The organism is Ruegeria sp. AB10 (assembly GCF_056542745.1).
In genome coordinates, this window is record NZ_JBQGAI010000004.1 from 1 (window position 1) to 57671 (window position 57671).

The 57671-nt window shown below is 56.5% G+C and carries 49 protein-coding genes and 3 pseudogenes (1 of these 52 running past the window's edge); 20 read left to right on the top strand and 32 right to left on the bottom strand.

What is annotated here, in order from left to right:
* From ACR0NT_RS09655 to ACR0NT_RS09675, 5 genes are all read right to left on the bottom strand, one after another.
* The coding region (locus ACR0NT_RS09655) for a PLP-dependent aminotransferase family protein (RefSeq protein ID WP_480442972.1) at positions 1-499 on the bottom strand (499 nt) is incomplete at its 3' end.
* Positions 500-580: 81 nt separating this feature from the next.
* On the bottom strand, positions 581-1552 hold the full coding sequence (locus ACR0NT_RS09660; RefSeq protein ID WP_170674732.1) for a 2-hydroxyacid dehydrogenase: 972 nt from the start codon (positions 1550-1552) through the stop codon (positions 581-583).
* The gene (sucD, locus tag ACR0NT_RS09665) at positions 1552-2439 is read right to left on the bottom strand and encodes a succinate--CoA ligase subunit alpha (protein ID WP_170448129.1); all 888 of its coding nucleotides are present in this window, start codon (positions 2437-2439) and stop codon (positions 1552-1554) included. The genes ACR0NT_RS09660 and sucD overlap by 1 nt, the downstream gene beginning before the upstream one ends.
* A complete protein-coding gene (locus tag ACR0NT_RS09670) occupies positions 2439-3635 on the bottom strand; it encodes a malate--CoA ligase subunit beta (RefSeq protein WP_170674734.1) in 1197 nt (398 codons plus the stop codon). Before ACR0NT_RS09670 ends, sucD begins: the two co-directional genes overlap by 1 nt.
* Positions 3636-3663: 28 nt before the next feature.
* Positions 3664-4905: a pyridoxal-phosphate-dependent aminotransferase family protein gene (locus tag ACR0NT_RS09675; protein WP_170674736.1), complete on the bottom strand. Its 1242-nt coding sequence runs from the start codon at positions 4903-4905 to the stop codon at positions 3664-3666.
* Between the two features lie 218 nt (positions 4906-5123).
* On the opposite strand from ACR0NT_RS09675, the gene ACR0NT_RS09680 reads away from it, so the two are divergent.
* A complete protein-coding gene (locus ACR0NT_RS09680; RefSeq protein WP_480442977.1) occupies positions 5124-5753 on the top strand; it encodes a LuxR C-terminal-related transcriptional regulator in 630 nt (209 codons plus the stop codon).
* Between the two features lie 15 nt (positions 5754-5768).
* Here the strand turns inward: ACR0NT_RS09680 and ACR0NT_RS09685 are convergent, their stop codons facing one another.
* Positions 5769-8303, bottom strand: coding sequence for a VWA domain-containing protein (locus ACR0NT_RS09685; protein ID WP_170674738.1), 2535 nt, complete (start codon positions 8301-8303; stop codon positions 5769-5771).
* Positions 8304-8654: 351 nt separating this feature from the next.
* On the opposite strand from ACR0NT_RS09685, the gene ACR0NT_RS09690 reads away from it, so the two are divergent.
* Positions 8655-9914 carry an aminotransferase class V-fold PLP-dependent enzyme gene (locus ACR0NT_RS09690; protein ID WP_170674740.1) on the top strand — a complete coding sequence of 420 codons (1260 nt, stop codon included), beginning with the start codon at positions 8655-8657 and terminating at the stop codon, positions 9912-9914.
* 472 nt (positions 9915-10386) lie between these two features.
* On the opposite strand, the gene ACR0NT_RS09695 is transcribed toward ACR0NT_RS09690, so the two are convergent.
* Entirely contained in the window at positions 10387-12354 is a 1968-nt protein-coding gene (locus ACR0NT_RS09695; RefSeq protein ID WP_170448139.1) for a CHAT domain-containing protein, read from the bottom strand.
* Positions 12355-12576: 222 nt separating this feature from the next.
* Between ACR0NT_RS09695 and ACR0NT_RS09700 the strand changes: the two genes are divergently transcribed.
* A complete protein-coding gene (locus tag ACR0NT_RS09700) occupies positions 12577-12924 on the top strand; it encodes a DDE-type integrase/transposase/recombinase (RefSeq protein WP_480442979.1) in 348 nt (115 codons plus the stop codon).
* Positions 12925-13013: 89 nt separating this feature from the next.
* Here the strand turns inward: ACR0NT_RS09700 and ACR0NT_RS09705 are convergent, their stop codons facing one another.
* From ACR0NT_RS09705 to ACR0NT_RS09715, 3 genes and pseudogenes are all read right to left on the bottom strand, one after another.
* On the bottom strand, positions 13014-15056 hold the full coding sequence (locus ACR0NT_RS09705; RefSeq protein ID WP_170674742.1) for a dockerin type I domain-containing protein: 2043 nt from the start codon (positions 15054-15056) through the stop codon (positions 13014-13016).
* Between the two features lie 218 nt (positions 15057-15274).
* Positions 15275-15535: pseudogene (locus tag ACR0NT_RS09710) on the bottom strand (transposase); the annotation flags it as partial.
* Positions 15536-15627: 92 nt separating this feature from the next.
* Positions 15628-18006 (bottom strand): calcium-binding protein, encoded by a 2379-nt coding sequence (locus tag ACR0NT_RS09715; protein ID WP_170448143.1) that lies wholly within the window; start codon positions 18004-18006, stop codon positions 15628-15630.
* A gap of 486 nt (positions 18007-18492) precedes the next feature.
* On the opposite strand from ACR0NT_RS09715, the gene ACR0NT_RS09720 reads away from it, so the two are divergent.
* Both ACR0NT_RS09720 and ACR0NT_RS09725 read left to right on the top strand, forming a co-directional pair.
* Complete coding sequence (locus ACR0NT_RS09720; RefSeq protein WP_170448145.1) at positions 18493-18597, top strand: transposase; 105 nt, start codon at positions 18493-18495, stop codon at positions 18595-18597.
* An 81-nt stretch (positions 18598-18678) separates the two neighbouring features.
* Positions 18679-18993, top strand: a pseudogene (locus ACR0NT_RS09725) (transposase); the annotation flags it as partial.
* 124 nt (positions 18994-19117) lie between these two features.
* Here ACR0NT_RS09725 and ACR0NT_RS09730 read toward each other — a convergent pair.
* A complete protein-coding gene (locus tag ACR0NT_RS09730) occupies positions 19118-19603 on the bottom strand; it encodes a DUF2799 domain-containing protein (RefSeq protein WP_170448147.1) in 486 nt (161 codons plus the stop codon).
* Between the two features lie 62 nt (positions 19604-19665).
* Positions 19666-20559 carry a lipid A-modifier LpxR family protein gene (locus ACR0NT_RS09735; protein WP_170448149.1) on the bottom strand — a complete coding sequence of 298 codons (894 nt, stop codon included), beginning with the start codon at positions 20557-20559 and terminating at the stop codon, positions 19666-19668.
* Positions 20560-20792: 233 nt separating this feature from the next.
* Between ACR0NT_RS09735 and ACR0NT_RS09740 the strand changes: the two genes are divergently transcribed.
* Positions 20793-21308, top strand: coding sequence for a hypothetical protein (locus ACR0NT_RS09740; RefSeq protein ID WP_170448151.1), 516 nt, complete (start codon positions 20793-20795; stop codon positions 21306-21308).
* Positions 21309-21482: 174 nt separating this feature from the next.
* Here the strand turns inward: ACR0NT_RS09740 and ACR0NT_RS09745 are convergent, their stop codons facing one another.
* A complete protein-coding gene (locus ACR0NT_RS09745; RefSeq protein WP_170448153.1) occupies positions 21483-21686 on the bottom strand; it encodes a hypothetical protein in 204 nt (67 codons plus the stop codon).
* Between the two features lie 596 nt (positions 21687-22282).
* On the opposite strand from ACR0NT_RS09745, the gene ACR0NT_RS09750 reads away from it, so the two are divergent.
* Positions 22283-22927, top strand: coding sequence for an acyl-homoserine-lactone synthase (locus ACR0NT_RS09750; RefSeq protein ID WP_170448155.1), 645 nt, complete (start codon positions 22283-22285; stop codon positions 22925-22927).
* 825 nt (positions 22928-23752) lie between these two features.
* Here the strand turns inward: ACR0NT_RS09750 and ACR0NT_RS09755 are convergent.
* Positions 23753-24381, bottom strand: a pseudogene (locus ACR0NT_RS09755) (integrase core domain-containing protein); the annotation flags it as partial.
* Positions 24382-24408: 27 nt separating this feature from the next.
* Between ACR0NT_RS09755 and ACR0NT_RS09760 the strand changes: the two are divergent.
* Positions 24409-24819 carry an integrase core domain-containing protein gene (locus ACR0NT_RS09760; protein ID WP_170448159.1) on the top strand — a complete coding sequence of 137 codons (411 nt, stop codon included), beginning with the start codon at positions 24409-24411 and terminating at the stop codon, positions 24817-24819.
* A gap of 1378 nt (positions 24820-26197) precedes the next feature.
* Here ACR0NT_RS09760 and ACR0NT_RS09765 read toward each other — a convergent pair.
* Positions 26198-26482, bottom strand: a complete 285-nt coding sequence (locus tag ACR0NT_RS09765; RefSeq protein ID WP_170448163.1) for a DUF1127 domain-containing protein — start codon at positions 26480-26482, stop codon at positions 26198-26200.
* 118 nt (positions 26483-26600) lie between these two features.
* Positions 26601-27557 (bottom strand): homocysteine S-methyltransferase family protein, encoded by a 957-nt coding sequence (locus tag ACR0NT_RS09770; protein WP_170674744.1) that lies wholly within the window; start codon positions 27555-27557, stop codon positions 26601-26603.
* A gap of 166 nt (positions 27558-27723) precedes the next feature.
* On the opposite strand from ACR0NT_RS09770, the gene ACR0NT_RS09775 reads away from it, so the two are divergent.
* Positions 27724-29295, top strand: a complete 1572-nt coding sequence (locus tag ACR0NT_RS09775) for a winged helix-turn-helix domain-containing protein (RefSeq protein ID WP_170674746.1) — start codon at positions 27724-27726, stop codon at positions 29293-29295.
* Here ACR0NT_RS09775 and ACR0NT_RS09780 read toward each other — a convergent pair.
* The 3 genes from ACR0NT_RS09780 to ACR0NT_RS09790 form a co-directional block, all read right to left on the bottom strand.
* Complete coding sequence (locus ACR0NT_RS09780; protein WP_170674748.1) at positions 29252-30274, bottom strand: hypothetical protein; 1023 nt, start codon at positions 30272-30274, stop codon at positions 29252-29254. The two genes, ACR0NT_RS09775 and ACR0NT_RS09780, sit on opposite strands and share 44 nt — an antisense overlap.
* A gap of 183 nt (positions 30275-30457) precedes the next feature.
* A complete protein-coding gene (locus ACR0NT_RS09785; protein ID WP_170674749.1) occupies positions 30458-31246 on the bottom strand; it encodes an SDR family NAD(P)-dependent oxidoreductase in 789 nt (262 codons plus the stop codon).
* Between the two features lie 416 nt (positions 31247-31662).
* On the bottom strand, positions 31663-32358 hold the full coding sequence (locus ACR0NT_RS09790) for an NAD(P)H-dependent oxidoreductase (RefSeq protein WP_170674751.1): 696 nt from the start codon (positions 32356-32358) through the stop codon (positions 31663-31665).
* A 110-nt stretch (positions 32359-32468) separates the two neighbouring features.
* Between ACR0NT_RS09790 and ACR0NT_RS09795 the strand changes: the two genes are divergently transcribed.
* Positions 32469-33383 (top strand): LysR family transcriptional regulator, encoded by a 915-nt coding sequence (locus tag ACR0NT_RS09795; protein WP_170674753.1) that lies wholly within the window; start codon positions 32469-32471, stop codon positions 33381-33383.
* Between the two features lie 24 nt (positions 33384-33407).
* On the opposite strand, the gene xylB is transcribed toward ACR0NT_RS09795, so the two are convergent.
* The gene (gene xylB / locus ACR0NT_RS09800) at positions 33408-34844 is read right to left on the bottom strand and encodes a xylulokinase (RefSeq protein ID WP_170674755.1); all 1437 of its coding nucleotides are present in this window, start codon (positions 34842-34844) and stop codon (positions 33408-33410) included.
* A 120-nt stretch (positions 34845-34964) separates the two neighbouring features.
* Between xylB and ACR0NT_RS09805 the strand changes: the two genes are divergently transcribed.
* The 7 genes from ACR0NT_RS09805 to ACR0NT_RS09835 all read left to right on the top strand — a co-directional run bounded on the left by ACR0NT_RS09805 (position 34965) and on the right by ACR0NT_RS09835 (position 42503).
* Positions 34965-35990, top strand: coding sequence for a LacI family DNA-binding transcriptional regulator (locus ACR0NT_RS09805; RefSeq protein ID WP_170674764.1), 1026 nt, complete (start codon positions 34965-34967; stop codon positions 35988-35990).
* Between the two features lie 94 nt (positions 35991-36084).
* Entirely contained in the window at positions 36085-37389 is a 1305-nt protein-coding gene (locus ACR0NT_RS09810) for an ABC transporter substrate-binding protein (RefSeq protein WP_170448181.1), read from the top strand.
* Positions 37390-37495: 106 nt separating this feature from the next.
* Positions 37496-38362, top strand: coding sequence for a carbohydrate ABC transporter permease (locus tag ACR0NT_RS09815; RefSeq protein ID WP_170375757.1), 867 nt, complete (start codon positions 37496-37498; stop codon positions 38360-38362).
* Positions 38363-38374: 12 nt separating this feature from the next.
* The gene (locus tag ACR0NT_RS09820) at positions 38375-39205 is read left to right on the top strand and encodes a carbohydrate ABC transporter permease (RefSeq protein ID WP_170448185.1); all 831 of its coding nucleotides are present in this window, start codon (positions 38375-38377) and stop codon (positions 39203-39205) included.
* A 12-nt stretch (positions 39206-39217) separates the two neighbouring features.
* On the top strand, positions 39218-40222 hold the full coding sequence (locus ACR0NT_RS09825) for an ABC transporter ATP-binding protein (RefSeq protein ID WP_170674766.1): 1005 nt from the start codon (positions 39218-39220) through the stop codon (positions 40220-40222).
* Positions 40219-40992 carry an L-iditol 2-dehydrogenase gene (locus tag ACR0NT_RS09830; protein WP_170448189.1) on the top strand — a complete coding sequence of 258 codons (774 nt, stop codon included), beginning with the start codon at positions 40219-40221 and terminating at the stop codon, positions 40990-40992. The genes ACR0NT_RS09825 and ACR0NT_RS09830 overlap by 4 nt, the downstream gene beginning before the upstream one ends.
* Positions 40992-42503 (top strand): mannitol dehydrogenase family protein, encoded by a 1512-nt coding sequence (locus tag ACR0NT_RS09835; protein WP_170674767.1) that lies wholly within the window; start codon positions 40992-40994, stop codon positions 42501-42503. Before ACR0NT_RS09830 ends, ACR0NT_RS09835 begins: the two co-directional genes overlap by 1 nt.
* An 84-nt stretch (positions 42504-42587) precedes the next feature.
* Here ACR0NT_RS09835 and ACR0NT_RS09840 read toward each other — a convergent pair whose 3' ends face one another.
* The 10 genes from ACR0NT_RS09840 to ACR0NT_RS09885 form a co-directional block, all read right to left on the bottom strand.
* Entirely contained in the window at positions 42588-44462 is a 1875-nt protein-coding gene (locus ACR0NT_RS09840) for a DEAD/DEAH box helicase (protein WP_170674769.1), read from the bottom strand.
* 268 nt (positions 44463-44730) lie between these two features.
* Entirely contained in the window at positions 44731-45468 is a 738-nt protein-coding gene (locus ACR0NT_RS09845; protein ID WP_170674770.1) for a metallophosphoesterase family protein, read from the bottom strand.
* Positions 45469-45481: 13 nt separating this feature from the next.
* Positions 45482-46537, bottom strand: a complete 1056-nt coding sequence (locus ACR0NT_RS09850) for an aldolase/citrate lyase family protein (protein ID WP_170674772.1) — start codon at positions 46535-46537, stop codon at positions 45482-45484.
* Positions 46538-46551: 14 nt separating this feature from the next.
* Complete coding sequence (hpaH, locus tag ACR0NT_RS09855; protein WP_170674774.1) at positions 46552-47352, bottom strand: 2-oxo-hept-4-ene-1,7-dioate hydratase; 801 nt, start codon at positions 47350-47352, stop codon at positions 46552-46554.
* On the bottom strand, positions 47349-48203 hold the full coding sequence (locus ACR0NT_RS09860; RefSeq protein WP_170674776.1) for a fumarylacetoacetate hydrolase family protein: 855 nt from the start codon (positions 48201-48203) through the stop codon (positions 47349-47351). Before ACR0NT_RS09860 ends, hpaH begins: the two co-directional genes overlap by 4 nt.
* Positions 48203-49684, bottom strand: coding sequence for an NAD-dependent succinate-semialdehyde dehydrogenase (locus ACR0NT_RS09865; RefSeq protein WP_480442987.1), 1482 nt, complete (start codon positions 49682-49684; stop codon positions 48203-48205). The genes ACR0NT_RS09860 and ACR0NT_RS09865 overlap by 1 nt, the downstream gene beginning before the upstream one ends.
* Before the next feature lie 24 nt (positions 49685-49708).
* Positions 49709-50551 (bottom strand): 3,4-dihydroxyphenylacetate 2,3-dioxygenase, encoded by an 843-nt coding sequence (gene hpaD, locus ACR0NT_RS09870; RefSeq protein ID WP_170674778.1) that lies wholly within the window; start codon positions 50549-50551, stop codon positions 49709-49711.
* Positions 50552-50595: 44 nt separating this feature from the next.
* Positions 50596-51450 (bottom strand): 3,4-dihydroxyphenylacetate 2,3-dioxygenase, encoded by an 855-nt coding sequence (gene hpaD / locus ACR0NT_RS09875; protein ID WP_170674780.1) that lies wholly within the window; start codon positions 51448-51450, stop codon positions 50596-50598.
* A gap of 56 nt (positions 51451-51506) precedes the next feature.
* Positions 51507-53018, bottom strand: coding sequence for a 5-carboxymethyl-2-hydroxymuconate semialdehyde dehydrogenase (gene hpaE / locus ACR0NT_RS09880; protein WP_170674781.1), 1512 nt, complete (start codon positions 53016-53018; stop codon positions 51507-51509).
* Between the two features lie 3 nt (positions 53019-53021).
* Positions 53022-53420, bottom strand: a complete 399-nt coding sequence (locus ACR0NT_RS09885) for a 5-carboxymethyl-2-hydroxymuconate Delta-isomerase (protein WP_170674783.1) — start codon at positions 53418-53420, stop codon at positions 53022-53024.
* 105 nt (positions 53421-53525) lie between these two features.
* On the opposite strand from ACR0NT_RS09885, the gene hpaR reads away from it, so the two are divergent.
* A complete protein-coding gene (gene hpaR, locus ACR0NT_RS09890; protein ID WP_170674785.1) occupies positions 53526-53966 on the top strand; it encodes a homoprotocatechuate degradation operon regulator HpaR in 441 nt (146 codons plus the stop codon).
* A 36-nt stretch (positions 53967-54002) separates the two neighbouring features.
* Here the strand turns inward: hpaR and ACR0NT_RS09895 are convergent, their stop codons facing one another.
* Together ACR0NT_RS09895 and ACR0NT_RS09900 are read right to left on the bottom strand one after the other, a co-directional pair.
* Positions 54003-55355: an aminotransferase class III-fold pyridoxal phosphate-dependent enzyme gene (locus ACR0NT_RS09895; RefSeq protein WP_170674787.1), complete on the bottom strand. Its 1353-nt coding sequence runs from the start codon at positions 55353-55355 to the stop codon at positions 54003-54005.
* A 31-nt stretch (positions 55356-55386) separates the two neighbouring features.
* Positions 55387-56166 carry an IclR family transcriptional regulator gene (locus tag ACR0NT_RS09900; protein ID WP_170674789.1) on the bottom strand — a complete coding sequence of 260 codons (780 nt, stop codon included), beginning with the start codon at positions 56164-56166 and terminating at the stop codon, positions 55387-55389.
* A 108-nt stretch (positions 56167-56274) separates the two neighbouring features.
* Between ACR0NT_RS09900 and ACR0NT_RS09905 the strand changes: the two genes are divergently transcribed.
* Both ACR0NT_RS09905 and ACR0NT_RS09910 read left to right on the top strand, forming a co-directional pair.
* Entirely contained in the window at positions 56275-57204 is a 930-nt protein-coding gene (locus tag ACR0NT_RS09905) for a tripartite tricarboxylate transporter substrate binding protein (protein ID WP_170674791.1), read from the top strand.
* Positions 57205-57266: 62 nt separating this feature from the next.
* Positions 57267-57671, top strand: partial view of a tripartite tricarboxylate transporter TctB family protein gene (locus ACR0NT_RS09910; RefSeq protein ID WP_170674793.1) — the 5' portion only. 132 nt of this gene lie beyond the right edge of the window; 405 of the gene's 537 nt are visible here — the first part of the coding sequence; the start codon lies at positions 57267-57269; its stop codon lies beyond the right edge, outside the window.

Consider the following 57671-nt stretch of genomic DNA (forward strand, 5'->3'; position numbering starts at 1 on the left):
CGACCTGATCGTAATCCAGCATGTTGTCTTCTTTGCGCACACCATACTGGACGGCCTTGAACCACTTGCCCGACTGGTTGGGCGCGGCGCCGTGGGTCAGGTGGCCGCCAGCGTCCAGGCTCATGCCCAGAATGGTGTCGCCGGGCTGAATCAGCGCCTGGAACACACCCTGGTTGGCCTGAGAGCCCGAGTTGGGCTGAACGTTGGCGAACTCACAGCCGAACAGCTGCTTGGCGCGGTCGATGGCGAGGTTTTCGGCGATGTCGACGAACTGGCAACCGCCATAGTAGCGACGGCCGGGATAACCCTCGGCGTATTTGTTGGTCATCACCGAGCCCTGCGCCTCCATAACGGCGGCAGAGACGATGTTCTCGGACGCGATCAGCTCGATCTCGTCGCGCTGGCGGCCCAGCTCGGATGTGATCGAGCCAAAAAGCTCAGGATCACGGTCCGAAAGCGATTGGGTGAAAAAACCGTCGGTACGGTGCGGGGCATTCACGGGGCAAATCTCCTGTAGAAGAGGGGCCGATGCCGCCGTTTTGGCAGCATCGGTGTTCATGTCTTGGGGTTTAGGGTGATCTCAGATCACACGGTCGCGCGGTTCGAGGCCCTGGAAAAAGTCGCTCAGGTTATCCAGAACACGGAATCCCATCGCTTCGCGCGCTTCACGCGTGGCGCTGCCCAGATGCGGCAGCATCACGAGGTTGTCGCATTGCAGAAGGTCCGGATTGACGCGCGGTTCACCGTCGAACACATCCAGCGCAGCCCCTCCGATCATGTCGAAAGACAGGGACTGAATGAGAGCCCGTTCGTCGATGACCTCGCCGCGTGCCGTGTTGATCAGGAACGCGTTGGGTTTCATCAGGTCCAGTCTGCGTGCGTTGATCAGATGACGGTTTGCGGCGCCACCGGGGCAGTGCAGCGAGACGAAATCGCATTGCGGCAACAGCCCGTCAACCGAGTCCACCTGCGTCGCGTTGCACGTGGCCAGCACGTCCGGCGCAATCGGGCTGCGGTTGTAGACGAGGATCTCCATCCCGAACCCGTGATGGGCGCGGCGAGCCATTTCCTGCCCGATGCGGCCATAGCCGATAATACCCAGCGTCTTGCCGCTGACCTTGGTGCCGATCAGATGCGTGGGACGCCAGCCGGTCCAGTTGCCAGCGCGCAGCTCGCGCTCACCTTCTCCGGCGCGGCGGGCCACCATCAGCAGCAGCGTCATGGCGATGTCGGCGGTGCATTCGGACAGCACATCGGGGGTGTTTGTCACGGTCATGCCCAGCCCACGCGCCGAGGGTTCGCAGATATGGCTGTAGCCAACGCCGTAATTGGCGAGGATCTTTGTCTGCGCGCCGGGTACGTCCAGCGCCTCGGCACTGAGCGTATCGGTGACGGTGGGCAGCACCGCGTCGTAGGATTTCAGTGCTTGCCGGATTTCGGCCGGGGACATTGGTTTGTCCCCGGTGTTCAGGACGGCGTTATAGTTCTCGGCCAGCTGCGCCTCGACGGCAGCAGGCCAGCGACGGGTCACAAGAACCGAGGGTTTGACCATCACGCGGCCTCCATCACACGGGCGATCGTTTCACCAATCACGGCAGGGTTTTCCGCAACGGTCACACCGGCAGCGGACAGGATTTCGACCTTTTCGCTGGCGCTTTCGCCAAAGGCCGAGATGATCGCGCCCGCATGGCCCATGGTGCGGCCTTTCGGGGCGGTCAGACCGGCGACATACGCCACCACCGGCTTGGTGATGTGATCGCGGATGTATTCGGCGGCTTCGGCTTCCTGCGGGCCGCCGATCTCACCGATCATGGCGATGATATGGGTGTCTTCGTCCTCTTCGAACCGTTGCAGGATGTCCTTGAAGGACGACCCATTGATCGGGTCGCCGCCGATGCCGACACTGGTCGAGACGCCGATCCCGCGCTCTTTCAACTGTGCTGCGGCCTCATAGCCCAGCGTGCCGGAACGGCCGATGATGCCGACATGGCCGGGCAGGTAGATATGCCCCGGCATGATCCCCAGCAGAGCTTTGCCGGGCGAGATCGTGCCCGCGCAGTTCGGTCCGGTCAGAACCATGCGCTTTTCCTTGGGGTAACGATACATGTATCGTTTCACCCGGATCATGTCCTGCGCCGGGATACCGTCGGTGATGCAGACGCAGTACCGGATACCGGCATCCGCGGCCTCCATGATCGAATCCGCAGCGAATGGCGGCGGCACGAAGACAAGGCTGGCATCGGCACCGGTCGCCTCGACGGCCTGCTTGACGGTGTCGAAGACCGGAACGCCTTCGACGGTTTCCCCGCCCTTGCCGGGAACGACGCCGCCGACAACGTTGGTGCCGTATTTCAGCATGTCCTTGGTATGGAACCGCGCCATACGGCCGGTGATGCCCTGTACGATGACACGCGAGTCACGATCGAGAAGAATGCTCATTACACAGCCCTCATCTTGGTGTTTTGGGTCAGATCGTTGCGCCACGCGCCCACGGCGCGTTCTGCGGCTTCCATAAGTGTGGTGGCGCGAATGATCGGCAGGCCGGATTTGGCAAGGATTTTCTGACCTTCCTCGACATTCGTGCCTGCCAAACGGACGACAACGGGGATGTCGATATCCAGTTCCTTGAGCGCCTGTACGACGCCTTCGGCCACCCAGTCACAGCGGTTGATACCGGCAAAGATGTTGACGAGGATCGCCTGCACGTTGTCGTCGGACAGCACCAGCCGGAAGGCTTTGGCCACACGTTCGGGCGAGGCGCCGCCACCGATATCGAGGAAGTTTGCGGGCTCTCCCCCGGCCAGTTTGATCGTGTCCATCGTCGCCATTGCCAAACCGGCGCCGTTGACGATGCAGCCGATATTGCCGTCCAGGCCCACGTATGACAGCCCACGGTCCGCCGCGCGGCTTTCGCGGGGGTCTTCCTGGCTCTTGTCGCGCAGTTCAGCAATCTGCGGGTGGCGGAACAGGGCGTTGTCGTCAAAGCTCATTTTGGCGTCCAGCGCCAGAACGCGGTCGTCCCCAGTGATGACCAGTGGGTTGATCTCGACCATGGTGGCGTCCAGATCGCTGAAGGCGGCATAGCAGCCCTGCAGCGTGCGTACCATGTGCTGCACCAGTTTGGGTTCCAGCCCCAGTTTGAACGCAATCTCGCGCGCCTGGAATTCCTGCAGGCCCACCGCGGGTTCCACGATCGAGCGGACAATGCTTTCGGGGCGCTCGGCCGAGATATCCTCGATCTCCATCCCGCCCTCGGACGAGGCCACAATCATCACCCGCTGGCTGGAACGATCCAGCACGAAACCTAGATAAATCTCGCGATCAATCGGCACCGCGGATTCGACATAGACGCGGTAGATGCCTTTGCCCTCGGGGCCGGTCTGGTGCGTGACCAGTTTGCGGCCAAACAGATCATCACAGGCCTGGTGGATTTCGTTTTCGGTGTTGCACAGCTTGACCCCTCCGGCCTTGCCGCGCCCACCGGCATGGACCTGTGCCTTGACGATCCATTTGTCGCCGCCCAGTTCGCGCGCCCGATAGGCCGCCTGTTCCGGGCTGTAGGCCAACGCGCCCGAGGGCACGTCGACACCGAAATTCGAAAGAAGCTCTTTCGCTTGGTATTCATGGATATCCATCTGCAATCCTCCCGTTCATGCAGTATGATTAAGCGGCGATCGACGTGCCGTAACGGCTTTCCAGCAAGGCCTCGATAGCGTCCTGATCGACCTCGGCACCCAGCTCGCGCAGGGCTTCGGCGAACAGACGTACGATCCGGCTGACGGCCTGTCGGTTCAATTGGTTCAGGATGCCGATACGAACCTGTACCGGTGCGCTAAGGGTCGGCCAGATGCCGAACCCACGGGCGCGGCAGTTCTGCACCAGCTCCATCTCACGGCCCGCCAGTTCCGGGGGCAGGTTCAAAACGACAAGGCTGGGCATGTCCGAGGTCACCTCGCATCCCATCTCGATCACGGCGTCGCGCAGAACCTTTTCGTGGGTCCGGTAAGACAGCGAGCGCTTTGCCAGACCTTCTTGCAGGGTCAGGCGCAGGGATTCGTGGAAAGCCGCGACCGCGTATCCCGAATGGGTACGGTGATAGGTGCCTTTCTCGACGTCCTGACCATCGACGATACCCCAGTGGCGGGCCTCGAAAATCGGATTGTGGACGTAAGTATAGGCACCGGTTGTTTTCAGGGTTTCGATATAAGCACTGGTGAAGCTGACCGGCGCATAAGTCAGCGGCAGACAGCACAGGCCTTTCTGCGGGCACGAGGCCCAGCCGGCGATGCCGGGGAAGTCATCAATCGAAAAGTCATCGACGCCCAGCGACGAGACCGCATCGATCAGACCCATCGCGCCGTGACGCTCACAGGCGTCCGAGAACCCGCGCAGGTCGTTGATACGGCCCGAACCGGTTTCCCAATGCGCCATGAAGGCCCATTTCGGTTGATGCTCGGCCAAGGTGGCTTCGACCAGCTCACCCGTCACCGGCTGGCCGTGCGGAACCTCGATCACGGTGACGCTGGCGGCCTGCGGGTCCAGCGGGTTGGCAGCGTGTTCCTCAGGTGTTGCGGCCTTGATCCGCAATGTCAGCGCATCGATGCCCGAGAAAGTGCCGTTGGTAAATGCAACCACCTTGTCGCCGGGCATCACAGCCGAGAACATGGTGTCCAGCGCGCTCCAGCCGGTTCCGGCCACAGCGAAGGAATAGGCATTTTCGGTGCCCCAGATCTTGCGCAGCATGTGCTTGCACTCGATCATGCCCCGCAGCACGTCGCCCTGCATGTGGTCCGCGACGCCTGCATTGGCGAATGCGTGCAGAACGCGGGCGTCGGTGTTGCCCGGCCCCGGACCCGCCGCAAGCGTTTCGGGAATTTCGAGCGGTGGGAAAATCTGAAAGGTCATTGTTAGATATCCTCGGCAGTTGGTCGGGCGCTGTGGCCTGTTGTGTTACGTTGCCGATTAGAAAACGCGGACTTGTCCTGTAACGCAACGTAACTTACTACTGCTTTAGGATGGCTAAATTGGTGGGGAATAACCTACCCATTTAGGTAAAAATACCAAAGTATACCAATTCGTACCTACCCAAATGGGTGGTTTTAGACAAAAGCAGGGTGAATAAGATGACTGCTACCGCTAACGCTCCGATTGATGTCATGCTGGCGGACAGCAATCCATTGGTCCTGTCTGCCATGTCAGAAATCTTTGAACGCGACCCGCGATTCTCGTTGGTGGCGACCTCGGCGACGGCCGAGGGGTTCTTGGGAACCGTGATGCGGGTTCCGGTTCAGGTCGGCGTGGTGGACTGGAACCTTCCTGTTCTTGGGGCGGCGAAACTGATCGAAGTAATGCGCGAACAGGCCAACGCGCCGCGCTTTGTCGTCTATGGGGAAACCACCGGAGAAATCCCGCGCTTGGCGATGCAGGCCGGGGCGGCAGGCTTTGCGGCCCGATCCGGCGAGGTAGAGGGCCTGTTGGAAACCTGCGCCGATGTGGCGGCGGGGAAAATGGTGTTCCCGTTCATCGACGTCCGCAAAATGCAGCAGGATCCGATTCAAAGCCTGTCCCGTAAAGAACGCGCCATTCTCGAGGCGCTGGCAAAGGGCATGTCCAACCGGGACCTGTCGAAAGAGCTGCAGATCTCGACCAACACGGTCAAGTTTCACCTGTCCAATATCTACGAGAAACTGGCGGTGAAAAACCGGGCCCAGGCAATTGCCTTTTACTATTCGTCGCAGATGACCGGCGGCTAGGCGACCAGTCGGACGCTATTCTGCCTTGATCACCTTGCGCGACAGCACCGCCTTGTTTGCAAGGTCCAGCAGCCGGATCTCATAGACGCCGGGCTCATCCGGCAAGGTCATCTCGATTGGGGGATCACCGCTGATCTTTTGCGCTGAAATCCAGGTAAATATGGCCTGTTCGCTGCGCGCCAGCGCGATGCGCTGATCTGCACTTTGACTGTCGGATTGCCAACCGACCGAAATGCTGCTGCCTGCGGGGGCGCTGTCGGGGGCCTCAAGCGATGCGCCGGTATCCAGCGCCGCGTCCGCAGCCAGAACCTCGACCGTCTGACGAGCCAGCACCCGGTTGCCTTCGCGTAACTGATACCGGACTTCGTACAGGCCGGTTTCGGCCGGGGCTTTCAGATCAAGCTCGGTCCGCGCGCGCACTTGGGCATAGACGCCGTAGTCACCATCCGGCGTGCCCATCGGCACCAGATTGATGTAGTCATTCGTGCTGACCGTCCCGGTCCAGGACACCCGCAACGTGTCGCCCGCACGCACTTCGTCAACTGTGGTGACCGTCACCTCGGGTTCGGTCACCTCAACCATGGCCGTAGCGATGGTTTTCGACCCTTCGCGCAAGACATAGCGGATTTCATACAAACCCGTCTCGGCCGGGGCCTGAACATCGCCGCTGCTGTTGTCTCGGACCACGATGTAGTTGCCGTATTTCCCCTCTTCGGTGCCCGCAGGGACGATATTGATATAATCCTGCGCATTTGCGGCGCCGGTCCAGGCAACCTTGAACTTCGATCCCGCGATGACAGTGTCTGGCGCGTCGATTGTAACCTGCGGGGATAGGATTTCGATCGTCGCGGTCGCCAGCGTTTTCGACCCCTCGCGCAGGATATAGCGCAGCTCATAGAGGCCCGGTTCGGCCGGCGCGGTCAGCACTGCGACATCGCCGTCCCGCACCACGGCGTAATTGCCGAAGACCCCGTCATCCGACCCGGCGGGGACAATGGCGGCATAGTCCTGAGTGTTGACCCGACCGGTCCAGGACACCTCGAACTTTGATCCGGTCACAACCTGTTCGGGCCCTGATATCGAGACCTCGGGGGACGCAATCTCCATCGTTTCGCGCGCCAGCGTTTTGCTGCCTTCGCGCAGAACATAGCGCACCTCGTACATGCCCGGTTCGGCAGGCGCCTTCAGCTTGCCTTTCGAGGCATCGCCGACAGTGAGGTAATTGCCGAACTTGCCTTCATCGGTCCCAACCGGGACGATGTTGATATAATCCTGCGGACTGACGGCGCCGCCCCAGGCGACCTCGAATACGGACCCGGTCAAAGCACTGTCAGGGACCTGCAGAACCACCTGAGGATCGGTCACCTCGACCTGCCGCGCCGCCACCGTGCGCTTGTCGACATTCAGGATATAGCGCAGCTCATAGAGGCCAGGATCGGCGGGGACATTGAGGGTTGTTTCGGTCGTGCTGCCGACAGCCTGATAATTGCCAAACGTGCCGGGATCGGACCCCGCCGGGACAATCGCGACATAGTCCCGCCGGTTGATCACCGGTGACCACGCGACCTTGAGTTTCGCACCAGTCTGCACCGTATCCGCCGCGGTCAGCTCAACCTCGGGCTTTGTCACCTCAAGCGTGGCCTGACCCAAAACCTCTTTGCTTTGGTTGTGCAGATACCTGACTTCATACAGACCTTCGCTGCCGGGGACGGTTACTGTGACCTCTTCGGCGTCACCGATACGCACATAGCTGCCAAAGACAGCTGGATCGGTGCCGACCGGGACAATGTTGATATAGTCGCTTTCCTCGACCGTCGGCATCCAGCGCACAACCAGGTCAGATCCGCCCACGGCCGTCTCGGGCGCCTCAACCACAACATCCTGAACCGCAGGTTCGGGTTCGGGGGTGGGGGCTGCTTCTGCCACTGCGGTGCCCACGGCGCTGAGCGCGGCGCCGAGTTCCTGGGAATTGGCGGCGGTGATATACTGACCGCCGGTGTTTTCGGCGATACAGGCCAGCGAGCTTGCATCTTCATCCGCACCCAGCCCAAACCCCACCACATGCGCTGTGAAACCTACCCCTCCTTGCTCCAGCGCCTGCGCCAAGGCGCAGGGATCACGTTCGCAGCTTTCCAGCCCGTCGGAAATCAACACGACGGTTGCCGGTTGATCGGTGTAGGACAGCGCCTTGGCCGCAGCCTCGACCGCGTCGGTCAGAGGGGTCTTTCCGATCGGCGATATCGCGTTGATCTGATCCAGAATGACCCCACGCGCCTGCTGGCCGGGTTCGACCAGAACCTCGATATCGCCGCAATCACCCCAGCGCCGATGGCCATAGGCCATCAGCCCGACATTGCGGTCCTCGACCCATTCCCCCAGCAGGTTTTCCATGACGCCCCGGGCGATTTCAATCTTGGCCGTGCCATCGATCTGACCCCACATGGAATTCGAGCCGTCAAACACCACCATCACATTCTCATCTGCCGCTGCCGCTGAGCCGGTCAGCATTACGGTGGTCAAAACGGTTGCGGGAAAGAAATCTTTAAACATAGCATACTCCTGAAGCGCATGAGCCACCCGGCCGGGCCTTTATCCTATGCTCATTGCGCGAAACCTCCACCATTTGATCCAAACACTGATGAAGCGCGCAGTTTCGACGAAAAATATTGCCGACCGCTTCGGTTCACCCTCAAATCTCTCGTCGACTATACCAAAGCCCGCGCGCGAATGGGCCTTTGGTTGCCCCGGCGGCACCCTTTTGCCGACGCAGTGTCCAAGGGGGTGATGACGGTGGCAGACTATCTGATGTCGGCAACGTGAAAGATTGCATCCTCTCTGCCAGTGACGATGATTGCCGAAAGCCACCGCGCCGCGCTCTATGCAAACCTACAGGACCGACCCATGATTCAGAACAACCCCGCCCTGATCAACGCCATCCGCGACCGGTTTGCCCATGTCGAAAACTGTCCATTTCAGGGCGAGCGTATCTTCTTTGAAAACGCCGGCGGTGCGCTGACGCTGAAATCGGTGGCCGCGACCTCGGCATTCTATGCGGCGATCCCCGACAATCCGGGCCGTATAAATCCGGCGGGGCAGGGCACCCAGCAGGTGATCAACAAGGCCAAGGGGGATCTGGCACTGTTCATGAACGCCTCGACCGGTCAGTTCTTTGCCGGTGAAAGCGGTACTGAGCTTCTGTTCCGCCTGATCCGCACCGCCTGTCTGGCCGCACCGAAAGGGGCCAGGGTGATCGGGTCGTCCATCGAACACCCTGCCACCCGCAGCGCCGCGCGCCGCTGGGCCGGAATTGCCGGGCTGGACTATTTGAACGTCCCTCACGACAACGAAACCGGTTTGGTCACGGCCGAGGATTATGCCGCGCGACTGACCCCGGATGTGGCGGTGGCGACGATCCTGCACGCGTCGCCCGTGACTGGCATGGGCATGGATGTGGCGGCGATTTCGGCCGCAATCCGGGCGGTTTCGCCGGAATGCATGATCATCGTCGACGGCATACAGCACGCCGCGCACGGGCAGGTGGATCTGGACGCCTATGACATCGATGGCTATGTGATTTCGCCCTATAAGGTGTTTTCGCGCCACGGTTACGGCATCGCCTGGATATCCGACCGGCTGAGCGCTACGCCCCACGACATGTTGATCGATGCCCCCGCAACGGGGTGGGAGTTCGGCACCCGTGACACCGGCTCTTACGCGACCGTGTCGGACGTGGTGGCCTATTTCGACTGGCTGGGGGGTGAGGTTTCGGATGAGGGTGACACCCGGAAGCGGATCGAAGCCGCGGGCCGCGCCATCCACGCCTATGAAACCCACCTGACCAACACAGCCATCAACGGTACCGGCAACCTGCCGGGTCTGCGCGACATGGACCATGTCACAATTCTGGCGGGGGCCGACAACCCGGCGCGCGAGGGGCTGGTCTCCATCGTGATCGAGGGCAAAGCCTCTGAAGATGTGGTTGAAACCCTGAACCAACAGGGTATCCGCACCCACACGCGCAAGGCTGACCATTATTCCGGCAACGTGCTTACGCCACTTGGCCTGACGGACTGTATCCGCATCTCGTTCTGTCACTACAACACCGAACAGGAAATCGCCCGCCTTCTGGCTGCAATCAAGATGCTCGGTGACGGTGGCTGAGCAAGCTGTACGGAACGCGCGGCTGGATGTGAGAACTGGGCTTGTGCTTCAGTAGACCAAGCCCGCAGTTTAGTTGGGGTAATATTAACATAAGATTGATTACAGAAATTAATTTCGATCACACCAGTGTTTGTCGGAATACGTAAATTATGGGACTGAATTATTGAGACTCGCCTCCCATTGAATTCAACACCTTAGGATTTTTGCATTTATTTAGTGATTCGATGGTTCAAGCGCTTCAAGTCTACGTTAAACGAACGCCAGTGAGCCTCTTCGCAACCTGGAAACCGGCGCAGTGTGTCTTACTTGAGTTTGGTTGATCAGCAGAATGCTCTGCCCCAGCACACGGCCCTGAGCCGACATTGGCGGTGCCCATTGGTGCTGCGGTGCAGCCTGTCGAAGCGGCCATTCATCTCAAGCCATTTCGTATCGTGACCCAGGGAGACGGGGTTTCAAGAGCAATCAAATGTTTCTATTGAAAAAATACGGGTGACGCCCAGTCAAAAATGTCATCGGACGCGTTAAAGTTCTCAAGACGTTCTATGATTTCACCATCAAACTGACCACGAAGTGCCGTAACGCGTTGCTCCCAAGGCTCCCGTACTCTTTTTAGGGTTTCAGAGAATGCAACAAAATGATCATTTTGTGCAGAGACCAACTCGGAGCAGACTATCAATCCAAAGGCTGAAGCCACTCGGGGCTCAACGGGCCAAAGGTGTGAAACAGTCGCCTGTGCTGGTGATGCCAACGAAGGTGCGAGGCCCAGTTTTTGTATCCCACCCAAGCCATCTGAAACACCGCCATCGCATATGTTCAAGCAAAGAAGACGCCGCCCTTTATTTTCTGGCTGGAGGCCAACTAGGTCGTCCACGGCGACTACTTCACCCTGATTTATGAGAACTTTTGAGGAACCGAGCTCCCAGTGGTCGAAAACTCCATGCCCTACTACATGGATGAAGTCGTAGGCAGGATCGCAGTACATTGCCAAGAAGTCATCTCGACCACGTTCACGCCCAAGATAGACATGTGCTTCGACACCTTGCCGTTGCAGAAATTCCGACGCCGAGTTCGCCTCCATTTCGGAATACCAATCATCGCATGAAGCCCAAATGGCTGCCTGTCGAATTGGGCGATCTGGAAGCGGAGTTCGCAGACTTGAACTCAGAGGCCAGCATTCGTCCGCCTCCCGAAACAGCAACGCCTGCAGCGGATGAATGTTGTGGGGGAAACATGTAATGGAGGGAGCCCCTGCTAGTTTTTCAGCTAAAACTGGAACATTGTAGAAGTCGGTCAGGGCTTCTTCGAATGCATTCGCAGAATCTCTGTTCGGCTGTCCCGGACGCTCCGGAACTTGATCAAGCTCGGGACCGGCTTGTACAGTTCGCGTCGTTCCCAAAGCGTTGTTGGTAGCTTCATTCATCGCTTCCACTACATTGGTCGCTTCGGCAAATCTCCCCCGAAAACTAACCATTTCAGTGTCGTTCCCGAGAAACCCAATACCTGAAATAGCAGTCGGCAACACGACGCTGCACCCAGCAGAAGCCGTTTCAATTCCACCTCCATACCAAGCGGCAAGAATTTTCGCGAAGTCTGCCGCACGTTCATTATCCAACGCGAATTTTGCGGCGGGGCTCAATAAGCTGGACCGCTGATCGAGAGCAATCAACCAATCTGTGTGTTTCGGGAAACTATCACGAACTCCATCTGAGTATACTTTGGCGGATTCAATTAAGCGCTCTACATTTTCATCCCAGTCCCCCACGTTTTCGAAAGATGCAAAGTGGTACTGAAAGGGTTCGTGTTGAAGCAGTAGATCCCCGTAATCACCTACTACGATCTTTGCCCACTTGTGATGTGGGTCTCCAATCAAGTCACAGCTCCGCGTGGAAAACGCCTTGGCGATCAAAGCCTTGATGTCTCTTGGTACTGCATCGATATCGTATATACTTCTCAGGACGACCGCGACGCCAAACGCGCTTTGGTGTCCCACATCTCTACCCCAACACATCAAGCTCACTGCAGCTTTTATTGCTAGACTTCTATTGGCTGGCAGATTGAAAACCGTCGCTTCTAAGAGCGGAGCAATCTTAGCTGCCGGGGCATACAGCGCAGATTGATTTCGACAATAGTAGAAAAAACCGTCCGCCCAGTCTAAAAACGAATTTGGAAAGCTATTTGGCAACATGTCTACTAAAGCACCGATGAAGCGGAATGGCCGTCCGTCAAAGAGCTTTCGTTGAGCACTAGATTCTACGCTGTCACTCAGGCCGTTGTGTATCCAGTCGAAGGCATAATCAAAGCGACCTCTCCCAATCGCTGCTTTAATTGGAACAATAGATATCTCGAGCTGAAGATATTCGAGCAGGAGTTGCTCGACATCGTCAGTTGCGCTCGCCTGAGCTTGAATAATCTCCTCCGTAAACCTCGAGATCCCTCGCAATGGATCTGAGACTCACACCAGCGGCGGCCAAGTCGGCCTTTAATGCGGAATATGCGTTGTTCATCTTGAAATCTCGAAGCTTCTGTGCAGAGTGAAAGCTGCCAGTGGATTCGAGTCAACCATTTGTTATTAAACGGTTTTGGCGACAATACTATAACATCGTGGTCCGCGCTATAACTGCGGCAACAGTGCGTGGGTCGATCCCGGAAATACTCTAATGCTTTGCAGGCAATTGCTGGCGCGGTGGATGCTCGGGCGCACTCTTCCTGCATCATCACGGACAAGCTGCGGTCGTATGGCGCTGCCAAACGAGAGGTTGCGCCGGGTCTGGATCATTGGTCGCACAAAGGGCTGAGCAAACGTGCCGAAAACAGCCATGTCCCATTCCGAAAGCGGGAGCGGACGATGCAGGGACATCGATTTCCAGTAGACTTGCAGCAGTTCGTGGCCGCTCATTCAGCCATTCGGAATTGCTTTTGTGTTCACGTATGCCGTCGCTCAGCCCTAACAATCCGATATCATCGCCTCGAAGCATTTGACGCCTGGAATGCTGCCACGCAAGCAGCCTGACACCCAAGCATCAGGATTTCTTGGTGCGTCGGAAGTTAACGTGACAACACCCCGCAGAAACAACGGTGGGCAATGGAACACTCACCTAATTATAACTGCTCTACATTTCCCAGAAGGATAGAAGTTGTTTCAACGGAAAAATCCCCATTCAACGCAACTACTGAAATTTTAGGATCATAGTGCGTTGCGTCGGCGGTTACCTCCGAAATATCGGTTTTGGAATCTAAGAAGACCCACTCCGCATCACTTTCTACCGGCAACCCCACTGAGACGCGCAGAATGTCTAATGCATCCAAAGCGTTAACTGACCCGTCCCTATTGATATCTGCCGCAATGTAGTTTTCTGGCTGAGCGGTTCCCCAAGTTGGCTCTAAGCCGACCGACATGCGTAGCACTTGTAGGGCGTCAAGCGCGTTGATTTCTTGGCTTCCAGTAGAGTAGGACTTTATGATTTTTATATGGCCTTGTTCCGAACCAACCGGTAGTTGCAGGTCAAAAAAACCCTGATTATCAGCTTGCACGACAATGGGCGCACTTCCGTCTTGAATGAAATGAACTTCTGCATCCCGGATGCCTGGATTGTCTTCAGCGGTGCTGACCGTTACCGCTCCAGTTATTCCAGAAGAGCTCACTGTATCAGAAGAATTCTCGTTGGGGCCATTCGGCAATCGAACAGCTGCATCAAAAAAATCCCCAAGAACGTCAGATTGTGAAAGCGACCCGCCGTCTGCGCTTTGGAGAACTATCGTTTGACCAAGAAAGTCAATTTGGGCTCCGTCTTCCGTAGATGTGAAATCCAACTGGCTTGGAAAACGTAGCTGCCCGAAATCAGACAAATCTAATCTGTCGACCCCCACTTCAAAATCAGAGACAATGGTAGTTCTACTGCCGTTTTGAACCACAAAAATGTCGGCCCCCTCACCGCCCGCCATGACCGTAGTCCCACTTCCAGCGACCAGCACATCATCCCCGCCCCCGGCGAGAAGTGTTGAACCACCCATACCAAGAAGTATGTCATCGCCGTTTGTCCCTGATTGAATACTGTCGCCTTCGATGACACTTCCCAAGTTGTCCAGCGACACAGAGAATTGCGATACACCATCTTGTTGCTGATCGGCCGCAAACACTTGCAATTCACTGCCGACCTGAGCGACCGAGAGAGTATCGACACCTACCAACCCATTTTCAGCAGTGCCTTCCACTGTTTCCAAATGCACCAATTGACCACTCGGAACCAGGGCAAACAGGCTTATTCCGTCGTCCTCACCCCCTGCGAAAACAAAAACTTGATCACCAACACTGGTCACGGCGATATCTTGAATAGAATTGAATTTCGTGCCGGAACTGTCGAGCACATGATCTGTAGGCAAAAGACTTCCATCGGAGCCCAATTCCATCACTGAAATGGAGTTGCTGCCCGATCCCGCCACAAGCACCCAAGAACTACCATACGCCTGAATTACTTCCATTGAAGTCGGAGTGTTCAGCGCCAAATGCGAAGTCGCATCGGAATTGTCTACTTGGGTCAGTTCTCCTGTTTCGGCGTCGGCTTGGAATGTGACCACTGAGTGCGTTGATGAATCCGCCGTTACAACTACCGTATTGGAGGCAGTTTCAACTGTATCCAAAAACGCCGGTCGTCCGATTTCAACGTCCACTTCCGTAAAGGTGCCGGTAGGTCCGACTTGGTACGCAGTAATTCGGCTTCCACCGTCTGTCGCTGCGACGATAAACTCGGTGTCATTAGAAGAGTAACTAGCCAACAACGTGGTTCCACCGCCTTCTGACGGCAATTGAAACTGCTGCGTCTCACCGATCATTCCAGTCGGCTCTAAACTATATCCAAATATTGACCCCGATGAGCTGATATCCAGAACAAGTAAGTCTTCACTACCCAAGTTCGCGAATTCTATTGTCAGGCCGCCATCTGGCGAAATACTTGAATCAAACACTTGGGAATCGAAGAAGGTGGGAACATCACCGTTATTCAGTTGCCAAACCACCAGTCCACCGCCAGAATCGGAAGTGCTGTAAAGGTACGTTCCCGCTCCAAACTCAATTGAGACCAAATCGCAAATTCCGTGATCAAAATTTACGAATCCAGTCGTCAATGTCCTTTCATATTCAATCATTAAAAGCCCCCCCTAAACCACACCGAAGCTGCAAATAAGATAGCGCGCAATAATTAACAGCCAGACAATGTAGCTGCAAAAGCTGGGGATTTAGAGTGTCATTTTTCTTAGATTTTTAGAGCTTATCTGGAATCGCTAACAACGCTCTACATCTGCGAACCAAAGCTAAATCCCGAACAGGAAACGACAGAGGAATTGAGCGGCCTCAGGCCTCAGCGTTTTCGGCGAATAACGTCCTGGCGCATTTCCAGATCCAACGTCAGGTCCGCAACGACCTTCTACAGCCGGGTATTCTCGCCCTTAAGTGCCTTCAGTCGGCGCATTGCATCACACAGCGAACCCGCGTACTTCTTCTTACAATTTATATGCGCTGCCGGACTGATCCCTGCCTTGCGACAGATATCCGCGACCAGCGTGCCTTGTTCGCCTTACTTCAAGATGAACGCCCATTGCGCCGCCGTGAACTTCGATGCTTTCATGCGATTCCGCTCCTTTCCCAGCCAGGAAAACTTAGCGGAAAACTCCAGCTTCAAACGATGCAGTTTTCAGGGAGCAGAGCATTTGATCTTGTTCAAATAAACTGAAAATCATCAGCAACAAGAACGTCCGGTGACACTCCCAGGATTGCTATAGGAACATCATCCAGCTCGACGAGAGTGCTGTTGCCGTGTTCAGTTAGTGTTAAGTCCTCGTAACTCGCGCCCATGACTTCGATCCGAACAACATCCACGCCCTGCTCGAAGTCGTAGGCACTATCAAGGCCTTCGCCCGGTCGAAAAACAAAAACGTCTGCCCCTTCGCCACCGATAAGCAAGTCATCACCCAGGCCTCCGTCGAGCATATCGTCACCAGCGCCGCCTTCCAAAATGTCATTGCCCTCCCCGCCCGCGACGGTGTCGTCCCCCACCCCTCCGAACAGCACATCATCATCCGCGCCCCCATTGATGTGATCGTTACCTTGACCGCCCATTACTACATCCCGGCCAACACCACCATCTAACCAATCGTCATCCGCGCCTCCATCAACGTAGTCGTCACCATTCTCTCCAAGAATTTCGTCTTCACCTACGCCGCCAAACAACCGGTCATTACCTTCACCGCCGTAAATCTCATCTGCCCCTTGACCTCCATTTACAATATCATTGCCAGCTCCACCCAATAGTGTGTCGCCAATGGTATCGCTGACTCCTCCAACGAGAATATCATTACCATCACCTCCCGAAACGTAGTCAGTTCCTCCGCCGCCATCGATGTAGTCATTTCCATCATCCCCCTGAATTTCCTCGTGGGAGTCCGATCCCGTTATTGCGTCACTATTCTCGGAACCAACTACTTGGTCATATGGGGTTATAGTGATCTCCACGACTTCATAAGGATCCAATTCAAGATCCACGTCGCCCGCATCATCAAATGTGAATTGCTCGACTTCCACCGTAACGTCGGTCTCTCCAGCAAAGTAATAGTGGTCAAGACTGGTCGCCGTTTCGGGGGTGTATCCGGGCTTTAAAAGAATGGTGGACGGCGGCGGAAGATAGGTTCGATAAGTTCCTTCTTCATAAGAAGAAATTTTCCTGGGGCTGATCACCCCCAATGCAAACAAGTTTTGGAATTTCGCTTCCAAGGCTAGCTTTTCGGCTTCATCGATAACTCGGAGCTTATTGCGAGAATTAGGAACCAGCCTACCATTCTCGTCGTATTCGGCCCGGTCGCTCATACCGTCAGCACTACCATCGAGAATTCCAATTTTTCGAACGGACACGATGTGTCTTCCTTCGACCAGTTCGTTCAGGTCCAAGTCAACTGACACCCCAAACTCTTCCGTTCTGTTAGACACGTAGAGAACGGTTTTCCCACCCCCGGTAAAGGCATTGATTTCAATTGGGCGGTGATTGTCAGGCAGCCCTCCCAATTCTAGCAGAGAGAGCCCGACACCATCCTCGTCAACCAAGCTCTCCCTCATCCAGGAAAATACCTGACCAGCAGGTGAAGGATGAACCCGGTTATCCTTTGTAATGCCACCAGCAAATGAATTATAGTTTCTATTCAGAACCGACCAGATTTCCGCTGCGTCCACCCCGGATTCCAGCATGGTCTCGAACATCTCAAGGATTACAGACGCCGCCTTCAGACCTTGCTGAGTAATATTGGCATTTTGAACATTCCATTCGGTAACGTGATAATCCAATTCTTGTTCAAAATACTTGTACCACATATCCGGCCGTGACCCGATTTCCCGGTTTTCGTAGTAACCGTCGGAAAAGGTATTATCCGCTCCGTAGGTTTCATAGAAATAGTAGTGGGAAACTACTCCGTCGACCGCTTCACTCGCGACCGTTGACTGGAATCCATCCGACAAATCTTTGTTGGCATCGAAATGCTCAATGATCTCTTTGTTCTTTTGGTCCATCGTGCTATCCGGCCCAACGTGCCACGGTGGCGCTGTTTGCACCAGGATCTTGGGATCATAATCGGATGTCGGGTTTTCGGCATTGTATGCCTCGTAAGCACTAGCGAGATACTGCGTCGCCTGTGCTGCATCTCTGCCATACTCGGATGCTTGTTGAAAACTCCAATACTCGTTGCCGATTTCTATTGTCGTCAAAAGATGCCCGTTTGGACCCAGTTGGTCATATACCGCTTTGACAAATTCCGTCATTTCAGACTGATTTGCCAATTTCTCCCCAACCGGAATGCTCAAAGTGAAGGTCGCCCCTCTATCGGCGACCCAATCTAAAAACTCAGTCAAATTATCGTTTAACTGACCGTCAACCAGATTTGTAATGTCTTCCTTTTGTGCGCTGCCTGAAGGATAGCGCAAATGTGTAACACCCAGCATATCGAAGGCTTCGCCGATATTCGGGAACATACCTCGAAAATTGGCACCAAAATGATCCTCGCTGACCGTTTCTGAAACTGCGCCCGGAGTTAATTCATAGCTGTAATTGACCATCTCACCCTCACAACACTACCCAGCCCCAGTTAGAATTTCTGAAGCCACCTTGCGAGAGTGAATCTAGTTTTTCAAAGAATCAGTTCAGAAAACTTACCTGTTAATCTTGGATAATAGTTTACTATTTTTAGTAAGTTTTTCTTCAGTGTTTTACTGACTGCAACTCTTGAGTATTAATTGCTTTCGAGAATATTTTGCGCCGCAGCACCAGTCCCCTAGAAAATTAGGGATGCATTCAGTGTACCTACTCGGCCTTACCCCAAACAGTAGCAAGCCCGCTTAAGTCATAGACTGTTCGCCGGAATTTCCAGATGACTATGCCGGATACCGAAGTACCGCGCGCAGTCTACGGCGAGTAGGGTCAGGATGCACCAGTTTTCACAGCGCTGCGTGATTCACGGCTTGAATAATGGAGTGGTGAGATGGGCAATCTTTATTGACTGAACGACGCACAGATGGCCAGGCTCTCCCTTTTTTGGGCCAGACATGTCACAGTTCAAGACCAAGCTTGACTTCGCTTCTTGGTTGGCTCTTGTGTCCAAGCAATACTCGTCTGAAAGTAAAGAGCGCTTGGGGCGCATAACCAAGTAAGGCTAGGCAGATACAGAAGTTCGCACTCGATCACATACCTTCAGAGTCAATACTGCTGGCACTTGGGGCGGCAAACGCAGAAGCGATTATCTCGGCGCAAGAGCGTTGCTTAGCAGTCTGCCAAACGTCATATGGCTGCTAGGGGATCGCGGCCACGATGCTGACTGGTTCAGAGACGCGTTAAAAGGCAAAGGGAGACGCGCCCGCATCCCCGGCCGCAAGCAACGCAAGATACCTGTCAAGTTTGACAAGCGACGATACGAGGGGCGAAACCCCATCGAGATCATGTTTGGCAGGCTAAAGGATCGGAGGCGCATGAAAACACGCTATGATCTATGCCCCAAGATATTCCTACCCGCCATCGCTCTCGCGGCAACCGTCATCTACTGCTTATGAACCCTGACCCTATTTCGAGGATAGTTTTCTGCTGTTTAGACCACTCAGTAATTTGGCAATTAAACCGCCTTGGGCAACACGCAGTTGTCAGTGGCAAAGGTGGCGACACTGCTCCCCTTTCCCGCTACTCATGTAGATTTGCAAATCCATCCTGAACGGCCTTACGTATCTCGGCGGTATCTGCACACGCGCCGGTCGCGACTGCGCCTCGACGAGCCAGCTGATAAATATTTTCCGGTGTGCAATACGACCGTGTGCCCTCACGGTAAGCATCAAAATACGCATTCTTGTCAGGTTTTTTTGACCTGCGCGCACAAAGCTGCTCGTATACATTGAAATAGCTCGCCTCTACTCCCAGTCTGCCGTCAGACAATCCAACCTGGGACCAGTCTATTTTTCCGACACAGGCTTCCGGAGGAAATATTTTTGAGAATAGGCCGCTGGGCTTATCGCTGGCTGACGCCGTGCCTCCAACGCAGGCAGCCACTGCCACATAGGCGCAATATAATAGAGGCTTCTTCAACTGCTTGCCAAAAGAGCCAGATCGCTTGCCGTTCACAGCCTGTTCCATCGTTACTGTCGTCCTGTTGATAAAGAGTGTTGCGTTCATGAGTTTCGCGGGATCGGGATGAGAATAAGAAACGCTGCCTAACGTTTCCTTAAGGACCAATTTCAGAAAGGGAATTCGAGAGATAAAACACCAATCGTTTGGCTTTCGACCTGTGACTCAAATTCTTTGCTGAGATAGGTAAATCCAAAGAAAGTTGAAACTTTGCGAATCCGAATCTGAACTCCTGCCCGCGCCCTAATACGTGAATTGGTCATTTCGACATTTGACCAATCCGGAAAGAATTCGCTATGAGTGACATACGTGTAGTCGGCCCCCAACAGAAACGACATATCGGTCATCCTATGCACCCGCTCCGGAGAAGAAGGCTGAAGGAACCCAGAAACTGGGTCACGAACGTAACGTTGGGCATTGGCATAACCATCAATAAGCAGGTCGACTCCGACGCGTCCGAAAGTTTCGTATCCGGCCTGAGCCCCGACAAATGGCCTAACGGAAAAATTATCTGACAATGTGTAAGCTCTGGCGATTTCGGCCGACACCATGCCTGTTACGCTATCGCCCACATGCTCATGCGGCATATCCTCAGGCAAGTAACCAGCAATTCCTGTCAGGTCGTGGAAACCCTGTTGAAAGTCAGCTATGTTCGTCTGCTCGCCCGTAAAAAGCACTTCGACACCAGCGCTGTATTGCAGATCCCCGTAGCTGTCGTTGGCAAAAATCCCGAACCCCAGCATCCCAACGTAAGGTCGGTCGCCATTTGTCGGTTGATCTCTTGCCCCCCAGGGAGAAATAATTTCCGCACGGGCGCGAAGGTCATGAGCGATTCCGCCTGTATTATCGCCCTCAAAGCCAAAGAAAATTGTATAACTCGCGGATCGCCAGCGATCCCTGCCATCCCCAAAGAAATCGTTCGTAAAAAAGCTTGAATTAATGGATTCCGCCGAAGCCGAGGGAACCGTGAAAATCGTGCACAATGCCAGAAAACTCGCCTTCATACCTTCCGCCTCGCTGCTGCAAAGATTCGAAACTACAACCTAAGTAACGTTAGCGAGCGTTAAAATTATCCTAAAATGGTATGTTTACGGTTTGACCATGACCTTAAGCGGAAACCTTTCCAATGGCCAACCTTGCGCGCCACGTGAAATATTTTTTAAGCAAAAAGGTATGTTAATTTGTCGTTATTTTTTTGAGTTCATAAGTTGGTTGCGTTGAACGAAAGGTCGTGTAATTGTTTTGCCCTACAACAACCCCCTTTGATATCAAAGATATCGCTCCGGTGTTGTCAAAACCCCTTAAGGAGATCGAGACTGCTTGGAAAATTCTGCAACCGCACTTTGGCGCTCAATTGAACTTTGGTTGCCACAGAGTTGTGGTAGCGCCAAATTTCTTCGACGTCATCGCAATGAGCGTACTTATTGAAATTCTCAAGACACCTCAAACCGTTGAAAAATTGACGATAACTTCGATGGAAATCGCAGAGGATGTAGCAATCTTTCTGGACCAGTCCGAATTCGAAAACCCTTTCGATCAGCAACAAAGAACCTTAGTTCTCTCTCATTTAATTTCCTTGTTTAACAAGGGCGCCTTTCAAAATGGCGTCCAGCTTAGCTTTAACGAATTCTGGGCAGTTGCAGCAAGTATATTGGATGTATTCAAAAAAATTCAACTAACACTTGAAAGCAGCGCTTCCCCCGAATTCCATTCTAAGAAAGGAGCGCTACCGCAAATCCCCCAAACCGCTTGACACCGTGTGCGGATTGATTTTCCTACTTGTGATCAAATTATGTCGGCAAGGTTATCGGGCCATGGAGCACTTTAAGAACACTAAAATTTGGGAGATACTAATGCACTCCCAAGATTCGTAAATTATTAGATTTGCCATCAACCATATTAGTTAAGCATTAGGGAGGCTTCAGTTCTAGTAATTACACTCGCTAGTTTTTTTTGTATTCTCCTGCATCAGGGCATAAACAGTTTTTTTTTCTTCTTCAGTTAAACCAGATTCATCGCAAAATACAGATAGAGCCGTGCGCAGTCCACTTAAGACATTAAAAAGGTTGTCTCGCTTTGCGTCATCGACCATCTCTGATACCGCTGCGACGAACCAATGGTTGGTTTTCATGAAACACCTCGAGTTTTTTACAACTACAAGGTGTCTTGGTTAACGCTCGGTTAAATCTGACGGCTTCTCGGATGTTTTTCTGCCATTCCACGTCATCGTGTACTCGGAATGCTCCAATACGTATGTATTAACAACTTGCCTGATCGCTTCGGCTGTGAGAAACATCCCCTCCGCCTCCAGCCTCAACTCTATGTCAGTGGCGCGATGCAAAAAACTTTCATCCATCACTAAAATCCCCATTGCCACAACTGTGTCCAATTTGAATCGATTCCATTAACAAATGGTAAATTGTCCAAGTTTTCGCGACCATCCCTATGTACTTCGGGATCAATAAGCACAATATATACGATTGCGCTCACTCAAACTGGCTTATGTTACAGCTTTGTTTCCAAAACGTGCTCAACGTGCTCAACGCGGTCGTCGCGTTCCTCTTGAACGACCCACTGGCGTGGGCGTTAGTAACTTAGCATCGTTCGTGAGGCTCTTTCCAGTCATCAGAAGTAAACAAGACCCTACCTGCCTCACAGGTTACTGACGAACTTTTAACCACGATCCAGCACCACTTGTTTCCGTCACAGAATCAGGAGGTGAGTTTGATGCTCAGGTATGTTTATGCAGACGAGTTGCACAGGTATTCATTGCTGTCTGAGGGGATGTTCAAGGATAGAGCGGATCAATTCAAAACAAGGTTGGGTTGGGACGTTCAAGTTAATTCTCGGGGAGAAGAAAGAGACCAATACGATGAACTGAACCCGCTATACGTAATCTGGGAAGAGACTGATGGTAGCCATGGCGGATCAATGAGGGTTTTACCTACGACCGGTCCTGTAATGATAAATGATGTGTTTGGGCATCTTACCGGCGGCTCTCCGGTGTGCGACCCACGGATTTGGGAAGTAACCCGTTTCTGCCTGTCGCGCGCAGCGAGTCCACACACTGCAGGAGCCATAATGTTAGCCGGTGGAGAGTTGATGGAGAAATTCGGCCTCACTCATATCGCTGGCGTTTTCGACGCAAGAATGATCCGAATATATCGCATGATTGGGTCATCTCCGATCGTCTTAGGGTCGGAAGGACAAGGCCGTGAACAAGTCTCGGTGGGGCTTTGGCCCTATTCTGCGGAAGATTGCAATCGGGTTGCGAGCAGAGCTGGTGTTTCCAGAGAACTTTCCAAGCTCTGGATTAACGCCGCATTTGGTCGTTTTGGGACCTCCACGATACCGTTTCCACGTTCGGCTTAATGAAAAATGCTTAAGTGGATCCAGTAACTAGCGCTCTGGTTCACTTGTGTAAGTACATCACATTATCCTGAATGCAGTAAATATAGATTTCGAGGATCGAATATCTGATTGGAAAAATGGGCAATACAATCAGAAAGGCACCCACAATGCCCATAGCGGCAAGCGGCCCGCCGTAGTTTAGTGGTTAGAGAAACAAGAAATCAACTAGATTAGCAGGAGCAGAGAGTAGATTAACTTACACGGAAATCTATCCAAACATTGGGGAGTAGCTCAAATTGAGCAATCAAGTAGACAAGCGAAGGCCAGAAGGATCTCCGGGCGGCCGTAGCTCACGACCGGAAAGCCGGTCAGATCGGGAAGCCGAAACCGAGCGTCCGGGTCATTCGTCGAGGTTTATTCTCCATTCGAAACCCGAGGCAGCCATAGAGCAGGTACAGGCGCAGATCGACAAGTGGTTCGAAGATAATGACCGGCTACATGCCATGCGTGTGCAAGCGTGACCGAGAAATTCCAACCAACGCCTAGTGGACGGGGACATGATAGAGCGGAAGGTAGAAGTTACAGAGGCTGATGTGCCCGAAATTGATGGCATCACGAAACCGGACTATGAGATTAAATTTACCGTGATCTTCGGCGAAAGGTCTCTTGATGAGGTTGTCCAAGAGCGTGGCAAGGCTGAGTGGGCTAAGATGCACGGAGAGACACCAATACAGGTGTATTTTAAACGATCCCAATAGACGCGAGAGAGACCAGATTGTCCGGTTAAGAGCTTTGTTCCGGACAAAGACTTCGCGCTCAGTGACCTGCCCCCCGATGGTCCCTCATTCATAACGAGAGTCTGCGGGTCTGGTTTTCATATTCTTCGTCGTGAGTTGGGGCAAGCGCGTCAGGCGCGAAGCTCTCAAATTTCTCAAGCGTCCGACGCGCTTCTGCGGGTGTTTGGTTGCCGAGCGATGAGTGCGGCCTGACGTTGTTGTAGTCATATCGCCAGAGCGCTAGCTTTCGCCGTGCATTTTCCAGGCTGTCGAACATCTCCTCGTTCAGCAACTCGTCCCGGAGGCTGCCATTGAATGACTCGATGAAAGCGTTCTGTTGCGGCTTTCCTGGATCGATGTAGAGCCACTCAACGTCTTTGTTGTTGGTCCATTTTGGATCGCCCGGCTGGTGAACTCTGTCCCATTGTCGCTGACAATGCTGGCAGGCGTGCCGTAGATTCGGACCAGCGCATCCAGTTCCCGCGCGACACGGGTGCCGGATATGCTGGTGTCAGCCATCAAGCAGAGGTTCTCGCGGCAGCAGTCGTCATTGACGGCTAGGGTACGGAACCGACGCGATGCCCCGAATGTGTCAGACAGGAAGTCCAGCGACCACCTATGATTGGGCCGTGTGGCCTCTGGCGTCGGTGTTCGAGATCCACGCGCCCGCTTCCGGCTCCGTCGCCGCCTGACGCCCAGGCGCTTGCAGTGGAAGTTCGGACCCGCATGGGTTCTGAAGATGTGCTGGAGGTTCTCTACGGGCTGTTCCTGCGCCACGGAAAGCCTGATTTCGTTCGAAGCGATAACGGTCCAGATTTCTCTTCACAGGCAACCCAGAGTTGGCTCGAGAAGGTCGGTGTGAACCCGATCCGGATCTACCCGGGCTCTCCCTGGGAGAACGGATACAACGAGAGGTTCAATGGAACGCTCCGCCGCGAGGTTCTCAATTCCGAATGGTTCACAACGACCAAGCAGGCACAGATCGTGATCAATTGCTGGCTCAGGCAATGCAACCACACCCGACCCCATCAGGCCCTCAACATGCGCCCACCAGTCCCCGAAACTCTAGTCCGAAATGGCCCAGAACATGGGGGCTACCGGTGTTGCGATGAGCACCGATGTCCGCTTTGTAAATAAAAGGTCGCCATACGCGTACATTTGTGTAAGCCTCTTGCATCCTAGCTTGTTGGGTGCGCGAGAGCGTAATATTTTAGATATAGTATTTGGAGTTAATAGATATGAACCTCCGTATTCTGGCTGTACTATTTACGCTTGTCATACCTGGCTTGGTGAGTGCCAAGTCAGTTGTAGATATTTGCGACGAATATCAATCCGAACTTGGACATAAGTCCGACGAACTCTGGGCGGTAACGATAGCAGATTTTCTTAACTGGGACGCCTCCAAAACGACATAGGCGGTCCATTGCCTGCTGTTAGGCTCGCCCATTCGTCTACAGGTGGAAGCCGTTAACTTTCAGACATACGAAGAGGGCTTCAATTCAAACGTAATAGAACCAGATAAGTATTTCTCGCTAGTTGATGAATGCTACAACGATTTCTTAGCTAGTCGGGAGCGCTTGGATAGCATAGTCAAGGTTTTCTTCTCAGAGTTGTCATATCTTGCTCAAACAGACGAGAACTAGAGGGCAACAATTCATGGGTATTATCTCAAGTCGGGGTTTGGCCTTACGTCAGATGGAAAAACGCTGAGCGTTCCTGACGTACTGCATCTTACGGTATTTGATCATTGCGCGGAAATTAAGCCACAATTGCGAGCACCAATCAGGCTCCCATCCGATATTGTCGATTGACGGCCCAAACATATCATTCTGGGCCAGATCGCCTCAGCGCCGAGCGCCTTTGGTGAAAAGGGGATAACGGAAAAGTCGTATTGGAATTTGGCTGACTTGGTTTTCAGAACGCGTTTGTGAACGGGCATTCCTACAGGTTCCGTCAACGGCAGTTTTGTCCCGCGACTCGAAAATTGCCGTCGAAGTTTTCGCCGCGCGATGAACGAATGGCAGCGATCTCCGCCGCCGCGCGGCAGACTGGATCGAGCATTTGCAGCGATTTTCGTGCTGCGTGCACACCCAGCGAGAAAAGGCGATGACCGAGTTGGGCTCGTTCCCGACATTCTCTGCGCATTAAACGAAGGGCTGCTTCTCGGTAGCTCAGCTAGAAAATCATGAAATCTGGTGTCTCAGAAATTCAAATCCCTAAGTAACTGATTTTGTTTCAACCGCAGTCTCACTAATTAAGTGATCCGACAGTGTTTGGGACAACGCATTTAATGAGACCGAATTACTGAAACTCTTCCCCTCAAGAACTCAACACCTTCGCAATTCTCGTTTCTTGCGTGTTTCGTCGCCCCAGGTGTTTCAAGTCGATGCCAATACGCGGTGGAACGGCTGCCATCAGGCGAGATTTCCGAATTCAGGCGTGCTCTGGGTCTTTTGAGCACGCCTGGGGAAGTTTCGGCACTGTTCCTTTTGAGCTACTTTCCAGCCTGCAAAAGTCAGAACCACCGGAATGTGTCACGGCCGTAACGCAACTCCACATGGAAGAGATCACGGTTCAGCCCGATATCTTTCAGCATACGGTCGTCAAGCCGGGAAACATGTCGGTAGTCCCGCCGAATGCGGTATTCACGAACTGCCGCATCACGCAGGCGCTTAAACAGGTTGGCCAATATCTGCGCCAGAGAGCCTTTTTTGTTGCTAGGCCCATATGGCGCTTGGGTGCCAATCGGTCGAAACAACTCGCTTCGAGGGCTGGGAAAAGAATTACGTTCGATATTCATCTTTCTCTCCTGATCTTGTTGCAACAGCACCAATTGTGTCCGAGCATTTGCAGGGCCAATCGCGCTGGTCCTTCACTCCTGTCGCGAAAGCTGACGGCAATGGTGGGCTCAACCGCTGTCAGACAGCGTTGGCTTTTGGTTGCTGTGTGGCCATGCAGACATGCTCTACATGCCGATGGTCCGTGCCGCAGCAACCGCCGATCACGGTCAGATTCGGTAGCAACCGCTTAAGTTCTTGATGAAGCGCGCCGAATTCCTTCGGATTGCCGTCATCCAACTCCTCAGCTTCGTCCAACTCGGCATGGGACAGGCGCGACGCGTTGGCCCGCACCCCCATGATCCGCTTTGTCCAATCGCCGCCTTGCTCCAGAACAAAGCGGAAATGATCGGGATGCGCACAGTTGATCATGAAATACGCCGCTTTATCGTCTGTGACTCTGTCGACCTGCTCAATTGCCGCGCGCAGGTCCTGGCCCGAAGGCAGCCGGCCGTCGGTTTCAACTGTGAACGAGATAACCACCGGAATGCCCGCTTTCCGCGTGGCGTTTACGATACCGATTGCTTCGTCGACATAGGTCATGGTGATCGCCGAAACCATGTCTGCGCCCATCTCGGCAAACCAATTGGCCTGCGTTTGATGGTAGGCTTCGGCTTCGGATGCGCTCATGATTTCCGTCGGGGCATAACCGTCGCTGTGCGGCCCGATTACTCCGTTGATCACAAAGGGGGAATCCGGGGTTTCATGTTCGTCCCGCATCTTCACAAGCGTTGCGATCACCTCGCGGTGAATCTCTTTGAGCTGATCACGGCCCACCCCAAGCTCGGCTGCCCATCGGGGGCTGGCACGCCAGGTAGGGGTGTCCATAATGAAACCCCGGCGATGATCGACAGCCAGACGGGCGAACCCGCGCATATATCTGTCTATGGCATCGATGCCGTCCTGGCTTTCCAGTGCCTTGAAGGCTGCAAACAGCGGCAGGTCGATCTCGTCGTGAAAGACCAGTGTGGTTTCAAGGCCGCCGTCAGCCACCATCTGGGTGCCGTTCAACTGCGGCAGAGCATATCGGTATTTCATTGCTATTCTCCTGTTTCTGAGCCGCAAGACGGGCCGTTAAGGATGAAACGGGAATAGCAGCGCCTCGGTTTTGAACCTCGAGCTGCATCTGAGCTTTTCCTGAGAAAGTCTGAGGGATATGCTCGTTTAAAGGCAAAAGCGTTTGAAACATGATCGGTTTCGGGACATGAAATACGCGTTTAATGATTTTTTGATTGATACAGACCTCTTTCAGATATCGCGCGGTGGGGTCTGTGACAGCCTGACCCCGCAGACCCTGCAAATTCTGGAATACCTAATTACCAACCGGGACCGGGTGGTTCTGAAGGATGAGTTGGTTGAGCAGGTGTGGCAGGGTCGTTTCATCACTGACGCCACTTTGTCGACCGCGATGAAGGAAGCCCGCGTGGCGGTTGGTGACACGGGGCGGGATCAGCACACGATCCGGACAGTGCATGGGAAAGGGTTTCGCTTTGTCGCCGAAATCGACATGCCCGCGATCAACACACAAGACACACAATCGCCAGAGGGTATTGTTCTTGCGGTTCTACCCTTCAGAAGTCTGGGCACATCCCCCAACGACGGATTTTTGGCCGAAGGGCTGACGGAAGACACGATCACAAACCTGTCCCGGTTCCGCGAACTCACCCTGCTGTCACATCGCACGACCTCCCGGCTGGCTGCCGACAAGGTTTCAAACGCGGAGATGTCCGACAGACACGCGGTCACCCACGTTGTCGAAGGCAGTATCCGCAGGTTTCAGAACCAGCTGCGGGTAACCGTACAAGTGACCGAGGCCGGCAATGGCAGGCTGGTCGCGACCGAGCAATTCGATCGCGGCGGCGGGCCCGAGCAGCTGTTCGATATTCAGGAAGATATTGCCGCGTTGATCGCCGGGCGGCTTGGCAGCCGCCACGGATTGATTGCTAAGCAAGTGGCAAGGTCCCTGCCCGACGGGCGCACCCAGTCCTGGGACACATATTTTCTCGTTGCACAGTTTTACGAGTATTACCGGTCCTACGATCATTCTTTACATGCAGACATTAGGGACAGGTTGCAGGACGCACTCAAAACGGATCCGCGTTCGTCCGATGGGTGGGCGGCCTATGCCATGCTGCTGCTGGAAGAGTACCGCTATCACGTAAATCAGCGCCCGGATGTGGACGCTCTGGCGCTTTCGGCGGACGCGGCACGCAAGGCGGTGGAATGCGACGCGCTGAACGCATTTGCACAGATGACACTGGCGCTGACCATCTTCTATCAGATGGATATCGCCGGGTTTCGGGTCGCCGCCGAACGGGCGCTCGAGCTGAATTCCGGGCATTGCGATGTTCTGGCCGAGATCGGGTCATGCCATTTGTTTCTGGGTGAATTTGATCGGGCGGTGGAATTGCTGGACCGCGCGATTGATCTCAGCCCGGTGCACCCCGGATGGTACCACTATGCGCGATGCTGGCTCTATGCATCGCAGGGCTTTACTGAGGCCGCGCTGGTCGAGATTGAGAAATTTCCGATGCCCGAGTTCTTTTGGTACCAGGCGCATCTTGCTTGGCTGCATGGTGAATTGGGCAACTCTGAAAAAGCCCATGCAGCAGCCGAAGTCATGCGAGAGATGTTTCCGATCTTTGAGGACGTCGTCTATGAAGAGCTTGCACTGACTGGGATCACGCCCGAACGCGGCGAGATGGCCGTGCAGGGATGGCGCAAGGCAGGGCTCAGAATTCCGGAATATCCGAATTTGGACGCTGGCGCGCCATAGCTGGAACAGCGATCAAACCTGAGGCCACAACGGCTGTGGCCAAAGCCAAGTAACCCCCCGCGGCGATCGCAAGGCTTCCTGTCACGCCTCCCAACGCGAAACCCAGCAGATAGCGTGCCATCCCTGCCGCTGGTGCATCCGTTCGATCCAGATACAGCGGAAAAAACAGGAACAGGCCGAATGCGTTAACCAGAATAGTGATGCCGATCACCAGTTCATTCGTCGATAAATAGGTGAGCCCACCTGCAATTGCGGCGAGTAGCAGACCCACTATGCTTGCATGCAGGCTCAGCCGATTGGGTATGAAGCCGGCAAAGCAGGACCCCAAACCGGACAGCAACAGGCTGCCAGCCAACCAAGCGCTGAGGCTGCCCAGATCCAGCTCGACCGAAAACACTTCGAGAAAAGCCCAATACGCGCCCATGCAGATGAAGAACGGTAGCAAGCTCATGTCCTGCTTCCAGTTGAAATGCACGACCCTGAGTTTGTTTTGCTCGGGCCATTGCCGCCACAGCAAGACTATCTGTATCACCGCAAGAACGGCCAAAAGGGGCAGTAGTGAAGCCCCTGTTACATGGATTGCCGTGAGCAGAACGAACGAAGCGGCGCACCCGATCGCCATTCCGTTGCCGATCATTTGCGCAATTCTGGTATCCGTCAGACTGCGTGACAGGGGCAAAGCCAGAACGATGCCCAATGACAAACCGACGCCAACTGCGCCGATAAACAAAACCGTGGTCGAAATAACCTGCACTATCGCGGCGCTGGCGATACCGATACCCGCAACAACCCCGGCCCCAAAAGGTAAATAGTTACGGGCAGTTGCTGTCCCCATCGCGCACCCAACGGCCGCAGACAATAAAACAACACTGGCCAGCAGGCCGACAGCCACTTCGGAAATGCCGCTTTTGACAGCCAACTCGGCCAGCCAAATTGGCATTGTATTCAAAACGGTAACGCCTAGTGCAATGATGAACAAACGTATCAGGTGACCTGTCCTTGCCAAGCCAAGTTGTTATGTCAACCCGATGGTTGTTCAAACTCAACTATTGGTCAACATTTACAAAAGCGAGCTTCGCAGATGCGCTGCGGCCTTCGAATTCAATCGCACGGTCCCTGAACCGCTTCCGATGGGGGGCTCTTGCAAGGAAATATGCGCGGCTTAGCTTTGCTGGCGCGTTATCGCCCGAATTGTTTTCATCACATCCATAGCCAGTCCGGTGTTCAGGGCCGCAGGATGCGGATCGGCAAACGCACCATTGTCATTGTCGAAATAGCGCCCTGACGCATTTGAGAACTGATCGCTCAGCGCGGTCGCGATCAGAATGTCTGCACCGATGTTGAGATCGTTGCCCGCAACCCCAAAGCCATCCTTGACCATTTTTGACGCCAGCAGCGAACCGGGGTTCACGGCGATCAATGCCGGTCCCTCGGCCAGTTCCCTGGCCCACTCGCGGGTCCAGATGGTAATTGCCAGCTTGCTTTGCGCATAGGCTTCCATATCAGACAGGCGCGTTTTGCCCTGCATGGCGCCTAGATCCACCGTTGACTGAGCGGCAGACGACAGGTTCACGACACGGCCGGATTTGGGGATGATTGGCAATAACAGTTCAGTCAGCAGATAGGGCGAAAACGTGTTGACTACAAAGCGGATATCGAGCCCGTTCTCGAGCATCGGTTGCGGCGCCTTCAAAACACCCGCGTTGTTGATCAGTACATCCAGTGTCTCGTGTCTGGCACGGATATTTGTGGCCAGCGCGGCAACGGCTGCCATCTGAGAGAGATCAGCGCTGTATGTCTCTGTTTCACCTCCCACGTCTTTTTGGACGGCCTCCAGCTTTGCCGGGTTACGGCCGTGCAGAAGAACCCGGTGGCCGTCTGCCGCGAGCTTTGTGGCAGTGAGCAGTCCGATGCCGTCGGTCGCACCGGTGACAAGAATGGTTTTGGCCATTGCAGTACTCCTTCAGGAAAAGTCCGGCAGAATGTCGTTCGTCGGACGTTTGTGCGTTGTTTTGATGTATCTCTGGCTAAATCCTAGGTGGATCATGGGCGTTGGTATTCGCGTTGGACCGGGACCATCCACTGGCACTGTGGGATTGATGATCAGAACCTCACGGGTATTCGGCTTTCCTGCCAAAAGCTGCGTGATTTCCTGATCATAGACCCGGTTCCCTTGTTCGCCTGAACACGCGTTAATTGAACGTGGGGAATAGTCGACCTCAAGCCCGTCTTTACTAAGCCGCAAAGGCTACACTGATCCATGCCTGCCGCCCGGATCTGTTGACATGGTCGTTCACGATATCAGTTTTTGCATCCGATTTTTCCTGTTTGCCCTGATTGGGCAGCCTTTGCGGATTTGCAGCGGTGTTAGAACCAGTTCACAGTTTCGGCCATTGAACGGCGGGTTTTGGGGAATTGCGGGTCGCTGGCCCGATGTCCGAATGCGAACATGACTGCTGGCTTCCACTTGGTGGTGTCCACACCGAAATGTTCAGACAGCGCCTCGGTGGTCAGTTCCATATCGAACCCTTCGATCGGACAGGAGTCGATCCCCATCAGGGCAGCCGCCGTCATCATGTTGGCGAGGACGATATAAGCCTGCTTGCCGGACCAATCCGTAATCTCACGCTCGGATATGACGCGATGGTCCGTCGATTGGAATTTTCCGTAGGCGCCGTTGAACAGCTCGATAACATCTTCAGGCAACTGCTTCACCGCGCGATAGTGATCCTGCAGATAATCCGATCCCGCAGTCATCATTTCTGCCGTACTGGCCAGAAGGATACCAAAATGGCTCGCGGTGCCCAATTGACCCGTGCTTCCATTCATCATTCCGTTTGCGCCCCAGGAAAATTCACGAAAGTGCTCACGCATCTCGGGCGACTGGATGACCAGGACTTTGAACGGTTCGTGCCCGAATGAGGTTGGCGACAAGCGCCCGGCCTCCAGAATGGTTTCGAACTCGGAATCGCTGATCGTCTTGCCCGGGTCAAAAATCTTGGTCGCGTGCCGAAAGTTGAAGGCTTCGATGATTTGTGACTGAACGTTTGAAGGGGCTGACATCTGTGGCTCCATTTGGTGTGTGTTGTGTTGAGCGCGAAATAACACTTGCAGAAATCGATAAAACTGGGGAAAACGAGTTTCAGTTTTCGTGTTTTGCATATAATCGAGTTATGGACACTCAGGCCCTTCGTCTTTTCGTGCTTGCTGCGGACAAGCTGAACATCTCGGCCGCGGGACGTGAACTGGGCTTGGTTCCGGCCGTGTCCAGTGCTCGGCTTGCCAAACTCGAGCACCAACTGGGCGTTGAGCTTCTTCATCGCTCGACGCGCAAAGTGTCCCTGTCGCTGGAAGGCGCCGAGTTCCTGCCTTATGCGCGTGAGATTCTGGCGCAGGAAGATGCTGCCATGGCGGCTTTGGGGCAAGGTGCGGCGCAAGCCACCGGCACCCTGCGCTTTACCGCGCCCAGCACCTTTGCCCAGCTATACATTGCACCGATCCTTGCAAAATTTCAGGCTAAACAGCCGGGGATTACCCTGGATTTGCGCCTGTCTGACGCGCAATTTGACCTGATCGAAGGAAGCTATGACCTTGCCCTGCGAAACGCGCCTTTGATCGACACCAGCCTCAAAGGGAGAAAGCTGGCGGATGACAGGCGTATCCTGTGCGCGTCACCTGACTATCTTGCGACATTTGGTGAACCCGAAACGCCGGACGAACTGCTGCATCACAAACTCATCGCATTTCGGCATATCCGGGCGCGGGCGTTGAAGAGCGCGCATGGCGCCACAGCATCGTTCGATCCGGGTGCAACCAAATGCCCGCTGATAATGGATGACGGGCTCAGCCAAAAGCTTGCGACGGTCGCGGGCGCGGGGATTTCGATGAATTCGCTGTGGAGCGTTCAGGAAGAGCTTGCATCGGGTAGACTGAAGCATGTGCTACCCGACTATGAGGCCGCCGAAGACAATGTGTTGTGGCTGATCTACCCGAAATCGAACGTGCTATCGCCCAAGGTGCGCGTATTCATGGACTTCCTGATTGCCGAAATTGCCACTTACCCACCGTGGGAGAAACAGGCGGTATAATTCCGGCGCAGAGCGCGAAGGCAATTATTCAACCGCACTCACTGCCGCATAAACACTGCGAAACCGCGTTAATCGTTGGGACAGCACCGCCATGTCAGCGGGCTCGAACCGGTCCGTTGTTGGGGGCTGAAGAGCCAGATCAGCATTTTCCAAAGCGCCAACACCACAGGCTGCCAGCCGGGCCGCACCATAGGCCGGACCGGAATCCGCCCCCTTAGACCGCACAATGGGTTTCCCGGTCACCGTCGCGATCAGGCTCAACAAAAGATCAGAGCGGCTGCCGCCGCCAATGGCGGCCAGTTCCGGCAAGTTGTCTATCGTTTCGCCGAAACTCTGCGCTGCATCAGCAAAGCAAAATGCAATGGCTTCCACCACGGAACGGCAGATGCCCGCGCGTGTGGTCGAATCCTCAAGGCCAAAGAAGCAAGCCCGGATATGCGGATCCCCAAGCGGGCTGCGCTCACCGGTCAGATATGGCAGGAAGATCGGCACACGATCACCGCTGACCGTTTCGGCCAGCGTAACAACGTCGGCAGCAGACAGCCCAAGTTGACCACCAATCCATGAAATCGGCCTGGCGCCGTTCAGCATTGCTGCCATTTGATACCAGCGATCGGGCAGCGTGTGCGCAAAAGCATGAACATAGCGCTCGGGATTGGGATTGTACTTGCGATCCGCCACGAACAGCTGGCCGGACGTCCCCAGCGAGATAAAGCCACGCCCCGGCTCGGTAGCCCCCAGAGACACCGCCCCGGTTGCCGCATCCCCTCCTCCGGCCACAACGGGTACGCCGGGTTTCAACCCAGTTTCAACCGCCGTTTCTGCTGTGACCGTCCCAACAACACTGTGACCGTCGCAAACCTGCGGCAACCAATCAGGCTCAACACCAGTGGCTTCAACAATTCCGGCATCCCAATTGCGTGACACCTGATTCAGCCACAGGGTCCCGGCAGCATCGGACGTGTCGGTTGCCAACTCGCCATGCAGGCGCAAACCGATATAGTCCTTGGGCAGCAGGATATGGGCAAGTCGGGCATAGCGGTCCGGCTCGTGTTGTTTCAGCCAGGCGATCTTGGGTGCCGTAAAGCCCGGCAAAGGGAGGACGCCGGCAATTTGGCCTATATGCGGTTGGGCCGCGCGCAATTCATCGCACTCACGTGCCGCCCTGCTGTCATTCCAAAGGATGGCCGGTCGGATCGGACACAGGTCACGGCCCAACAAAACAGCCCCGTGCATTTGGCCGGACAAACCGATGGCTTTCACCTCGGACAGCGTGATTTTCCCCGCAAGTTGGTTCAATGCATCGCGTGTTACCTGCCACCAAATATCCGGGTGCTGCTCGGACCAGCCGGGTTGCGGCGAGGATGTCCTCATTCCTACCGAGGCCGTCGCAAGTATTCGATCTGTATCCGCACAGACAAGCTTGACCGCCGACGTTCCGATATCGATCCCGAGATACATTGAAACCCCTTGCTTGCAGAAACGTGCGGAAATTGTCTGGCTATTGATTTTTTAGCGCGCGCAAAGAATATGTAAAAACAGGACAAGATCAAGGCGGCTAAGATCCGCAGGCAGACTGGCATGACCAAGATAAAGAACATGGAAGAGTTCGCAGCCCTCAGCGGCATCTCGCGACCCACGGTATCCAAGTACTTTCACGATCCCGACAGCGTTCGCCCAACGACAAGGGCCCGGATAGAAGAGGCGCTCGAACGGTTTGATTATCGCCCGAATATCTATGCTGTGAACCAGAACCGAAAGCTGACCAAGAATATCGGTATCGTCGTACCCTACCTGGCCGATCCGTTCTTTGCCGAAATCGCGCGCTATTTGGAGCAATCCTGCATCGCAGCGGGGTATCGCCCGTTTCTTTTCAGCTCTCATGGTGAACAAAAGCTGGAAAACGAAATTCTGGACGGTTTGCAATCCTTGAAACCCGCAGGCGTGTTGTTGGCGCCGTTGGGGCGTATCTCTGACACGTCTGCGATTGAGAAATTCTGCGCCAGCGTGCCGACAGTCCTGTTCGACAGCAACCTCAACGGTCTGGGCGCGGCGTTTATCGGGTCCGACAATTTCAGCTTTGTGTCCCAGACCGTGGAATACATGACCCGTACCGGCGAGCCGCCTTCCTTCTTTGAGATGCGCACACCCGCAAACCCAAATGCCAACAAGCGGCGCAAAGCCTATGTTGAAGTGATGGAGCGTCTGGGCTTTGAGCCGCATGTCATCAAAATCGAAGGCACTGGCTGGGCCTTCGAAGAGATTGGCCGGCAGGGTGCGCTGAAGGCGCTGGATCAGCGCGAACTGCGCACAGATTCAGTTTTGTGCAGCAACGACCGGCTGGCGATCGGCTTTCTGGCGGCGTGTTACGAACAGGGGATTCGTGTCGGGCGAAAGGACGATTGCACATTGCGGGTCGCCTCAAACGACGATCATCCCTTTGCAAAATTTACGTGCCCGTCCCTGACGACCGCAGCACATGATTACGACAACGTGGCGGCGCGAAGCGTTGAAACACTGTTTGAACTTATTGAAAACGGTGGAAAATTCGACAAGCGGACGGAAACCCTCTTCCCTGCGCGGCTGGTCTTAAGGGAATCCGCATAGTCATTAAACTTAACGCGCGTAAAGTTTTTATTGACGGCGCGACAATTATTGAACTAGGCTCTCTGCACAGCATCCAAGCTCAGGGAGGACAGGGATGTATCTGAAACACGCACTTCGTGCGGCGACTGCGCTGACTTTCGTCGCCACGGCCGCGGCTCACGCGCAATCCATCACCATCGCCACAGTGAACAACGGCGATATGATCCGGATGCAGGGCTATACCGACAAATTCACCGAAGCGACCGGGATCGATGTCGAGTGGGTGACACTTGAAGAAAACGTGCTGCGTCAGCGCGTGACCACCGACATCACCACCAAGGGCGGCCAATTCGACATCATGACCATCGGTATGTACGAAACCCCGATCTGGGGCGCCAATGGCTGGCTGGTGCCGTTGGAAGGCATGTCTGCCGAATATGACGTGGACGACATTCTGCCCGCGATGCGCAACGGGCTGAGCCATGACGGAACGCTGTACGCCGCACCGTTCTATGGTGAAAGCTCAATGGTCATGTACCGCACCGACCTGATGGAAAAGGCCGGGCTTGAAATGCCGGACGCCCCGACCTGGCAATTCATCCGCGAAGCCGCCGCCGCGATGACCGACCGGGACAATGATATCAACGGCATCTGCCTGCGCGGCAAGGCTGGATGGGGTGAGGGCGGTGCCTTCATCACCGTGACCGGGAATTCGTTCGGCGCGCGCTGGTTCGACGAAGACTGGAAGCCCCAGTTCGATCAGCCCGAATGGAACGAGGCGCTGACCTTCTTCGTTGACATGATGGCCGAGTCCGGACCTGCAGGCTATGCGACCAACGGCTTCAATGAGAACCTCTCGCTGTTCCAGCAAGGCAAGTGTGGCATGTGGATCGACGCCACGGTTGCGGCTTCATTCGTAACCAATCCCAACGACTCGACTGTCGCGGACAAGGTTGGTTTTGCGCTGGCTCCGAACTCGGACGGCATTGACAAGCGGTCCAATTGGCTCTGGGCCTGGGCGCTGGCCATTCCGGCGGGCACGCAACAGGAAGATTCCGCCAAGCAGTTCATCGAATGGGCCACGTCCAAGAATTACATCGAGCTGGTGGCCGAAAACGAAGGCTGGGCCAACGTCCCTCCGGGCGCGCGCACCTCGTTGTATGAGAACCCCGAGTATCAGAAGGTGCCATTCGCGCAGATGACGCTGGACTCGATCCTGTCAGCGGATCCGAATAACCCGACGGTGAAACCGGTGCCCTATGTTGGCATCCAGTTTGCGGCCATCCCCGAGTTTGCAGGTATCGCCACGCAGGTCAGTCAGGAATTCTCGGCGGTCTATGCTGGTCAGCAATCGGTGGAAGAGGCGCTGGAAAAAGCGCAGGCCTTCACTGCAGAAGAGATGGAAGCCGCAGGGTACTGAGGTCTTCTCCCCGCGGGTGGGCAGAGGTCTGCCCCCCGCCCTACCCTTCCACACCCCGTGTTTTTCTCGCAGGCTGGTATGCGCCTGAACAGAGAGGTCTTGCGTCATGGCAACTCAACATTCCCGATCCGTTGCGCGCCTTATGATGGCACCCGCCGTGGTCCTGCTTCTTGGCTGGATGCTCGTGCCCCTGACGATGACGCTGTACTTTTCCTTCAAGAAATACCTGCCGCTGAGGGGGGGCGATCTGGGCTGGGTCGGGTTCGACAACTACGTCCGGTTTGTGTCCTCCAGTTCATTCTGGCCTGCGGTGCAGGCAACATTGGTCATCGTGGGCGGTGTTCTGGTGATTACGGTCATCCTCGGCATCCTTCTGGCGATGCTGCTGGATCAGCCGATGTGGGGTCAGGGTGTTGTCCGCATCCTCGTAATTGCGCCCTTCTTCGTCATGCCCACCGTATCCGCGCTGGTCTGGAAGAACATGTTCATGGACCCGGTCAATGGGCTTTTGGCGCATCTGTGGCGCTTTTTCGGGGCCGAGCCGATCTCCTGGCTGTCCGAGGCGTCGATGACCTCGATCATCATGATCGTCTCCTGGCAATGGCTGCCTTTCGCCACGCTGATCCTTCTGACCGCGATCCAGTCGCTGGACAGCGAACAGCTGGAAGCGGCTGAAATGGATGGCGCCCCGGTTCTGAAACGGTTCTATCACATCATCCTGCCGCATCTGAGCCGCGCGATCACCATCGTGATCCTGATCCAGACCATCTTTCTGCTGTCGATCTTCGCCGAGATCTTCGTGACCACCGGCGGCGCCTTCGGCACCCGCACTCTCACCTACCTGATCTTCCAGCGCGTGCTGGAAAGCCAGAATGTCGGCCTTGGATCAGCCGGAGGTGTCTACGCCATCATCCTTGCCAACATCGTTGCGATCTTCCTGATGCGCATCGTCGGCAAAAACCTGGACGCGTGAGGAGGAACGACCATGGCCCGCGCCGTCACAACCCGCCGCAAATCGCTGAACACCGCCCTTGCCTGGGCTGTTGGACTGCTGATCTTTTTCCCGATCCTCTGGACGATCCTCACCAGCTTCAAGACCGAGGCACAGGCGATTGCCAGCCCGCCGCTATTCCTGAATTTCAACTGGACGCTTGAGAACTATGCCATCGTACAGGAACGCTCGGACTATATGCGGTTCCTGTGGAATTCGGTCATCATCGCGGGTGGCTCGACCGTTTTGGGCGTGATCATCGCAGTGCCCGCCGCATGGGCGATGGCCTTTGTCCCGTCCAAGCGCACCAAGGACATCCTCCTTTGGATGCTGTCAACCAAGATGCTGCCTGCGGTCGGCGTGCTCTACCCGATCTACCTGCTGTTCATCCGTCTGGGTCTGCTGGACACACGCGGAGGGTTGGTCGTTGTGCTGATGCTGATCAACCTGCCGATCATCGTCTGGATGCTCTATACCTATTTCCGCGAAATTCCGGGCGAGATTCTGGAGGCCGCGCGGATGGATGGGGCGACGCTGAAAGAGGAAATCCTCTATGTCCTGACGCCTATGGCCATCCCTGGCATCGCCTCAACCGTTTTGCTGAACTTCATCCTGGCGTGGAACGAGGCGTTCTGGACCCTCAACCTGACCGCAGTTGACGCGGCCCCCCTGACGGCCTTTATCGCCAGCTATTCCAGCCCGGAAGGTCTGTTCTTTGCCAAGCTCAGCGCGGCCTCGACCATGGCGATTGCGCCAATCCTCATCCTCGGCTGGTTCAGCCAGAAACAACTTGTCCGCGGCCTGACCTTCGGCGCTGTGAAATAAGGAACACGACACATGGGACGTATTCAACTCAAGTCCGTGACCAAAAGCTTCGGCGACGTTGAGGTCATTCCCCCGCTGGACCTGACCATCGAAGATGGCGAGTTCACTGTCTTCGTCGGCCCCTCGGGCTGCGGTAAGTCGACCCTGTTGCGCCTGATCGCGGGGCTGGAAGACATCACCTCGGGTTCCATCGACATTGACGGTTCGGATGCCACCGATGTACCGCCCGCGAAACGTGGATTGGCAATGGTATTCCAGTCCTATGCGCTCTATCCGCATATGACAGTGCGCAAGAACATCGCCTTCCCGCTGCGCATGGCGAAACTGGACCAGGCCGAGATCGACAAGCGCGTCGAAGGGGCCGCCAGCGTGCTGAACCTGACCGATTATCTGGACCGCCGTCCGGGGCAGTTGTCAGGCGGGCAGCGTCAGCGCGTCGCCATCGGCCGCGCGATTGTTCGCGAACCCGCAGCGTTTCTGTTCGATGAACCGCTTTCAAACCTGGACGCGGCGCTGCGGGTCGGTATGCGGCTGGAAATCAGTGAACTTCATGAACGTCTGGCGACCACGATGATCTACGTGACTCACGATCAGGTCGAGGCCATGACAATGGCCGACAAGATCGTTGTTCTGCAGGCCGGTGTGATCGAACAGGTCGGCAGCCCTCTGGAGCTGTATCGAACGCCGCGCAACCTGTTTGTCGCGGGGTTCATCGGCTCGCCCAAGATGAACTTGATCGAAGGTGCCGAGGCGGAAAAACACGGTGCCCACACCATCGGCATTCGCCCGGAACACATCGCAGTGTCCGAGACCGAAGGCGAATGGTCCGGCGTTGTCAGCGTCTCGGAACACCTCGGCTCGGACACGTTCTTTCATGTGCACGATACCGGTCTTGCCGAAACACTCACCGTCCGCGCGGATGGCGAGGTTGGCTTTCGCCACGGCGACCGCATCCACCTGGCGCCACGCGCGGATGTGATCCACCGTTTTGACGCACAGGGGTTGCGGATCGTATGAACCGCCTGGCCGGAAAAACCGCCCTCATCACAGGGGCCGCGCGTGGCATAGGGCTGGCCTTTGCCAAGGCTTATGTCGCCGAAGGTGCGCGCGTTGCGATTGCCGACATTGACGGCCCTCGGGCTCAGGAGGCCGTCGCCAAAATCGGCGATAGCGCCGTGGCCGTCGAGATGGACGTGACCAGCCAGCACAGCATAGACGAGGCCGTCGCACGCACGGCTGCACATTTCGGCCCAATCGACATTCTGATCAACAATGCAGCCATCTTTACAGCGGCCCCGATTGTTGAGATTGAGCGCGCCGACTACAACCGCGTTTTCGACATCAATGTCTCAGGTGTTCTGTTTACGATGCAGGCCGTTGCGCGTCACATGATCGAACACGGGACCAAGGGTCGGATTATCAACATGGCCTCGCAGGCCGGGCGACGGGGCGAGCCTCTGGTCGCTGTGTATTGCGCAAGCAAGGCGGCGGTCATTTCTCTGACCCAATCGGCAGGGCTGAACCTGATCTCTCATGGGATCAACGTGAACGCAATTGCTCCGGGCGTCGTCGATGGCGAGCACTGGGACGGCGTAGATGCGTTCTTTGCAAAACACGAAGGCAAACCACGTGGCCAAAAGAAACGCGAGGTGGCCGCAGCCGTCCCCTACGGCCGGATGGGTTGCGCCGAAGATCTGACCGGGATGGCGGTGTTTCTCGCCTCGGACGAGGCCAAGTACATCGTCGCCCAAACCTACAATGTCGACGGTGGAAACTGGATGAGCTGATGGACCCTCTGGCGCACGCAAAACCTCCGAAACGGCTGGGGCGGGACAGCCTTGCAGAGCTGCCTGTGAGCGTCAGGACCCCGGCCTACGCGCGTTCCGACCTGACGCCGGGCATTGTCCATATCGGGCTTGGCAATTTCCACCGCGCGCATCAGGCCTGGTACCTACACAAGTTGATGCAGCAGGGTCAGGCCCACGACTGGGCCATCATCGGGGCCGGTGTGCGGAGCTATGACGCCGAGATGCGAGAGAAATTGCTGGCGCAGGACTGCCTGACAACCCTGATTGAGTTGGATCCGAACGGGATGTCCGCCGAGGTTACAGGCCCGATGATTGACTACCTGCCGATTGAGGCGGGCAATGCCGCTCTGATCCGGAAGATGGCCGACCCATCCATCCGGATCGTGTCGCTGACAGTAACCGAAGGCGGGTATTACCTGGATTCCAACTCCGGTGCCTTCGACACTGATCACGAAGATATTCGTCACGATGCGGCAAACCCCACCCACCCGCGCACGGTCTTCGGCGCCCTTGTTTCGGCACTCGGGCAACGGCGTGCAGACGGCCTCAACCCTTTTACCGCGCTGAGCTGTGACAACCTTCAGGGCAACGGGACGATCCTGCGGAACTGCGTCGTTGGTATGGCGCGCCTGTCCGATCCTGATCTGGCCGCCTGGATTGACCAGAATGGTGCGTTCCCCAATTCGATGGTGGATTGCATCGTGCCTGCGACGGCCAATCAGTTGGTGTCGCAATGCCGCGCGCTTGGCGTCGATGACCGCGCGCCGGTCTCGCACGAGAACTTTCGCCAATGGGTGATCGAGGATGACTTCTGCGCCGGGCGCCCGCCGCTTGAACAGGTCGGTGTGACGCTGACCCATGATGTTCATAGCTATGAAACGATGAAACTGCGCATTTTGAACGGCGGTCACCAGCTGCTCGCAAATGTCGGGGAAATTCTGAATGTCCCGACAATTGCAGACTGTATGCAAGACCGGGACATCGTGGCGTTTTTCGAGAAAGTTCAGGCTGACGAAATTCTGCCGCATGTCGAGGCTGTCCCCGGAACGACGGCAAAAGAATACCTTGCCCTGGTCAAGAGCCGATTTGCCAACACCGCGATTCACGACACAACGCGCCGGGTTGCGTTTGACGGGTCATCGCGGCATCCGGGCTTTCTGCTGCCATCGCTGCGCGATGCGCTTGCGGCTGGCTCTTCCGCAAACGGGCTTGCGCTGGCCGAGGCGTTTTGGTGCAGGATGTGTGCGGGCATTCGTGAGGACGGCTCAGAAATCGCCCCCAATGACCCCCAATGGGAGACCCTGCAGGAAACAGCGATGGCGTCCAAAGCCGACCCGGAGCTTTGGCTCGAACAACGCCAGTATTGCGGTGAATTTGGCCGGGGCACACCGTTTTCCGATGCCTTCGCCCGGTGGCTGACCGGGATCTGGCAGAGCGGCAGCCGGGCAGTTTTGGCCGAATTTATAGCCACCGATTCATTGTCGCACTAAATTCGCGCCCCCTCGGATCAATCGGGCGCAGACACACCATGCTGTGACGGCGGCGCGGCTTAGCCACTCTGACAGGCGTTTCACTTATTTCGAGCGTCTCGGTACAGCATTGCCGCCCTTTGCTGCGGCAGCGCGTACCCGGTTTTTCTTGCTGTTTAGCTTACCCTTGGGCGGTGGCGGGCCTTTCGGACGGTCCGACTTTTTGCCAATACGATCACGTTTGGGCTTGGCGTCCACTTTCACTTTGTCCGCGGGTTTGGGCGGTGTCTTTTTTCGCGCCTTGGCAGGTTGCGGCTCGGCGAGGCGTTGCGGTTTTTGCCCGGTCTTTTCCCAGCCTCTCTTGCCTTTCACACCCTGCTTGGGGCCTTTTTTAGCAGAACCCGAAAAATCGGGGGCGGCGTCCAGCTGCACGATGTCTTTTGTACGCTCGATCTTCATCTCAGGTCCGATCGCGTCCAAGAAGCCAGCAACGCTGCTTTCGCGAATTTCGATATAGGTCTCGCTATCAGCGATGCGGATCGCACCAATATCGGATTTGGTGATGTTGCCCGCCTTGCAGATCATCGGAAGAAGATATCGCGGCGACGCATTGTCGTTGCACCCTTCCGAAAGCGAAAACCAGACGCTCGGGCCAAAGGGCACGTTTGGCTTTGGTGCAGCTTCCTTGACGTCGCTCAACTCTTCCGGTGCGGAATGCTGTCGCTGGTATTGGCGGACATAGGCCGTGGCAAGTTGTTCCGGCGAGAACTTTGCCACCAGTTCATCAACGGACACGCGTTCGGCCTCTGTCGCGTCCGACAGCCAGTCGTCCGAGCTGAACATCCGCTGCATATCCTGTGCGTTGACCTCGTCTGCGGACGGGGCAGCCCCCCATTCGGCGGTCAGCTTGGCGAATTTCAGCAGACGCTGCGCCTTTTTGAACGACGCCGGTGGGACGATCAGGGCACTGACCCCTTTGCGCCCTGCCCGCCCGGTCCGGCCCGAGCGGTGCAGAAGGGTCTCGTGACTATTGGGCAGCTCGGCATGGATCACCAGATCCAGGTTCGGCAGGTCGATCCCGCGTGCGGCGACATCGGTTGCCACACAGACACGGGCGCGCCCGTCACGCATGGCCTGCAAGGCGTTGGACCGTTCGCTTTGGGTCAGTTCACCAGACAGCGCCACAACCGAGAACCCGCGGTTCGACAGGCGGGCGGTCAGACGGCTGACCATGGCACGCGTGTTGCAGAAGACGATGGCGTTCGGCGCCTCATAGAACCGTAACACGTTGATGATTGCGTTTTCACCATCACGCGGGGCAACATTCATCGCGCGGTATTCAATATCGGCGTGCTGCGTCCGTTCACTAACGGTGCTGACACGCTCGGCATCGCGTTGGTACCGGGCAGCAAGGCTGACAATGGCGCGGGGAACCGTGGCCGAAAACAACAGCGTCTGGCGATCTGTCGGGGTTTGCTCGAGAATGAACTCCAGATCCTCGCGGAACCCGAGGTCGAGCATTTCATCGGCCTCATCCAGAACTACGGCGCGCACGGCCGTCAGATCGATCGAGCCGCGCATGATATGGTCGCGCAAGCGCCCCGGCGTTGCGACCACGATATGCGCCCCGCGCGACAGCGCCCTGCGTTCATCACGCATATCCATGCCGCCAACGCATGAGGCAATGAACGCCCCCGCATCGGCGTAAAGCCACCCCAATTCGCGTTTGACCTGCATCGCAAGCTCTCGCGTTGGCGCGATGACCAAAGCCAAAGGCGCATCTGCTGTATCAAAAACCTGCGCGTCGCCCAGAATGGTCGGTGCGATGGCCAGCCCGAACCCGATGGTCTTCCCCGATCCGGTCTGCGCGGAAACCAACAGGTCCCGCCCCTGCAACTCGGGCGCGGTCACGGCCTGTTGGACAGGGGTCAGGGTGTCGTATCCTTTGCGCTTCAGCGTATCTGCGAGTGTCTGTTTCATGGCTCGGCTCTCTTGGGTGATGCTGTCACCCTCAGAGCGTCCAACACACGGATCAAAATCGAAGCACAGTCCATACCGAGAGAGAAACCGGATGTATAGGGTGGAAAATGAAGACCCGCAGCGCTTACGCAATAACCAGCCCAGCAACAGGAGGCGGAACGCACCGCAGCGACATTCGGTATTCACGGAATGCCACCTGACGTTTGCTTATGTCCCCCATCAGCGCGGGCTTGTGGTTCTTCCAATCAGAGAACGTTTTCTCTCATTATCAGGGCCTGATGCAGGTCAGAGGTTTTCGCCCCGTGTCCTCCAGCACCCAACATTCTGTCCCTTCGAAAACCGCAGCCGTCAGCGGTTTGCCATATCCTGCCCCGGTATCGATGTTCACACGGTTTCCGTGGTGTTCAGGGGTGGCGACGTGGGTATGGCCGTGAACAACCAGCCATGGGTGAGGGTCCGGGCAGTCCAGAAACTCTTCTCGAATCCAGATCAGGTCGTCAGGGTCCTGACGCTGCAAGGGGATGCCGGGCCGTATGCCTGCATGGACGAACAGCAGGTCGTTGTGCAGATAGTAGGGCAACAAACCTGCCAGAAAATCGATATGGGCCTGCGGCACGGCGGCTTTGGCCCTGGCGTGGACCTGATAGGTGCGAACCCCGTCGTTGACCTCAACGCCATAGGAGTTCAGCGTCTCAACCCCACCTATCCGAGGATGCAGCCAATGATACCCGACCAGCAGGCGTGCATCGCTACGCGGGTAATCCTCAAGAAACATTGCGCACATCTGATCGTGGTTGCCACGCAGGAACGTCCAGTTTCTGCCTTCGGACTGCCCTTTCACCAAAAGGTCCAGAACCGCGCGGCTTTGGGCGCCGCGATCGGTGTAATCACCGATAAAGACGATTTGCGCATCAGGCCCGCCGTCCTTTTCGATGCGCGCCAGCGCGTCCTCCAACATGTGCAATTGGCCGTGGATGTCCCCGATGGCGTAGATAGGGTCTGGCATCTCGCTGGCGCTCCTATTCGGACCAATCGATGCGGAGCTCTTCACTAAAGGCAAAGCGCACGAGATGAGCTTCGATCACATCCTTCCAACGCGCCAAATCGCCGCGCGGACCGGTTGCAGCGGTAAGGTTCAGGCTGTCGCCATTCGCTTCGAGGGTCACGCTGTCGCCATCCGGGAAGGCCACGCTGCCCTTTGTTTCGTCAAAGAAAACCTCGGCCTTGTGCGACCAGTGTTTGCAGAGCTGCTGCAGGTATTTGCTGGCCGCAGCGGTTTCGGCAACGCCCGAGGCGGTCTGGTCCGGCAGCAGGCTCAGCCCGGTCGTGGCGGCGTTGCGCATTGCTGTTGCAAACAGGGTCACGTCGATATTGGTGGCCACAAAGCTGGCCCCGATATCCAGGCATTTGCGTTGCATTGCCGGATCAAGGGTCAGGATACCCGCCGCCTTGCCCGCCGCCACGATGCGGGTCAGCGCGTCCAGCACGGCCTGAACCACGTCAGGGTGACCGGCATTGCCGATATGGCCCATATCGGCGGCCAGATCGGATGGGCCGATAAACACTCCGTCCACATCGGTGGCCAGAATATCGTCCAGCGCCGCCAGACCCTTTTGGTTTTCCACCTGCACCAGCAGGCAAATCTGCTCATCCGCCGTTTTCAGGTAATCCGGGATGGCCGCAAACCGCGAGGCCCGCGCCAGAGCCGATCCCACGCCCCGCACGCCATGCGGCGGGTATTGCGCCGCGCGTACAAGGTCACGCGCCTGATCGCCGCTTTCAACCATGGGTACCAGAAGGTTCTGCACGCCTGCGTCCAGATATTGCTTGATCATCCAGGTCTCGCCAATCGGCAGGCGCGCGACCGGGGTGCTGCCCGATCCTTCGATCACCTGCACCTGTTCAAGGATGGAGCGTAGATCGTTCGGCGCGTGCTCACCGTCGACCAGCAGCCAGTCGAACTGCGCGGTCGCCGCGATTTCGGCGGTATAGGCGTTGGCCATGCCGATCCAGCACCCGATCTGCGGGCGCCCCGCCTTAAGGGCGGCTTTGAAGGTGTTCTTCGGCGCAGGCATGTGCGGTGTTCCTTTCAGGCGAAATTGATATCGACCGAACCAAATGGCCCGAAATCAGCATGAATCTCAGTACCGGACGGGCATTCGACCGGGCGGATAAAGCTGCCGGACAGGATGATCTGACCGGGTTCAATACTCTGGCCGTATTGCGCCATACGGCGTGCCAGCCAGACAACGCTTTCGACCGGATCGTTCAGCACACCCGCACCCAGACCGGTTTCCTCGATCTCGCCATTGCGGAAGGTCAGCGCACCGACCCAACGCAGGTCAAATGCATCCACCGCGTGGCGTTCCGCGCCCAGCACGATGCCTGCATTGGCCGCATTGTCGCTGATCGTGTCGAACACCGTGCGCGCTTTACCCGATTTGGGGTCGACCCTTTGAATACGGGTGTCGAGGATTTCGATCGAGGGCGCGACGTAGTCCGTGGCGGCGATGATGCCATCGCGGGTGACGTTTTCGCCGCCAACCGCAGATTTCATCACAAAGGCAATCTCTGCTTCGACCCGCGGCTGGATAAAGCGGCCCGCCGGAACCGTTCCACCATTTTCAAAGGCCATGTCATCAAACAGGATGCCGCTGTCAGGGATGTCGATGTTCAGCGCGTATTGCATGGCTTTCGAGGTCAGTCCGATCTTCCAGCCGATCACCTTGCGCCCTTCGGCCAGTTTCTGGCGATAGATGGCGTTTTGCACCTCATAGGCGTCGTCCATGCCCATCTCGGGATGGCGCAGGGTCAGCAGGCCGATCTGTTCTCCGGTCCGTTCAGCCTTCAGCAGATCAGCAGCGGCGCGGGCATGATCCTCAGGCGTCATACCTGTTCGTCCTCAACCGTGTTGCGCAACGTGCCGATGCCTTCGACCGAGACCTCGACCACATCGCCCGGCGCCAGATATTTCGGAGGATCAAACCGCGCCCCTGCCCCGGTCGGCGTTCCGGTGACGATGATATCGCCCGGCTGCAGGGTCATGAAGGTCGAGATATACTCGATCTCGCGCCGGATCGGGAACATCATGCGGTTCAGGGTGTCGTCCTGACGCAACTCACCATTCACATGGGTCTGAATACGGGCGTCATCCAGTTGCGCCGCATCGGTAAAGGGCACCAGCCAGGGGCCGATGGCGCCGGTGTTGTCCCAGTTCTTGCCCTGGGTGACGTTGAACTTGGCGTGGCGCACCCAGTCGCGGATCGTGCCTTCGTTACACAGGGTCAGGGCCGCGATGTGATCATAGGCGTCCTCTTGCGAAATCCTGCGCCCAGTCTTGCCGATGACAATGGCAACCTCGCCTTCGTAATCCAGCGTATGGTTTTCCGGCGGGCGGATCAGCGGGCGGTCATGACCGGTAAAGCCGCTGGCAAAGCGCGGGAACAGAGACATGTATTTCGGCTGCGCGCTGCCATCCTTGTATTCCGCATTGCGATCCGGAAAGTTCACCCCGACGCACAGGATGCGGCGCGCGTCAGGCATCACCATCTCGTAGGTGAAATCCTTATGCGTCACGTCCCGGCCAGCAGCGGCTGCGGCCAGTTGATCGAACGCCCCGGCTGCGATCACCTCATATAAACTGGCATGATCCGAAAATTCGCTATTCAGTGCGATGGCGCCGGCATCCGTGATCGCGCCAAAGAATGTTTCGCCATTGGCAGAGTATGTCGCAAAGCGCATCAGGCCTCCTCGGCGGCGTCGATGCCACCCATGCAGATGTATTTGAGTTCCATGAAATCATCGAGCCCATAGCGTGAGCCTTCACGCCCCAGACCCGACATCTTGACGCCACCAAATGGGGCTTCGGCGGTTGAAATCAGGCCGGTGTTGACGCCGACCATGCCGTATTCCAGCCCCTCGGACACACGCCAGACACGGGCCAGGTCGCGGGAATAGAAATACGAGGCGAGCCCGAACTCGGTATCATTGGCGGCCGCCACAACCTCGCTTTCGGATGCGAACTTGAACAAGGGCGCAACGGGGCCAAAGGTTTCCTCGGTCGCCACCGCCATGTCCGAGGTCACTCCGGTCAGGATGGTGGGTTCAAAGAAGGTGCCGCCAAGTGTGTGGAGTTTACCCCCAAGCGCCACCTTGGCCCCTTTCGAGGTCGCGTCTTCGACATGTTCGGTCACCTTGTCCACGGCGGCCTGATCGATCAGCGGGCCAAAGATGATGCCCTCATCAAACCCGTTGCCGGTCGGCAGGGTCGACACTTTGGCCGCCAGTTTTTTAGCGAAGGCGTCATAGACCCCGGCCTGCACATAGATGCGGTTTGCACAAACGCAGGTCTGGCCGTTGTTGCGGAACTTGGCGATCACGGCGCCTTCGACGGCGGCATCCAGATCGGCATCGTCGAACACAATGAACGGCGCGTTGCCGCCCAGCTCCAGCCCCAGTTTCTTGATCGTCGGGGCACATTGCGCATAGAGCATCGCGCCAATCTCGGTCGACCCGGTGAAAGTCAGTTTCTGCACGATCGGGCTCGACGTCATCTCGCCGCCGATGGCGCGCGCCGAACCGGTGAGGACAGAGAACAGACCCGCAGGTAGCCCCGCACGTTCCGCCAGAACAGCCAGCGCGATAGCCGAAAACGGTGTCTGGCTGGCGGGCTTTAACACCATCGAACAACCGGCCGCAAAAGCCGGACCGGCCTTTCGGGTGATCATGGCGTTGGGAAAATTCCACGGCGTGATCGCGGCCACAACGCCGATGGGCTGTTTGACGGTGATGATCCGCTTGTCGGGCGCATGGCCGGGCGTGACATCCCCGTAAGCGCGGCGCGCCTCTTCCGCGAACCACTCGATGAAACTGGCGCCATAGGCGATTTCACCCTTGGCCTCAGCCAGCGGCTTGCCTTGTTCGGCAGTCAGGATGGCACCTAGGTCATCCTGGTTTTCCATCACCAGATCGTACCAGCGACGCAGGATCTGGCTGCGCTCTTTCGCGGTGCGTTTGGCCCAGCCTTTCTGGGCACGCTGCGCATCGGCAATTGCCTCGGCCGTTTCCGCGGCACCCAGATTGGGCACCCGGCCGATCAACTCACCCGTAGCCGGGTTCGTCACGTCAATCGCGTTCGCGACCCCGGATGCATCCACCCATCTGGACCCAACCCGCGCCTTTTCGGCAAGCAGCGTGGGATCGTTGAGACGCAGTTCAGTCATTCGAAGTTCCCTGTGAATTCGGCCTTAGACCGAGAAGCTGATATTGGCCTGACCCGTTCCGGAGCTTCCGAAATACGGGGTGTAGATATCGATCTTGCCCTGGTAGCTGCCCCATCCAAGGGCGCCGAACAGCAAGGCGGTATCGTTCATGGCGCATTCGCCGGCGCATTTCTTGGCGTAGTCGGGCAGGAGTTCGAGGAACTCTTCAAAACGGCCCTGCTCCCACAGATCCAGCACGCGCATGTCCATCTGTCGGTTAAACTCTCCGTTCACCGAATTCAGACCATCGACCGAGCGTTCATTGGGCGTGAAGTCATGGCTCAGCGACCCCGAGGCCAGAATCGAGACGTTCCGGTCCGAGCGTCGGATGCCTTCAGCGATGGCCTCACCCCAAACCCGGTTTTCAGCGATCGACGAGAACTGATTGACCGCCACGGGCAGAACCCGCGCATTCACGCCGTCATTGATGAAGTGCATCGGCAGCAACGTGCCGTATTCCATGCCCATATCGGGATGCGAATGCCCCAACGCCCGCTCACCACGCTCACGCAGCACATCAAGGATTTTTTCCCCAAGTTCGTGATCGCCGCGATAGTCGAACTCCATATCCGCCAGCATGTGCGGCAGTTCGTGGCTGATGAAACGGCCCTTGTGGTGCTCCTTCGTGTTCAGGTGGAACCCCTGATTGGTGATCCAATGCGTGTCGAAGATGACGAAGGTGTCGACCTTGCGGTCGATCGCATCCTGACGCAGGCGCGCATAACCATCGATGGCAGGTTGGCGGATGCCTTTGTATTTCGGCATCGTGTGGGACATCCAGATGCTTGGCACATGCGTAATCTTCGCGGCCTGTACAATCTTTCCCATGATCGTCTCCTCTCCATTAATGCGTTGCGCGCCTGTCAGCCCGTTCAGGTCACCGGGAAGATCACGTTGGTTTGTCCGGTTCCGGAGGACGGAAAATACTCGGTGACAACCTCGCATTTCGCATCATACGCATCCCACCCCAGCGCGCCGTAGAGCATGGCGGTGTCGTGCATCGAGCCTTCGCCGCAGCAGAAATTGGCATATTCGCCCAGCATTTTCAGGAATGTAGCGTGATCCCCGGCCTGCCACATGTCCAGAACGTGCAGATCGACCTGGCGGTTGAATTCCGAACTGATGGTGAATGTACCATTGTTTGCGGCGTAATCCTTGTTGGGCCAAATCTTGTGGCTCAGCGATCCGGAGGCGACCAGCAAAACCTTGCTGTCGCTGGCCTCAACCGCCTCGCGGATAGCTTCGCCGACAAGGCGGCTTTCCTCGTGGCTGTGAACGGTGCACCAAGCGGCAACCGAAACCACCTTGAACTCCGCCTCGCGGCTCATGAAGCGCATCGGGACAAGGGTTCCGTATTCCAATTCCAGGCTGTCGACCTGATGGCTGAGCGTGTGCACGCCCTTTTTCGTGGCAATATCCGCAATGGCATCCCCCAGCGCCGGGTCGCCGTCATATGCGTAAGGCAAGTCCTTGATAAATTGCGGGAATTCGTTCGAGGTGAACAGCCCCTCGAAATGTTTGTTTGCATTGATATGGAAACCGGCATTAACGACCCAATGCGTGTCGCAGATCACCACGGTATCTGCGCCCAGCTCTTTTGCCCGTCGTGCAATTTCCCGGTGCCCGTCAATCGCGGCCTGACGCGCGCCTTTGACCGGACCCTCTTGTTCCGACATAAACATGGTCGGCACATGGGTCATTTTGGCCGCAAGAACGATTTCTCCCATTTCTTCCTCCTGCTGGTTGCGGTGCGCGCGTTTCCGGTTTCTGCAAGGGCAGGCCGTTACAGCTTGCCCAATTGCATGATCTTGTGCTGGCCGGTGGCAAAGCCGATGTGCTTTTGCTCCATGTAGAACTCGAACGACCAGTCGCCGCCGTCGCGCCCGATGCCCGACGCTTTGACGCCACCAAAGGGCGTGGGCAGGTGACGGACGTTTTCCGAGTTCACCCAGATCATCCCGGCCTCAAGCTTATCGGTAAAGCGCAGTGCCCGCGTCAGATCATTGGTCCAGACATAGCCGGTCAGACCGTAGGGCGTATCATTGGCCATCTGCAGCGCCTCTTCCTCGGTCGAGAATGGAATCGAGGTCAGGACCGGGCCAAAGATCTCTTCGCGCGCGATGCGCATCTGGTTGGTGGCGTTGGTGAACAGGGTCGGTCGGATGAAATAGCCTTCGTCGCCCAGTTTCTCGCCCCCCGCCGCAACGGTCGCGCCATCCTCTTTGGCGATGTCGAAATAGCTGGTGACCTTTTTGTAGTGCTCCTCTGTCACCAGCGGACCGATTTCGGTTGCCGGGTCCAGCGGATGGCCGACCTTGATGTTATTCACCCGCTCGATCAGCCTGGCTTCGAATTCATCCTTGATGCTGTCCTGCACCAGCAGGCGCGAGGACGAGGTGCAGCGCTCGCCGTTAATCGAGTAGATCATGAAGATCACCGCATCCAGCGCACGGTCCAGATCGGCGTCGTCAAACACGATGACCGGATTCTTGCCACCCAACTCCAGGTGCATCCGCTTCAGCGTATCTGCCCCCTGCTTGGTGATAATGCTGCCGGTGCGGCTTTCGCCAACAAAAGCGATGGCCTTGATCAGAGGGTGCTCGGTCAGCGCCTTACCCGCATCCGGGCCAAAGCCGTTCACGGTGTTCAGCACACCCTTGGGTAGACCTGCCTCTTCTGCAATCTCGACCAGCAGGCGGGCCGACAGTGGCGAATCCTCGGCCGGTTTGTGAACCACGGTGCAGCCTGCGGCCAATGCGGGCGCGATCTTCCAGGTCGACAGCATGAACGGCGTGTTCCACGGGGTGATGACGCCAACCGGCCCGATCGGCACGCGGGTGGTGACATTCATCAGGGTCGGCGATTTCAAGTGCTGCCCGTCCCGCGCCTGCACCACCTGATCCGCGAAATAGCGGAAATTCTCAGCCCCACGCAAAGCCGCCTTGGACATGAAGCGTAGGGTCTGACCCGTGTCCCAGCATTCGCACAGCGCGATTTCCTCGGCGCGCGCCTCGATGGCGTCTGCCACGTTCAGCAGAATGCGGCGGCGTTCGGTGGCGGGCATGTCGCGCCATTCGGCAAAGGCCGCATGGGCTGCATTCGCGGCGGTGTCGATGTCATCTGCGGTGCCGTGGGCGACGTCGCAGATCACCGACTTGTCGACCGGCGAGGTGGATTGAAACACGCCGGCAGACCCTGCAACGTCTTCACCCGCGATGCGGTTCTTGATGCCTGTCTCTTTGAACCGCGCTAAGAAGCCCGCGAGTTTTTCGATGTTTGTGTCCAGTGCGCTCATGGTTCAGGTCTCCTGCGTGGTCGCGCCAAGGTGTTCGCGGATCGTGCCGGTCTTGGGCGAAAGCTTGGGGTCGATGTCGAGCATCTCAAGCGAGAGGGCGATAGAATGGTGTAGGAAGGCGGGTGCCAGATACGCCCTGACCGCTTCGAAAATGCGCTGCGTGGCGTCTTGTTTGACGTCGTCGGACCGACCGGCGCGCAGGCGGATCGAGATGTCGATAAAGCCATGCGCCGGATTGCCGTCTGCAATGGCATAATGATCAACGCGAACGGCTCGGACGCGAATGCCCGGCATCGGAAAGGTGTCGATCTCGGCAGCCGTGGCCCGGATGCATTCACACAGGCCACCCATGTCGACCTTGTCCTCCAGGTTCCCGGAATACTCGACGTGAAAATGTGGCATGTGCTCTCCTTTATTAATTAACATGTTTACTATTTCGCAATCACGCTGTCAAGAACTTGCCTTGTTAATCTTTGCAATTTCCAAATTGGCGTTCTAGAAGGCCGCATGACCACGCAAAGCCACACAAAAAGCACGTCCCGATCCCTACCGATTGCGCTGTTACGCGCGCGGGAAACCGTCATGGCGCCGATCCGGGATATGCTGCATGACATTCAGCTCACCGAACAGAAGTGGCGCATCCTGAGGGTTTTGGACGAGCTGGGCGAGGTTGAGCAAAGCGCAATCGCCCACGAGGCCTGCCTGCTGCTGCCCAGCCTCACCCGCATTCTGCGCACGATGGAGGCCGAAGGCCAGATCACCCGCCGCCAGGACAACGAAGACAAGCGCCGCACCATGGTTCGGATCACCGATGCCGGGCGCGCGGTGCTGGAAGACAACCTTGCCACGTCGCTGGCGATTTCAAAGAACATCGAATCGCAGATGGGTCGCGAAAAACTGAACCAGCTTCTGGACCTTCTGGAAGAGCTGCAGGCGGTCAAAGTCTGACCCCGCCCGGGGTGGGCGAGGTCAGGTGAGCGGCGGTTAAAGAGTCGCCAGACCGGTATCCAGCGCCGACAGGATCTTGGCCACATCGTCGGGGGTGATGATCAGCGGCGGAGACAGGATGATGTTGTTGCCAGACACACGCACCATGACACCATCTTCGTAAGCCGCTTTCTGAACCTTTAGCGGCAGGTGCTTGGCAATAGGCGCCTTGGTTGCCCGGTCCGAGACCAGCTCCAGCGCGCACATCGGCCCCTCGCCGCCGCGCACATCTCCGATGACGTCGTATTTCTCGGCCAGTTTCTGCAATCCGGCAAACAGCTCTTCCCCGCGTGCGGCCGCGTTTTCCCAGACACGCAGGCGCTTGATCTCGGACAGCGCAGCCAGGGCCGCCGCCGCGCCGACCGGATGGCCGGAGTAGGTATAGCCCTGATCCATCGACGCCTTGCCGGTGGTGTCGCTTTCGAACACCTCGGCGACCGCACCCGAGATCATTGCTGCCCCGAAGGGGAAATAGCCATTGGTGATCGCCTTGGCCGTGGTCATGATGTCGGGCTGCACCCCCCAATGGCGCGCGCCGCTTTCGCTGCCGGTCCGGCCGAAGGCGGTGATGATCTCATCCGAGATCAGCAGAATACCGTGTTTCGAGCAGACCTCGCGCACCATCGGCATGAAGCTCTTGTGCGGCGGGATAACGCCCCCTGCCCCCAAAACCGGCTCCATGATAAAGGCGGCAACGGTGTTTGCCCCCTGAAACGCAATCTCGGCCTCAAGCGCCTTGACGCAAAGCTGCGCCAGACGTTCCGGATCGGTCTCGTCAAACGGGTTGCGATAGGTCCACGGGGCGGGCACATGGAAACAGCCCGGCATCATCGGCTCGTAGGCTGCGCGGAACTTCTGATTGCCGTTGACCGAGGCCGCAGCAAAATGGGTGCCGTGATAGCCCTGCTTCAGGCTGATGAACTTGGTCCGCCCGGCCTCACCGCGCACCTTGTGGTATTGCCGCGCCATTTTCAGCGCGATTTCAACCGAATCCGAGCCGCCCGAGGTAAAGAAAGCACGGGTCAGGCCGTCGGGCTCGAAGAACTGCGCCAGCTCATAAGACAGCTCGATCGCCTTGTCGTTGCTGGTGCCGCGGAAAGTCGAATAATAGGGCAGCGCGTTCAGCTGATCGGCAATGGCCTGCTTTACCGGCTCGCAGGAATAACCCAGATTGACGTTCCAAAGCCCCCCGACCGCATCCAGCGCCTTGTGACCGTCGACATCGATAATGCTGACACCTTCACCCCCGTTCAGAATGGTCGGCGGGTTTTTCTGACTGTCGGCGGGATGCGCCATCGGGTGCCAGAAATAACGCGCATTATTTTCTTTCAGAAAGTTCGAGTCTTTCATGTCTCGGGTCTCCGGGTTTGTGTCCACCCGCTCAAAGGTGGAAATCGGTTGGAAAAGTGTCGGGGAGCTGACCGCCAAAGTTTGCGGTCAGGTCAATCGAAAGGGCGTGCAGTGCCGTCAGGATTTCCGGCAGCCGTTCGTCGCTGGCGCGGCCTTCGGGGACGGCAATCGCAATGGTTCCCAACGCCACCTGATCAATGCCGAATATGGGTGCCGCATAGCCATAGACGCCATTTTCGTAGCTTCCATTGCTGTTGGCCCAGCCGGCTTGGCTGATTGCTGTGACCCGTTCTTTGATCTTTGCCGGGTCGGTCAGCGTGGTGTCGGTATATCGCGCCTGCTCTTCCTGACCGAGACGGTCCAACAGGAAGGACGGACCAAAGCTGAGCATACACAGGCCCGACGCGGTCGCATTGATCGGAAGGATCTCGCTGGGGTCGAGGCTGACACGGACGCTGTGCCGCGTCGTTTCAACTACCAGCGCGGTTTGAAGCGACTCCTTTTCAAGCAGCGACAGATGCAGGCTTTCGCCGACATCCTGCATGGCAGCCTGCATTCTCTGGCGGGCGCTTTCGATGCCGGGACGGGCGATCTGGCGCAACGCAGCCAGGCGCAGCGCGGCAGGTCCGACCGCATAGGATTTGGTCATGGGGTTCTGTTCGATCAGCCCGTATTCTTCAAGCGCCCGCAGGTGGCGCAGCGCGGTGGCTTTGTTCAATCCGGACAGCCGCGCCATCTGACTCAGCCCGATCTCTGGCCGAGCGTTTGAAAAGTAGTTGAGCATTTTCAGGGCGTTCAGGGCTGTACCCATGTGATTCACATCCTCCCGTTAAGGTAATACTTGACAGAACAAGCTTAACAAAGCAACATTAATCTTGTTAACGCGGATCAAATAATGAACCACTTACGGGAGGTGTCAATGAAGAAAGTTCTAACAGCCGCCGCTTTTGTTGCTTCTGCAACCGCCGCACTGGCGGAGTATCCAGAGAAGCCGGTCTCTTTTGTCGTTCCGTGGCCTCCGGGTGATCTGGAAGACGTTCTGACGCGGATCATCGCCGACGAATTCCAGGCAATGTACGGCGTTCCGGCTGCGGTCGTGAACAAGCCCGGTGGCGGCGGCGGTCCGTTCCCCGGCGCTGTCGAAGTGGCCACCGCCCCGGCAGATGGCTATACCATCGGGTCCTTCGTGACCGACGTACCCATCGGCGGCCCCCAGATCGGCATCCCCGAACTGTCGCCCAACCCGTTCGAGCCGATCGGCATCTTCATGACCTATCCCTTCGTGATTGCGTCAGGCAAAGACGCCCCGTTCACGACCTGGGAAGAACTGGTCGCCTATGGCAAGGAAAACGATGTGGCGCTGGGTCACTTCGGGTCGTTCCTGCCGCCCACCCAGGTGACATTTGCCGCCGCAATCAGCTCGGGCTTTGACTTTGCAAGCGAGGCCGCATTCGACGCGCTGGACTGCAACACTCTGGCCTCTGGTGATGTGGACGTGATCAATACCACGTTGCAGCTGATCCTGCCCTGCCTGGATGACGTCAACGTTCTGGCCAGCATTGGCAACGAGCGCATCAGCCTGACACCAGACACGCCGACCGTCAGCGAACTGCACCCCGATCTGAATGTGGCGCTTTGGAATGGCCTGTTCGTTCACAAGGACACTCCGGCAGAAGTGCGCGAGAAAATCGCGGCCGCTGCGCAAAAGGCGTTGCAAACCGAGAAGGCTCAGAACCTGATCGGTGAGACAGGCGTTCTGATCTACTGGCTGGATGCCGACGCATCAAACGCCCAGATCGCAAGCGATAGCGAAACGATCGGCGCCATTCAGGCCCTCGTGGGCGAATAAACCAACCACAAGGTCGCGCGGGCGTATTCCGCGCGACTTTTTCTGCGGTCAGGGAGGGGACCATGATAGCCAAAACACTGCAGGACATGTTCAAACGATATCGTCGGCCCGGCGATGTTGTTTTTGCTTTGGTCTTTCTGGTTTTTGCTGTTTTTCTCCTGACTCAACTGGGTGAGCAGACCCAGGTCGTCAAACGGACCAAATGGTTTGCGCAGCCCGGCTTCTGGCCGATGGTCTCGCTGTGGGCAATGGCCGCATTTGCCTTTCTGCACTGGCTCAGTTCGGCCATGTCAGACCGTATTCCGGGGCGCTGGCCCGAGGTGGCGTTTTGGTTACGGTCCTTTGAATACGTCGCCTATTTTCTGGTCTATGTCGCGATTGTGCCCCTTTTGGGATACCTGCCATCCACCGTTCTGTTCGCGGTTTTTCTTGCAATCCGCACCGGGTTCCGGAGTGCCGGGGCCATT

Excerpts from the sequence above, each read along its gene's own strand:
- ACR0NT_RS09660 (WP_170674732.1), bottom strand. The coding sequence starts at position 1,552 with ATGGTCAAACCCTCGGTTCTTGTGACCCGTCGCTGGCCTGCTGCCGTC.
- sucD (WP_170448129.1), bottom strand. The coding sequence starts at position 2,439 with ATGAGCATTCTTCTCGATCGTGACTCGCGTGTCATCGTACAGGGCATC.
- ACR0NT_RS09670 (WP_170674734.1), bottom strand. The coding sequence starts at position 3,635 with ATGGATATCCATGAATACCAAGCGAAAGAGCTTCTTTCGAATTTCGGT.
- ACR0NT_RS09675 (WP_170674736.1), bottom strand. The coding sequence starts at position 4,905 with ATGACCTTTCAGATTTTCCCACCGCTCGAAATTCCCGAAACGCTTGCG.
- ACR0NT_RS09680 (WP_480442977.1), top strand. The coding sequence starts at position 5,124 with ATGACTGCTACCGCTAACGCTCCGATTGATGTCATGCTGGCGGACAGC.
- ACR0NT_RS09685 (WP_170674738.1), bottom strand. The coding sequence starts at position 8,303 with ATGTTTAAAGATTTCTTTCCCGCAACCGTTTTGACCACCGTAATGCTG.
- ACR0NT_RS09690 (WP_170674740.1), top strand. The coding sequence starts at position 8,655 with ATGATTCAGAACAACCCCGCCCTGATCAACGCCATCCGCGACCGGTTT.
- ACR0NT_RS09705 (WP_170674742.1), bottom strand. The coding sequence starts at position 15,056 with ATGATTGAATATGAAAGGACATTGACGACTGGATTCGTAAATTTTGAT.
- ACR0NT_RS09715 (WP_170448143.1), bottom strand. The coding sequence starts at position 18,006 with ATGGTCAATTACAGCTATGAATTAACTCCGGGCGCAGTTTCAGAAACG.
- ACR0NT_RS09720 (WP_170448145.1), top strand. The coding sequence starts at position 18,493 with ATGTCACAGTTCAAGACCAAGCTTGACTTCGCTTCTTGGTTGGCTCTT.
- ACR0NT_RS09730 (WP_170448147.1), bottom strand. The coding sequence starts at position 19,603 with ATGAACGCAACACTCTTTATCAACAGGACGACAGTAACGATGGAACAG.
- ACR0NT_RS09735 (WP_170448149.1), bottom strand. The coding sequence starts at position 20,559 with ATGAAGGCGAGTTTTCTGGCATTGTGCACGATTTTCACGGTTCCCTCG.
- ACR0NT_RS09745 (WP_170448153.1), bottom strand. The coding sequence starts at position 21,686 with ATGAAAACCAACCATTGGTTCGTCGCAGCGGTATCAGAGATGGTCGAT.
- ACR0NT_RS09750 (WP_170448155.1), top strand. The coding sequence starts at position 22,283 with ATGCTCAGGTATGTTTATGCAGACGAGTTGCACAGGTATTCATTGCTG.
- ACR0NT_RS09760 (WP_170448159.1), top strand. The coding sequence starts at position 24,409 with ATGGGTTCTGAAGATGTGCTGGAGGTTCTCTACGGGCTGTTCCTGCGC.
- ACR0NT_RS09765 (WP_170448163.1), bottom strand. The coding sequence starts at position 26,482 with ATGAATATCGAACGTAATTCTTTTCCCAGCCCTCGAAGCGAGTTGTTT.
- ACR0NT_RS09770 (WP_170674744.1), bottom strand. The coding sequence starts at position 27,557 with ATGAAATACCGATATGCTCTGCCGCAGTTGAACGGCACCCAGATGGTG.
- ACR0NT_RS09775 (WP_170674746.1), top strand. The coding sequence starts at position 27,724 with ATGAAATACGCGTTTAATGATTTTTTGATTGATACAGACCTCTTTCAG.
- ACR0NT_RS09785 (WP_170674749.1), bottom strand. The coding sequence starts at position 31,246 with ATGGCCAAAACCATTCTTGTCACCGGTGCGACCGACGGCATCGGACTG.
- ACR0NT_RS09790 (WP_170674751.1), bottom strand. The coding sequence starts at position 32,358 with ATGTCAGCCCCTTCAAACGTTCAGTCACAAATCATCGAAGCCTTCAAC.
- ACR0NT_RS09795 (WP_170674753.1), top strand. The coding sequence starts at position 32,469 with ATGGACACTCAGGCCCTTCGTCTTTTCGTGCTTGCTGCGGACAAGCTG.
- xylB (WP_170674755.1), bottom strand. The coding sequence starts at position 34,844 with ATGTATCTCGGGATCGATATCGGAACGTCGGCGGTCAAGCTTGTCTGT.
- ACR0NT_RS09805 (WP_170674764.1), top strand. The coding sequence starts at position 34,965 with ATGACCAAGATAAAGAACATGGAAGAGTTCGCAGCCCTCAGCGGCATC.
- ACR0NT_RS09810 (WP_170448181.1), top strand. The coding sequence starts at position 36,085 with ATGTATCTGAAACACGCACTTCGTGCGGCGACTGCGCTGACTTTCGTC.
- ACR0NT_RS09815 (WP_170375757.1), top strand. The coding sequence starts at position 37,496 with ATGGCAACTCAACATTCCCGATCCGTTGCGCGCCTTATGATGGCACCC.
- ACR0NT_RS09820 (WP_170448185.1), top strand. The coding sequence starts at position 38,375 with ATGGCCCGCGCCGTCACAACCCGCCGCAAATCGCTGAACACCGCCCTT.
- ACR0NT_RS09825 (WP_170674766.1), top strand. The coding sequence starts at position 39,218 with ATGGGACGTATTCAACTCAAGTCCGTGACCAAAAGCTTCGGCGACGTT.
- ACR0NT_RS09830 (WP_170448189.1), top strand. The coding sequence starts at position 40,219 with ATGAACCGCCTGGCCGGAAAAACCGCCCTCATCACAGGGGCCGCGCGT.
- ACR0NT_RS09835 (WP_170674767.1), top strand. The coding sequence starts at position 40,992 with ATGGACCCTCTGGCGCACGCAAAACCTCCGAAACGGCTGGGGCGGGAC.
- ACR0NT_RS09840 (WP_170674769.1), bottom strand. The coding sequence starts at position 44,462 with ATGAAACAGACACTCGCAGATACGCTGAAGCGCAAAGGATACGACACC.
- ACR0NT_RS09845 (WP_170674770.1), bottom strand. The coding sequence starts at position 45,468 with ATGCCAGACCCTATCTACGCCATCGGGGACATCCACGGCCAATTGCAC.
- ACR0NT_RS09850 (WP_170674772.1), bottom strand. The coding sequence starts at position 46,537 with ATGCCTGCGCCGAAGAACACCTTCAAAGCCGCCCTTAAGGCGGGGCGC.
- hpaH (WP_170674774.1), bottom strand. The coding sequence starts at position 47,352 with ATGACGCCTGAGGATCATGCCCGCGCCGCTGCTGATCTGCTGAAGGCT.
- ACR0NT_RS09860 (WP_170674776.1), bottom strand. The coding sequence starts at position 48,203 with ATGCGCTTTGCGACATACTCTGCCAATGGCGAAACATTCTTTGGCGCG.
- ACR0NT_RS09865 (WP_480442987.1), bottom strand. The coding sequence starts at position 49,684 with ATGACTGAACTGCGTCTCAACGATCCCACGCTGCTTGCCGAAAAGGCG.
- hpaD (WP_170674778.1), bottom strand. The coding sequence starts at position 50,551 with ATGGGAAAGATTGTACAGGCCGCGAAGATTACGCATGTGCCAAGCATC.
- hpaD (WP_170674780.1), bottom strand. The coding sequence starts at position 51,450 with ATGGGAGAAATCGTTCTTGCGGCCAAAATGACCCATGTGCCGACCATG.
- hpaE (WP_170674781.1), bottom strand. The coding sequence starts at position 53,018 with ATGAGCGCACTGGACACAAACATCGAAAAACTCGCGGGCTTCTTAGCG.
- ACR0NT_RS09885 (WP_170674783.1), bottom strand. The coding sequence starts at position 53,420 with ATGCCACATTTTCACGTCGAGTATTCCGGGAACCTGGAGGACAAGGTC.
- hpaR (WP_170674785.1), top strand. The coding sequence starts at position 53,526 with ATGACCACGCAAAGCCACACAAAAAGCACGTCCCGATCCCTACCGATT.
- ACR0NT_RS09895 (WP_170674787.1), bottom strand. The coding sequence starts at position 55,355 with ATGAAAGACTCGAACTTTCTGAAAGAAAATAATGCGCGTTATTTCTGG.
- ACR0NT_RS09900 (WP_170674789.1), bottom strand. The coding sequence starts at position 56,166 with ATGGGTACAGCCCTGAACGCCCTGAAAATGCTCAACTACTTTTCAAAC.
- ACR0NT_RS09905 (WP_170674791.1), top strand. The coding sequence starts at position 56,275 with ATGAAGAAAGTTCTAACAGCCGCCGCTTTTGTTGCTTCTGCAACCGCC.